49 protein-coding genes, 2 tRNA genes and 1 pseudogene (1 of these 52 cut by a window edge) are annotated in these 55,654 nt (G+C 69.1%); 18 read left to right on the top strand and 34 right to left on the bottom strand.

Going from position 1 to position 55,654, the window contains the following annotated elements; genetic code table 11:
• The 5 genes from AC2YHT_RS17150 to AC2YHT_RS17130 all read left to right on the top strand — a co-directional run.
• Positions 1-542 carry the 3' portion of a disulfide bond formation protein B gene (locus AC2YHT_RS17150; protein ID WP_487290980.1) on the top strand. The gene continues 13 nt to the left of window position 1, outside the view, so 542 of the gene's 555 nt are visible here — the last part of the coding sequence; its start codon lies off the left edge, out of view; the stop codon is at positions 540-542.
• A gap of 2 nt (positions 543-544) precedes the next feature.
• Positions 545-1,117 carry a demethoxyubiquinone hydroxylase family protein gene (locus tag AC2YHT_RS17145; protein ID WP_487290979.1) on the top strand — a complete coding sequence of 191 codons (573 nt, stop codon included), beginning with the start codon at positions 545-547 and terminating at the stop codon, positions 1,115-1,117.
• 41 nt (positions 1,118-1,158) lie between these two features.
• Complete coding sequence (locus AC2YHT_RS17140) at positions 1,159-1,710, top strand: YcxB family protein (RefSeq protein ID WP_487290978.1); 552 nt, start codon at positions 1,159-1,161, stop codon at positions 1,708-1,710.
• A 66-nt stretch (positions 1,711-1,776) separates the two neighbouring features.
• The gene (locus AC2YHT_RS17135; protein ID WP_487290977.1) at positions 1,777-3,549 is read left to right on the top strand and encodes a M1 family metallopeptidase; all 1,773 of its coding nucleotides are present in this window, start codon (positions 1,777-1,779) and stop codon (positions 3,547-3,549) included.
• 81 nt (positions 3,550-3,630) lie between these two features.
• Positions 3,631-4,152: a VanZ family protein gene (locus AC2YHT_RS17130; RefSeq protein WP_487290976.1), complete on the top strand. Its 522-nt coding sequence runs from the start codon at positions 3,631-3,633 to the stop codon at positions 4,150-4,152.
• A 132-nt stretch (positions 4,153-4,284) separates the two neighbouring features.
• Here the strand turns inward: AC2YHT_RS17130 and AC2YHT_RS17125 are convergent, their stop codons facing one another.
• Complete coding sequence (locus AC2YHT_RS17125) at positions 4,285-4,569, bottom strand: hypothetical protein (RefSeq protein ID WP_110119337.1); 285 nt, start codon at positions 4,567-4,569, stop codon at positions 4,285-4,287.
• A 151-nt stretch (positions 4,570-4,720) separates the two neighbouring features.
• Between AC2YHT_RS17125 and AC2YHT_RS17120 the strand changes: the two genes are divergently transcribed.
• Positions 4,721-5,560, top strand: a complete 840-nt coding sequence (locus AC2YHT_RS17120; RefSeq protein WP_487290975.1) for a carboxylesterase family protein — start codon at positions 4,721-4,723, stop codon at positions 5,558-5,560.
• A 190-nt stretch (positions 5,561-5,750) separates the two neighbouring features.
• On the opposite strand, the gene AC2YHT_RS17115 is transcribed toward AC2YHT_RS17120, so the two are convergent.
• The 3 genes from AC2YHT_RS17115 to AC2YHT_RS17105 all read right to left on the bottom strand — a co-directional run bounded on the left by AC2YHT_RS17115 (position 5,751) and on the right by AC2YHT_RS17105 (position 9,376).
• Entirely contained in the window at positions 5,751-6,017 is a 267-nt protein-coding gene (locus AC2YHT_RS17115) for a helix-turn-helix domain-containing protein (RefSeq protein ID WP_487290974.1), read from the bottom strand.
• Positions 6,018-6,134: 117 nt separating this feature from the next.
• Entirely contained in the window at positions 6,135-6,602 is a 468-nt protein-coding gene (locus tag AC2YHT_RS17110; protein WP_110119340.1) for a hypothetical protein, read from the bottom strand.
• Between the two features lie 41 nt (positions 6,603-6,643).
• Entirely contained in the window at positions 6,644-9,376 is a 2,733-nt protein-coding gene (locus tag AC2YHT_RS17105) for an ATP-dependent DNA helicase (RefSeq protein WP_487291043.1), read from the bottom strand.
• Between the two features lie 222 nt (positions 9,377-9,598).
• Here AC2YHT_RS17105 and AC2YHT_RS17100 point away from each other — a divergent pair, with 222 nt between their 5' ends.
• Positions 9,599-9,940 carry a hypothetical protein gene (locus tag AC2YHT_RS17100; protein WP_487290973.1) on the top strand — a complete coding sequence of 114 codons (342 nt, stop codon included), beginning with the start codon at positions 9,599-9,601 and terminating at the stop codon, positions 9,938-9,940.
• Here the strand turns inward: AC2YHT_RS17100 and AC2YHT_RS17095 are convergent.
• Together AC2YHT_RS17095 and AC2YHT_RS17090 are read right to left on the bottom strand one after the other, a co-directional pair.
• Complete coding sequence (locus AC2YHT_RS17095; protein WP_487290972.1) at positions 9,937-10,401, bottom strand: DUF3429 domain-containing protein; 465 nt, start codon at positions 10,399-10,401, stop codon at positions 9,937-9,939. The two genes, AC2YHT_RS17100 and AC2YHT_RS17095, sit on opposite strands and share 4 nt — an antisense overlap.
• A 275-nt stretch (positions 10,402-10,676) precedes the next feature.
• Entirely contained in the window at positions 10,677-13,664 is a 2,988-nt protein-coding gene (locus tag AC2YHT_RS17090; protein ID WP_487290971.1) for an SEL1-like repeat protein, read from the bottom strand.
• Between the two features lie 201 nt (positions 13,665-13,865).
• Between AC2YHT_RS17090 and AC2YHT_RS17085 the strand changes: the two genes are divergently transcribed.
• A complete protein-coding gene (locus AC2YHT_RS17085; protein ID WP_110119342.1) occupies positions 13,866-14,078 on the top strand; it encodes a hypothetical protein in 213 nt (70 codons plus the stop codon).
• On the opposite strand, the gene AC2YHT_RS17080 is transcribed toward AC2YHT_RS17085, so the two are convergent.
• The gene (locus tag AC2YHT_RS17080) at positions 14,053-15,711 is read right to left on the bottom strand and encodes a phosphatidylglycerol lysyltransferase domain-containing protein (protein ID WP_487290970.1); all 1,659 of its coding nucleotides are present in this window, start codon (positions 15,709-15,711) and stop codon (positions 14,053-14,055) included. The two genes, AC2YHT_RS17085 and AC2YHT_RS17080, sit on opposite strands and share 26 nt — an antisense overlap.
• Before the next feature lie 189 nt (positions 15,712-15,900).
• Between AC2YHT_RS17080 and AC2YHT_RS17075 the strand changes: the two genes are divergently transcribed.
• The 5 genes from AC2YHT_RS17075 to AC2YHT_RS17055 all read left to right on the top strand — a co-directional run bounded on the left by AC2YHT_RS17075 (position 15,901) and on the right by AC2YHT_RS17055 (position 20,494).
• A complete protein-coding gene (locus tag AC2YHT_RS17075) occupies positions 15,901-17,109 on the top strand; it encodes an acyl-CoA dehydrogenase family protein (protein ID WP_487290969.1) in 1,209 nt (402 codons plus the stop codon).
• A gap of 30 nt (positions 17,110-17,139) precedes the next feature.
• A complete protein-coding gene (locus tag AC2YHT_RS17070; RefSeq protein WP_487290968.1) occupies positions 17,140-17,751 on the top strand; it encodes a DsbA family protein in 612 nt (203 codons plus the stop codon).
• 1 nt (position 17,752) lies between these two features.
• Positions 17,753-18,886, top strand: coding sequence for an acyl-CoA dehydrogenase family protein (locus tag AC2YHT_RS17065; protein ID WP_487290967.1), 1,134 nt, complete (start codon positions 17,753-17,755; stop codon positions 18,884-18,886).
• Positions 18,887-18,970: 84 nt separating this feature from the next.
• On the top strand, positions 18,971-19,474 hold the full coding sequence (locus AC2YHT_RS17060) for a pyridoxamine 5'-phosphate oxidase family protein (protein ID WP_487290966.1): 504 nt from the start codon (positions 18,971-18,973) through the stop codon (positions 19,472-19,474).
• Between the two features lie 345 nt (positions 19,475-19,819).
• Entirely contained in the window at positions 19,820-20,494 is a 675-nt protein-coding gene (locus tag AC2YHT_RS17055) for a Crp/Fnr family transcriptional regulator (RefSeq protein WP_487290965.1), read from the top strand.
• 211 nt (positions 20,495-20,705) lie between these two features.
• On the opposite strand, the gene pyk is transcribed toward AC2YHT_RS17055, so the two are convergent.
• From pyk to zwf, 10 genes are all read right to left on the bottom strand, one after another.
• Positions 20,706-22,136: a pyruvate kinase gene (gene pyk, locus AC2YHT_RS17050; RefSeq protein WP_487290964.1), complete on the bottom strand. Its 1,431-nt coding sequence runs from the start codon at positions 22,134-22,136 to the stop codon at positions 20,706-20,708.
• Positions 22,137-22,164: 28 nt separating this feature from the next.
• A complete protein-coding gene (locus AC2YHT_RS17045; protein WP_487290963.1) occupies positions 22,165-24,642 on the bottom strand; it encodes a glycoside hydrolase family 3 protein in 2,478 nt (825 codons plus the stop codon).
• 394 nt (positions 24,643-25,036) lie between these two features.
• The gene (locus AC2YHT_RS17040; RefSeq protein ID WP_487290962.1) at positions 25,037-26,545 is read right to left on the bottom strand and encodes a tryptophan halogenase family protein; all 1,509 of its coding nucleotides are present in this window, start codon (positions 26,543-26,545) and stop codon (positions 25,037-25,039) included.
• An 80-nt stretch (positions 26,546-26,625) separates the two neighbouring features.
• Positions 26,626-29,592: a TonB-dependent receptor gene (locus AC2YHT_RS17035; protein WP_487290961.1), complete on the bottom strand. Its 2,967-nt coding sequence runs from the start codon at positions 29,590-29,592 to the stop codon at positions 26,626-26,628.
• A gap of 360 nt (positions 29,593-29,952) precedes the next feature.
• The gene (locus AC2YHT_RS17030) at positions 29,953-32,880 is read right to left on the bottom strand and encodes a TonB-dependent receptor plug domain-containing protein (RefSeq protein WP_487290960.1); all 2,928 of its coding nucleotides are present in this window, start codon (positions 32,878-32,880) and stop codon (positions 29,953-29,955) included.
• A 348-nt stretch (positions 32,881-33,228) separates the two neighbouring features.
• Positions 33,229-34,251 carry a LacI family DNA-binding transcriptional regulator gene (locus AC2YHT_RS17025; RefSeq protein ID WP_487290959.1) on the bottom strand — a complete coding sequence of 341 codons (1,023 nt, stop codon included), beginning with the start codon at positions 34,249-34,251 and terminating at the stop codon, positions 33,229-33,231.
• A gap of 257 nt (positions 34,252-34,508) precedes the next feature.
• Positions 34,509-35,498, bottom strand: coding sequence for a glucokinase (gene glk, locus AC2YHT_RS17020; protein WP_487290958.1), 990 nt, complete (start codon positions 35,496-35,498; stop codon positions 34,509-34,511).
• 16 nt (positions 35,499-35,514) lie between these two features.
• Complete coding sequence (gene edd / locus AC2YHT_RS17015; protein ID WP_487290957.1) at positions 35,515-37,326, bottom strand: phosphogluconate dehydratase; 1,812 nt, start codon at positions 37,324-37,326, stop codon at positions 35,515-35,517.
• A 4-nt stretch (positions 37,327-37,330) separates the two neighbouring features.
• Entirely contained in the window at positions 37,331-38,032 is a 702-nt protein-coding gene (gene pgl, locus AC2YHT_RS17010; protein ID WP_487290956.1) for a 6-phosphogluconolactonase, read from the bottom strand.
• The gene (zwf, locus tag AC2YHT_RS17005) at positions 38,032-39,498 is read right to left on the bottom strand and encodes a glucose-6-phosphate dehydrogenase (protein WP_487290955.1); all 1,467 of its coding nucleotides are present in this window, start codon (positions 39,496-39,498) and stop codon (positions 38,032-38,034) included. The genes pgl and zwf overlap by 1 nt, the downstream gene beginning before the upstream one ends.
• Positions 39,499-39,697: 199 nt before the next feature.
• Here zwf and AC2YHT_RS17000 point away from each other — a divergent pair, with 199 nt between their 5' ends.
• A complete protein-coding gene (locus tag AC2YHT_RS17000) occupies positions 39,698-40,210 on the top strand; it encodes an N-acetyltransferase family protein (protein WP_487290954.1) in 513 nt (170 codons plus the stop codon).
• A gap of 25 nt (positions 40,211-40,235) precedes the next feature.
• Positions 40,236-40,388: pseudogene (locus AC2YHT_RS16995) on the top strand (hypothetical protein); the annotation flags it as partial.
• A gap of 15 nt (positions 40,389-40,403) precedes the next feature.
• Here the strand turns inward: AC2YHT_RS16995 and AC2YHT_RS16990 are convergent.
• From AC2YHT_RS16990 to AC2YHT_RS16960, 7 genes are all read right to left on the bottom strand, one after another.
• Positions 40,404-40,556 carry a hypothetical protein gene (locus AC2YHT_RS16990; protein ID WP_158286210.1) on the bottom strand — a complete coding sequence of 51 codons (153 nt, stop codon included), beginning with the start codon at positions 40,554-40,556 and terminating at the stop codon, positions 40,404-40,406.
• A 66-nt stretch (positions 40,557-40,622) separates the two neighbouring features.
• A complete protein-coding gene (locus tag AC2YHT_RS16985; protein ID WP_487290953.1) occupies positions 40,623-41,501 on the bottom strand; it encodes a transglutaminase family protein in 879 nt (292 codons plus the stop codon).
• Positions 41,502-41,716: 215 nt separating this feature from the next.
• Positions 41,717-42,385 carry a TetR/AcrR family transcriptional regulator gene (locus tag AC2YHT_RS16980; RefSeq protein ID WP_487290952.1) on the bottom strand — a complete coding sequence of 223 codons (669 nt, stop codon included), beginning with the start codon at positions 42,383-42,385 and terminating at the stop codon, positions 41,717-41,719.
• A gap of 150 nt (positions 42,386-42,535) precedes the next feature.
• A tRNA-His gene (locus AC2YHT_RS16975) sits at positions 42,536-42,612 on the bottom strand.
• Positions 42,613-42,790: 178 nt separating this feature from the next.
• On the bottom strand, positions 42,791-43,531 hold the full coding sequence (locus tag AC2YHT_RS16970; protein ID WP_487290951.1) for an energy transducer TonB: 741 nt from the start codon (positions 43,529-43,531) through the stop codon (positions 42,791-42,793).
• 10 nt (positions 43,532-43,541) lie between these two features.
• Positions 43,542-43,976 carry a biopolymer transporter ExbD gene (locus tag AC2YHT_RS16965; protein ID WP_110133137.1) on the bottom strand — a complete coding sequence of 145 codons (435 nt, stop codon included), beginning with the start codon at positions 43,974-43,976 and terminating at the stop codon, positions 43,542-43,544.
• A 5-nt stretch (positions 43,977-43,981) separates the two neighbouring features.
• A complete protein-coding gene (locus tag AC2YHT_RS16960) occupies positions 43,982-44,890 on the bottom strand; it encodes a MotA/TolQ/ExbB proton channel family protein (protein ID WP_487290950.1) in 909 nt (302 codons plus the stop codon).
• 696 nt (positions 44,891-45,586) lie between these two features.
• Here AC2YHT_RS16960 and AC2YHT_RS16955 point away from each other — a divergent pair.
• Both AC2YHT_RS16955 and AC2YHT_RS16950 read left to right on the top strand, forming a co-directional pair.
• Complete coding sequence (locus tag AC2YHT_RS16955; protein WP_487290949.1) at positions 45,587-45,874, top strand: type II toxin-antitoxin system RelE/ParE family toxin; 288 nt, start codon at positions 45,587-45,589, stop codon at positions 45,872-45,874.
• A gap of 49 nt (positions 45,875-45,923) precedes the next feature.
• Entirely contained in the window at positions 45,924-46,241 is a 318-nt protein-coding gene (locus AC2YHT_RS16950) for a HigA family addiction module antitoxin (RefSeq protein ID WP_487290948.1), read from the top strand.
• Between the two features lie 110 nt (positions 46,242-46,351).
• On the opposite strand, the gene AC2YHT_RS16945 is transcribed toward AC2YHT_RS16950, so the two are convergent.
• The 10 genes from AC2YHT_RS16945 to AC2YHT_RS16900 form a co-directional block, all read right to left on the bottom strand.
• A tRNA-Phe gene (locus tag AC2YHT_RS16945) sits at positions 46,352-46,427 on the bottom strand.
• Between the two features lie 101 nt (positions 46,428-46,528).
• Entirely contained in the window at positions 46,529-46,699 is a 171-nt protein-coding gene (gene yacG / locus AC2YHT_RS16940; RefSeq protein WP_110133139.1) for a DNA gyrase inhibitor YacG, read from the bottom strand.
• Positions 46,696-47,736, bottom strand: coding sequence for a ribonuclease E/G (locus AC2YHT_RS16935; RefSeq protein ID WP_487290947.1), 1,041 nt, complete (start codon positions 47,734-47,736; stop codon positions 46,696-46,698). The genes yacG and AC2YHT_RS16935 overlap by 4 nt, the downstream gene beginning before the upstream one ends.
• Positions 47,733-48,332 (bottom strand): Maf family nucleotide pyrophosphatase, encoded by a 600-nt coding sequence (locus tag AC2YHT_RS16930; protein ID WP_487290946.1) that lies wholly within the window; start codon positions 48,330-48,332, stop codon positions 47,733-47,735. The genes AC2YHT_RS16935 and AC2YHT_RS16930 overlap by 4 nt, the downstream gene beginning before the upstream one ends.
• A gap of 13 nt (positions 48,333-48,345) precedes the next feature.
• Positions 48,346-48,564: a translation initiation factor IF-1 gene (gene infA, locus AC2YHT_RS16925; protein ID WP_004617696.1), complete on the bottom strand. Its 219-nt coding sequence runs from the start codon at positions 48,562-48,564 to the stop codon at positions 48,346-48,348.
• Between the two features lie 99 nt (positions 48,565-48,663).
• Positions 48,664-49,122, bottom strand: coding sequence for an arsenate-mycothiol transferase ArsC (locus tag AC2YHT_RS16920; protein WP_487290945.1), 459 nt, complete (start codon positions 49,120-49,122; stop codon positions 48,664-48,666).
• 4 nt (positions 49,123-49,126) lie between these two features.
• Entirely contained in the window at positions 49,127-49,603 is a 477-nt protein-coding gene (locus AC2YHT_RS16915; RefSeq protein WP_487290944.1) for a UPF0262 family protein, read from the bottom strand.
• A gap of 21 nt (positions 49,604-49,624) precedes the next feature.
• Positions 49,625-50,923, bottom strand: coding sequence for a histidinol dehydrogenase (gene hisD, locus AC2YHT_RS16910; RefSeq protein ID WP_487290943.1), 1,299 nt, complete (start codon positions 50,921-50,923; stop codon positions 49,625-49,627).
• A 222-nt stretch (positions 50,924-51,145) separates the two neighbouring features.
• Positions 51,146-51,982: an enoyl-CoA hydratase-related protein gene (locus AC2YHT_RS16905; RefSeq protein ID WP_487290942.1), complete on the bottom strand. Its 837-nt coding sequence runs from the start codon at positions 51,980-51,982 to the stop codon at positions 51,146-51,148.
• Positions 51,983-52,043: 61 nt separating this feature from the next.
• The gene (locus tag AC2YHT_RS16900) at positions 52,044-53,636 is read right to left on the bottom strand and encodes a carboxyl transferase domain-containing protein (protein ID WP_487290941.1); all 1,593 of its coding nucleotides are present in this window, start codon (positions 53,634-53,636) and stop codon (positions 52,044-52,046) included.
• A 113-nt stretch (positions 53,637-53,749) separates the two neighbouring features.
• On the opposite strand from AC2YHT_RS16900, the gene AC2YHT_RS16895 reads away from it, so the two are divergent.
• The gene (locus AC2YHT_RS16895) at positions 53,750-55,483 is read left to right on the top strand and encodes a patatin-like phospholipase family protein (RefSeq protein ID WP_487291042.1); all 1,734 of its coding nucleotides are present in this window, start codon (positions 53,750-53,752) and stop codon (positions 55,481-55,483) included.
• Positions 55,484-55,654: the final 171 nt, after the last annotated feature.

Genomic DNA, 55,654 nt, shown 5'->3' with positions numbered 1-55,654 from the left:
CCCCGACGATCTCTACCGGCCCTCTCGTTCCCAAGCGCCCGCCGCTGGACTGGGTCGCCCGGCACTGGCCGGTCCTGGCCCTGGCCGCCAGCGCCATCATGCTGGGCGCGGCCCACGCCTTCGAGACCTTCGGGGGCCTGGCGCCCTGCCATCTGTGTCTCAAGCAGCGCGAGGTCTACTGGGTCGCCGGAACCGTCGGCCTCATCGCCGCGATCCTGCAGCGCACCGCCCTGTGGCCGCGCCTGCGCCGCCCGGCCCTGTGGCTGCTGGGCGCGATCTTCCTCTACGGCGCGGGCCTGGCGGCCTTCCACGCCGGGGTCGAATGGAAGTGGTGGCCCGGCCCCACCACCTGCACCGGCGGGGGTCTGGCCACCTCCGACGACCTGGTGGCCATGCTGAAGGGCGCCAAGATCGCCGCCCCGATGTGCGACAAGGCCGCCTGGGTGTTCCTGGGCCTGTCGATGGCCGGCTGGAACGCCCTCGTCTCGCTGGGCCTGGCCGTCGTCTCGGCCTTCGCCGCCCTTCGCAAGCAGGAGGCCTGAACATGAGCGCCGCCCAGCAGAAAGCCGTCCCGCCCCGTCCCGGCCGTGGCGCCCAGGCCGCGCGCCTGGCCGAGATCCTGCGCGTCGACCAGGCCGGCGAACTGGCCGCCGTGCACATCTATCGCGGCCAGCAGGCCGTCATGAAGCACGCCCGCGGCCGGGAGCGCATCGCCGAGCAGCTGAAGGAAATGGAGGGCCACGAGCAGGTCCACCTGTCGCGCTTCGACGAACTGCTGGCCGAGCGCAAGGTGCGCCCCACCCTGATGTCGCCCCTGTGGCGGCTGGCGGCCTTCACGCTTGGCGCCGGCACCGCCCTGATCGGCGACAAGGCCGCCCACGCCTGCACCGAGGCCGTCGAGTCGGTGATCGAGAAGCACTACGCCGGCCAGATCGAGGAGCTGAAGGACCGCGACCCGGCCCTGGCCGCCGAGCTTTCCAAGTTCCGTGACGATGAGTTGATGCACCGCGACCTCGCCATCGAGGAAGGCGCCCACGAGGCCACCGCCTATCCCCTGCTCAGCGCCGTGATCCAGACCGGCTGCAAGGTGGCGATCAAGCTCAGCGAGAAGCTGTAGGGCCGGCCCGGGCGCATCGCCGGGGTCGTCGGGGGGAAGTCATGATCGAAGCGACGGGCCGCATCGTGGTCGGCGAAAGCGCCGCCGCCATGGCCTACGTCAAGGCGCGCCGGGGCCTGTCGCCGCGCCAGGCGAAAGCGATCCTGCTGGTCAGCATGCTGGCCGTCGGCGTTCCCCTCGCCGCATGGTGGTCGGGATCGTGGCTCACGGCCATCCTGTCGGTCGAGGTCGCCATGCTCGGCCTGGGCGTCGGCATCTTCATCATACAGCGGGCGACCGGACCCACGCTGCGCAAGGCCCTCGCCGAGCGCGGCCAGGCCTACGAGCAGGCGCTGACCGTCCGCCTGACGCCCGAGGCCCTGGTCTACGACCTCGACGACATGACGATGACCGCCCGCTGGTCCTGCGTCACCGACCTCTACCGGACCCGCAAGTACTGGGTCTTCCTGGTCCAGAGCAGCGCCATGGTCCTGCCCCGGCGCTTCTTCCCGAGCGAGGAGGCAGAACGCGCCTTCATCGTGCAGGCCCTGTCGCGGATGACGGACGCCGCGCGCGCCAGAAGCCCGGACGCGACCCGGTTCGTCGGCGCCTAGCGCGACCTCTTGGCCTGAGCCTCCGCCTCCCCTACCGATGGACCCTGTCCATCGCGGGGAGTCGCCTTGCCCATCACGACCGTCCGGGCCGCCGCCCTCGTCGCCGCCCTGCCGCTGCTGATCGCCGCCGCGCCCGCCGCCAAGCCATCCAAGGCCGTGAAGCCGCTGCGGGCGCCGCCCACCGCCCAGACCCTGGCCACCGGCGGGGCGCTGAAGCCCGACCAGGCCGGCGTTCACATCGAGCACGTCGACCTCTCCATCGAGGTCTTCCCCGAGCGCAAGGCCATCGCCGGCGAGGCCGTGCTGGCCCTGCGCGCCGACCGCGACCTGCCCGCCATCGTGCTCGACCTCGACCGCGAGCTGCCGGTCTCGGCGGTGTCGCTGGACGGCCGCGCCCTGCCGGCCTCGGCCTGGCGCAATCCCGACGGCCGCCTGACCATCACCCCGCCCGCGCCGATCGCCGCCGGCCATCCGGTCGCCGTGCGCATCCGCTATGGCGGCGTTCCGGTGGAGGCCAAGCGCGCGCCGTGGGACGGCGGCTTCGTCTGGGCCAAGACGCCCGACGGCCGCCCGTGGATCGCCACCGCCGTGCAAGGCGAGGGCTGCGATCTCTTCTGGCCCTGCATCGACCATCCGACCGGCGAGCCCGACCTCGTCGACCTGCGCGTCACCGTGCCGGCCCCGCTGTCGGCGCCGTCTGGCGGGGTGCTGGTCGATATCAGGGAAGAGGCCGGCAAGCGCACCTTCCACTGGCGCATCAAGACCCCCAACACCTACGCCGTCGCCCTCAACATCGGTCCCTATGTCCAGCTGAAGGACACCTACAAGAGCCGCTTCGGCGACAGCTTCCCGATCGAGTTCTGGACGGTCGAGGGCAACGAGGCCAAGGCCCGCGGACTGTTTTCCCAGTTCGCCCCGATGCTCGACTTCTACGAAGGGATGATCGGCCCCTACCCGTTCCGTAGCGAGAAGATGGGTGCGGTCGAGACCCCGCATCTCGGCATGGAGCACCAAACCCTGAACGCCTATGGCGCCGGCTACGCCCAGGAGATCTACGGCTTCGACTGGCTCTTGCACCACGAGCTGTCGCACGAGTGGTTCGGCAACCAGATGACCAATGTCGACTGGGACGACATGTGGCTGCACGAGGCCTTCGGCACCTACATGCAGCCGCTCTATTCGCAGTGGCTGCACGGCGACATGGAATACATGGTCCGCCTGAACGAGATGCGGGTGAAGACCTTCAACAAGTTCCCGATCGTCTCGGGCAAACCGATGGAGGAAGAGGCCGTCTACGACGCCAAGGTCGGGCCAGGAACGGACATCTACTACAAGGGCGCCAACATGCTGCACACGCTGCGCGGCCTGATCGGCGACAAGGCCTTCTTCCAGGCCACCCGGGTGCTGGTCTATGGCCGCCCCGATCCTAAGCCCGGCAACTTCGCGCCGCGCTACGCGGTGACCGGCGATTTCATCAAGGCGGTGAACGACGCGACCGGCGCCGACTACGGCTGGTTCTTCGACGCCTATCTGCGCCACGCGCAACTGCCGGACCTGGTCGAGACCCGCGAGGGCGACGATCTGGTGATGGCCTGGAAGACGCCGGCCGGGCGCTTCCCGATGCCGGTCGAGGTCAAGGTCGGCGACAAGACGGTCACCCTACCGATGACCGACGGGAGCGGCCGGGTGAGGGTGGCGGGCGCGGTTCCGGTAATCGTCGATCCGGGCTCGAAGGTCCTGCGCCGCCAGCCCTATCTGGAGGCCTATCACGCCTGGAAGACGGCCAAGGACGCGTCAGACGCCGCCAAGGCGAAGGCCAAGCCAGCGGGGCAGAAATAGTCATCTTCCGTTGACCGTGTTCCTTCACGGTTTGCGAGGCATGCGGCCTTAGGACTCAGGTCTCCACCGCGAGCCGAGTCCATGCTGACGCCCAACCATGTCGTGACCGCCGCCAAGGCCGTTCTGTTCGTCGGCGCGGGGACCGCCGTCACCCTGATGCTGGGCCCGTACCAGGGCCTGGAGCAGGTGTTCGGCCTCAGCGACAAGGCCGCCCACGCCCTGGCCTTCGGCGGGCTGACGGCGGTGTCGTTCCTGGCCTTCCCGCGCATGCGCCGCAACGACCTGGCGGTCGCCGCGGTCCTGCTGGGCGCCAGCATCGAGGTCGCCCAGTTCTTCGCCCACCGCAGCGCCAGCGTCACCGACCTGGCGGCCGACGCGGTCGGCGTGGCGGTGGTCTATCTGGCCAGCCACATCGAGGCCGTACGCCGCGACGCCCGCGAGCGCGGGGCCATGGATTTCGCCGACATCTCGGCCCAGAAGAACCGCCGCCGCCGTCGTCGCGGCAGCGTGGTCATGCCCGGCGCCAGCGAAGGCATCGAGGCCGAAACGGCTCGCAGCGGCTTCGCCGCTCGCGCCGCCGCGCGGTTCCCGCGCGGGGCGTAAAGGGGGGAGAAAACCCCGCCCTTCGACAAGCTCAGGGTGAGGTTTTCAATCGATCTTCAGCGCCTGCATTCGTCCTCATCCTGAGCTTGTCGAAGGACGAGGGCGTCGCACCGGCCCAGACCCATTTATGGATCAGGTGATCCGCTTGACGCTGACCGGGTCGCTGCCCGGGAAGCTCTCTTCCAGGCCCTCGTCGAGCAGGGCTTCCTGGCGGCTTTCCGAGCACTCGACCTTCTCGGCCAGCTGGTCGTGCTTCTCGCCCTCGGCCAGCGGCTTTTCGGCCAGCTTGGCGTGCGGCGCCTCGATATGACGGTCCTCGGGCTTCAGCTTGGCCTCCGAAGCCGCGTCGGCGGTGCTGGACGCCGTGCCGTGCGTGAAGTGGCGGCCGTCTTCCTGATGATGCTTGTGACCGATCATGATCGGCTTCTCCCGTTCTTCGCCTCAAGGGGCGTCGGGAAGTAAACCCGCCGACCAAGGTGAGGGTTGCTCCGCCCCTCCAGAAACAGGCCGGGCCACAGGCGAGCGTCGACCACCAGACAATCGCCGCGAAGCGCGCTATGCAAACCAGATGCAAAAGTCGCTTCCGCTGCTCGCCTGTCTCCTGCTCGGCGCCTGCGCCGCCACGCCGACACGCGCGCCGGGTCCCACGCCGAGCCTGGCCGTCGAGACCCGCAGCTACGCGACCACGCCCCTGCCCGCGCCGGTCGACCTGCCGCCGGTGGAGGCCTTCGCCGCCGCCGACTTCACCGCTCCGGACGGCGTGCGCCTGCCCTATCGCCTGCTGTCGCCCAACACCAAGGAGCGCCTGCCGCTGGTCGTGGTGCTGCACGGCTCGGGCGCGGTGGGCGACGACAACAAGGCCCAGATGGGCGCCTTCGCCCGCAGCTGGGCCCGCCCCGAGACGGCCAAGGCCTTCCCGGCCTTCGTGCTTGTCCCCCAGGCTCCGACCCGCACGGCCGACTACGCCAAGGGCGTCGACCATCTGCTGGCCTCGCGCCCGGGCGCCAGCCTGCCGGCCATACTGGCCCTGATCGACGATCTGGCGACCCGTCTGCCGATCGACACCGACCGCATCTACCTCGTCGGCTTCTCGATGGGCGGTTCGGCGGCGATGAACGCCGCGGCCGCGCAGCCGGGCAAGTTCGCGGCCGTGGTTGCCTTCTCCGGCGTGCCGCCCGAGCGCGCCCGCGCAGCCAAGGTCGCCCCGACCCCGGTGCTGATCGTCCACGGCGACAAGGACCGCGAGAACCCCTACGCCCCTGACCTGGCCTGGGCCGGCGCCCTGGCCGACGCCGGCGGCGCGGTGCGCTTCGTCTCCTACCGAGGCATGGCCCACGTCGTGCCACCCGACATGATGCACGACAGCGCCTGGCGCGAATGGCTGTTCGCGCAGAAGCGGGGGAAGTAGAGCTTCCCCACTCCCCTTACCCGTCATTCCCGCCCTTGTGGCGGGAAACCCTCTATCAGCCGCAGGTGCGGATGGGGCGACGTGCCGAGCACGTCGCTTGCACCTCACGTGCGAGCGGAACCAGGGGTTCCCGCCACAAGGGCGGGAATGACGGGATGGATTGGTGAGGGCGGCGAGTAGGCCTCGCCCCCTAAAGCCCCGCCCGCGTCAGGGCCTCGCGCACCACCTCGGGCGCGTGGTCGATGACCCGCAGATAGGCCAGCATGGCCGCGTCGGGGCGGGCCTCGCCGTGCTCCAGCTCGCTCAGGGTCGGCAGGGGGATGGCGAAGGCGCGGGAGAATTCGGCCTGCGAGAGACCGCTGCGCCAGCGCACCGCCTGAACCAGGGCGCGGGAAGACCGGACCTCGCTGGGCGCGGCCTTGTCGTCGATGGCGAGATCGGTGGTGGTCACGGCCATAGGATCGCTCCCTTCGCTGCTCTTCTCCCCACAGCCTCTCTATACCCGCTCGATTGCACAAATTCGACGGTCGGGAGTCGTCAATACGACGGTTCGGAGGCTAGAGCGGCCGCAGGTTCACCCCTGGGGCTTGGCCAGCAGCGCCCGCGCCTTGACCTCGACCGCCTCGACGCCCTTCAGCGGGTCGCCGGCGTCGTCGAGGATGTTGGAGAAGCGCTTGAGGTCCTGGGTGCTGATCCGCTTGATCTTGCGGTCGCGCGCCCATTCCATGCCGATCATCTGGCCCAGCTTGCAGGCCTTGGGCAGCAAGGCCGGCTTCTCGGACGCGCCGCCCTTGTTGATCAGCTTGGTGACGATATCGTTCCAGTTGGGCGAGCCGGGGAAGCACAGCGACAGGTCCTGGCAGTTGCCCGTCCAGAAGCGCTTGTACCAGCGGGCGTGCTCGTCGTTCTCGAACCGCAGGCTGCGGGTGGGCTGGACCACGTTCAGGCAATCGCCGCGCACGAACTCCTGCGCGGACGCGGAGCCGGCCATCACGCCGGCGAGCAGCAGGGCCGTCGCCCCGATCGGAAACCGCAACTTCATCCTCCTGATATCCTCCCCCCAGGAGGATCATCACGCCGCCTTTAATCCCGCGCTTCGGACAGAAATGCGGCCGTCGCTTCAATGACTTCGACGAGCGTGAGTCTCTCTATCGTCACCCCTTCGGGCAGGCTTGAAAAGAGCCTGGTGGGGGCGGCCGCATCCAGCATCACGAAGACGCCGCGATCGTCGGCCCGGCGGATCAGGCGGCCGAAGGCCTGGCTGATGCGGGCCCGGGCGATGGAGTCGTCATAGCCCTTGCCGCCGAACTTGGTCCGGCGCGCCTTGTGCAGGATGTCCGGACGCGGCCAGGGCACGCGGTCGAAGACCAGCAGGCGCAAGCTGCGGCCCGGCACGTCCACGCCATCCCTGATCGCGTCCGTGCCCAGCAGGCACGCGTCCTCCTCGGCCCGGAAGATGTCGACCAGGGCGCCGGCCTCCAGCGGATCGACGTGCTGGGCGTAGAGCGGCAGGCCCTTGTCGGCCAGGGGGGCGGCGATGCGCTCGTGCACGGCCTTCAGCCGGCGGATGGCGGTGAACAGGCCCAGCGCCCCGCCGTTGGCCGCCAGGAAGAGCTCGCGCATGGCGGCCGAGACCTGGCGCGCGTCCTCCTTGTTGACGTCGGTGACGACGAAGGCGCGGGCGTTCTTCTCGTAGTCGAAGGGCGAGACCAGGCGCAGCACCTTGGGCGGCTGCGGCAAGCGGGCCGCGCCGGTGCGCATCTCGGCCAGGGCGAAGGGATCCTCCAGCGCCGGATCGACCAGGGTGGCGCTGGTCACCAGCACCCCGTGGGCGGGGCTCAGCACCGCCGCACGCAGCGGCTCGGTCGGATCCACCCAGTGGCGACGGCAGGCGGCGTCGACGACGCGGCCATAGAGGAAGGTCGCCTCGAACCAGTCGACGAAATCGGGATCGTCCTCGGCGTCCTCGTCAATGGCTTTGAGGATCGAGCGCCAGGCCGGCAGGGTCATGCGCGCCCGGCGGTCCAGGCCCCGCAGCGCGCCTTCGATGCGGGCGCGTTCGGACGGGCCCAGGTGCTCGGCGTCCTCGTCGAGCACGTCTTCCAATTGGCGGGCCAGGGCCAGCAGCGGGGCCTCGATCCCGGCCAGGGCGCGGGCGGCCTCGCCGGCCCGCTCGCGCACCAGCTCGACGGCCGGACGGGCGGCGCACTGCATGCCCTGCTCGGGCGTGCCGCGTTCGCTGGAGCGGGCGCGCAGCTGCTCGATGACGGCGACCAGATAGTTCTCGATCGGCCCGATCGGATTGACCTGACCGTCCGGCGGCGCGATCCGCCCTGACCAGCCTTCGCCCGGCAGGGCGGTGGCGGCCTGGATCACCGCGCTCAGGGCTTGGCGGGCGCTTTCCTTGTCGCCCAGGATGTCGAGCAGCCGGGCCTCCAGCCCCCTGCCCCGCCGCCCGCGCCCTTCCGGACCACGGATCCAGCGGCGCAGCTCGGCGGCCTCCGCGCCCGACAGGGCGGCGGAGAAGGCGCTGTCGGCGGCGTCGAACAGGTGGTGGCCCTCGTCGAACACCACCCGCTTGACCGCCGTGGTCTCGTTGTCGCCCTTCAGCCCCCGCGCCGCCCGGGCGCCGTCGAAGGCCGCCTGGGTCATGACCAGGGCGTGGTTGGCGATCACCAGGTCGGCGCGCTTGGAGGCCCGCACGGCCTTTTCGATGAAGCAGACGCGATAGTGCTGGCAGCCGGCGTGGATGCACTCGCCCCGGCGATCGACCAGGTTGGCGGCGCTAGCCTGGGCCGAAGGCGGCACGGAGAACAGGGTCGGCAGCCAGGCCGGATAGTCGCCGCCGGTCATGTCGCCGTCGCGGCTGATCCGCGCCCAGCGCGCGGCCAGGGCCAGGCCCACGAGGTCGCCGTTGCCCAGCTGGGCGCTGTTGACCTGCTCCTGCAGGTTCAGCAGGCAGAGGTAGTTCTCACGCCCTTTGCGCACCACGGCCTTGCGGGCGCGCACCAGGGCGTCGGGATAGATGGCGGCGCTCTCGCGCTCGATCTGGCGCTGCAAAGCGCGGGTGTAGGTGCTGATCCACACCGACGGTCCGTTGGCCTCGGCCCAGACGCTGGCGGGGGCGAGGTAACCAAGCGTCTTGCCGACGCCGGTGCCGGCCTCGGCCAGCATCATCCGCGGCTCGCCTTCGCGTTCCCTCGGCTGGAAGGCGTACGACGTCTCGCGGGCGTAGGTGTCCTGGGCCTCGCGAACCTCGTCCAGCCCCGCGCGGGCCAGCAGCGACTTCAGGCGCTCGGACGCGGCCTCGGGATCGATCGGACGCGACAGCGGCTCGCCGATCGGCGCCTGGTCCTCCCACTCCACCAGCCGCGACCAGACGTCGAGGCCGGAGCTGCGGAACTGGTTGCCGACCGGCACCGAGCGCAGCGCGCCGACCACCGCGGGGCCCCAGGCCCAGCCGGCCCGGGCCAGGGTCTCGGCCACGGCGAGAGCCTCCTCCCGCGAGGGGCGGGGCGTCAGGGCCAGTTCGCGCAGCAGGGCGTCGGCGGCCTCACGCAGGGTCTGGGCCTGGGCGGCCGCGCCGCGCGGCTCGGGCAGGCCCAGGGCCATGGCCAGGCCCACGGCCGACGGCGCGCAGAAGGTGGCCGGACGGGTGAAGGCGTAGAGTTCCAGCACGTCGAAGATCGCCGGGCTGCGGAACGGCGCGTGCAGGTTCAGGCGCTTGGCGGTCATGGCCGCGTGGGCCACCAGCACCGGCCCGTGCTCGAACAGGTCGCGGGCGTCCGGCGGCCGGACGGCGCGGCCCTCGCCCATCCCGTCGGCCACGCCGGCGCGCGGGCCCGGCAGCAGCACCAGGGCCGGGGCAAGGTCGAGACTCGAAGGAAGGGCGCTCACGGCCCGCTGATTAACACTTCACGGCGGGGAAACGAACGGGCAACTGCGCTTCTCTTCGTCGGCCGGCGCTAGCTAAGCCTTTGGATCGTCCGCGCCTCATGCGGCGTTAGCGCGGAGAATTCATTTGGGAGACCCCGCCCGATGCGCCCGCTGATCCCGAGTCTGGCCCTGCTTCTGGCGCTGTCGGCCTGCGCCAGCAATCCGGCCCCGCGCGACACCGTCGCCAGGCTAGACCCGAGCCAGCCGCGCTACGCCAGCCCCAAGTGCCGCAAGGCCCGGGCCGAGGCCGAGCAGTACAACGACCATCGCATCGTCCGCGCCGTCGTCGGCGTCGGCGGCAATGTCGTGGTCCCCTTCGCCGGCGCAGCGGCGGGCACGGCGCTGAGCCACCGCCTGGAGAAGAAGAAGGCCAAGCTGAACCACGCCTTGGCCAAGGCCTGCCTGGACGATCCCCTGGCCCAGAAGGCGGTGGCGGCGCGCTAGAGCGCCAGGGCCTGTTCCAGCGCGAAAGCCAGCGACAGGGCCGCGCCGGTGGTCAGCAGGGTGCGCAGGCGGGGGCGCCAGGCGGGCCCCTCGTGGCTGGTGACGTCCCACAGCCACTGCAGCAGGAACACGAACAGGAAACCGGAAAGCTGCCAGGCGGCGCCGAAGCGCTCAGCCCCCAGCATCAGCGCCACCCCGGCCAGCGGCGGCAGCAGCGACAGCGCCAGCGTCAGCCAGCGCGGACGGAGGTGGTCGATCTCGAGCCCGCAGCGCACGCCGCCGAGATAGGACAGCATGGCCGTCGAATAGGCCAGCAGCGCCACCAGGGCCGGGCCGCGCTGCGAGACGGGGCCGTAACAGAACAGGCCCGAGGCGGCGACGAAGGGAACCAGAGTCGCCAGGCCGAACACCCATACGGTGCGCGGAACCGGCACGCGCTCGCTCACGTGATCCGTCGTCAAGATCAGCACTCCTTCGGAAGGCTCGAGAGCCATCCCCCCACCCCGTCTGCGGCCGTCGGCGTCCCGCCGGTCGCGTAACTCACAGCAACGATAGACCAGACCGCGCGTCGAATTGTTTCACCCGTCGCGGGTTTGCGTCGAAACGATGACTATCACCTAGGTCGGCGCGCAGGTCCACTTGGGATCCACTGGGGGATGCAGCAAGTCCGTAAATACGAAGACGCCCCCGGGACTTGGGTCCCGAGGGCGTCGTCTGGATCGGATGCTCATCGGGCCTAGTAGGCCGAGAGGCGCTTGAGGGTCTCGCCGTCCAGGCCGCCAGAGGTCGGCAGGCTCTGGTCGCGCTGGAAGGCCTGGATAGCCATGCGCAGGGCCGGCGACGACGCGCCGTCCTGCGGACCTTGATAGTAGCCGAGACGCGACAGGGCGCGCTGGGCGGTGGCCATGCCGGCCGACGGCGCGGCGGCGGCGGTCGCCACCAGGGTCGTGCGCGGCGCGGCGGCCAGACGCGAGCGGAACGACTCGGCCGAGCGTTCGGCGATGCGCTGGCTTTCCGGGGTCAGCTGGCCGCGCAGGCGGGTCGCCTGGGTGCGGGCCTCGCCGTCACCGGCGCGGGCCGCGATCAGGTACCAGCGATAGGCCTCGGCCGGGTTCTGGGCGACGCCCGTGCCCTTCTCGTACAGCCGGCCCATGTTGAACTGGCTGTCGACCAGGCCGGCCTCGGCCGCCTTGCGGAACCAGTTGGCGGCCGTCGTCCAGTTCTGCGGGCCGCCCTGGCCGCGCGAGGCGAACAGGCCGACATTGTGCATGGCGCTGGCGTCGCCGCCCTGGGCCGCGCGCTCGTACCAGCGGCGGGCCTCGACCGGATCCTTCTTCAGGCCGCCCTCGCCCATCTCGTACATCTTGGCCAGCACGAACTGGGCTTTGGGCAGGCCGAGGTTGGCGGCCTTGCGCAGCGGGGCGATGCCGGCGCGGTCCTTGGCTTCCAGCAGGCTGACGGCGTCGGCGAACAGGGCCTCTCCGGTGTCCACGTCCGGCTTGGTGGCGGGAGCCGGCGCCGGTGCCGGGACGGCCGCGGCCGCGGCCGCGGCCGAGGTCTGGGCGACCGGGGCCACCACCGCCATGGCCACGCGCGGCTGGGCCGGGGTGGTGTCGGCTTCCGCCGACTTGATCTCGACGTCCGAGGCGCGGCCGGCGATGGCCTTGGCCACGCGGTCGTTGACGCCGACGCCGTCGCGATCGGTCTTCAGGGTGGCGGCGGCCATGCCGACACCCAGCACGGCGGCGCCGCCCGAGACCAGCAGGGCCGCGACCAGGGTCGACGAGGCGCCGCGCTTGGACTTCTTGGGCAGAGCCTTGCCGAAGCCGGCGAACAGCGACTTCGCCGGAGCCTTCTCGGCCTTGGCGGGCTTGATCTTGGCCTTGCTCTCGGCGCCGGCGGCCGCGGCGCGGGCGGCGGCGCGGGCCTGCTCGATGACCTCGCGGGTCGACATCGGGCGGCTCGAGACCGGGGCGGCCTGCGGCTCGGGATCGAAGGCGTCGGCCTCGAAGGCCGGCTCGCGGACCGGCGGGGTCACGGCGAAGCCGTCGGCGGCCTCGAAGTCCTCGTCGGCGAAGCCGGGCGCTTCGGGCTCCTCGATCGGGAAGTCGGGCTCGAACGCGGCGGGCGCGCTGAAGGCCGGAGCCGGGACCGGGGCGGCGGCCGGCGGGAAGCTCGGTTGCGGGAAGGTCGGCTGCTCGAACACGTCCTCGCTGACGGCCTCGCCGCCGAACGAGAAACGGTCCTCGCCGAAGGGCGAGTGCGCCGCGGGCGCCTGACGGGTCGGGGCCGGCGCGGGGGCCGGGGTCTCGGCCAGGCGGCGCTGGGCGTCGGCCAGGCGGGTGTCGATCTTCTCGCGGGCCTCGTCGAGCAGGCGCGCGGTGCGCTCCTCCGACTGGCGGATGCGGTCGATCAGTTCCTGCGAGCTGCGCTCGGCGCGCTGGTTCAGGCGGTCGGTAACCCTAACCACCTGGTCGCCGACATCGTCGATGGCCAGGGCGTTGCGGCGCTCCGAGGCGCTGATGCGCTCGGCCAGCTTCTCGGTGATGCGGGCGATCTCGACGCCCAGCTTCTCCAGGGCCTGGGCCTGGACGCTGTCGTTGCGATTGAGCTTGTGCTCGACGCTGGCGGCGATGCGCGCCACCTCGCCGCCGACCTGCTCGATGGCGTTGGCCTGGCGGGCTTCCGAGGTCTGGATGCGGCGGTTGAAGGCGTCGGCCAGGCCGACGACCTCGCGGCCCATGCGCTCGATGGCCTGGGCCGAGCGCTGCTCGGCGGCCTGAATGTGGGCGGTCATCTCGCCCAGCTTACGCTCCATGCGGTCGAAGCGGCCGTCGGCCGTCTCGCGCAGCTTGGCGGCCATCTCGACCCGGGCGGCCTCCATCTTGGCCGACAGGCTGCCGGCCAGTTCCTCGAGGCGCTTCTGGGCGCTGCCGCCGTCGCCCTCGACGGCCGACAGGCGGTTGTCCAGGGCCGAGAACGAACCGCCCAGCGCCTGCAGCGCCTCGGCGGTGCGGGCCTCGGCGGCTTCCAGGCGCTCCTGAAGACGGGCGACGACTTCTTCCACCACGGCCGAAGCCGGAGCGGCCTCTTTAGCCGCCACCTTGGCTTCCAGCGAGGCGAGGGTCTCGCGGGTGCGGCTTTCGCCTTCGTAGAGGTGGTTGGCCACGCGGCCGACGGCGCTTTCCAGCGCGCGCAGGGCCTCGGCCGAGCGCGGGCCGGCGGCCTCGTTCTCGACGCGGCGCAGGCGCTCGGCGTTGCGGGTCTGCTCGCTCTTGATCTCGTCGGCCAGGCCCTCGAAGCGGGCGGCCACGGCGATCTGCTCGCGCTCGGAGCTGGACAGGCGTTGCAGAGCCCCGCGCACCGACTGGTCGATGCCGGTGATGGCCTGGGCCGAGCGGGCCTCGGCGGCCTCGATGCGCTGGGTCAGGCGGTCGAGCGCCGTGGCCATCCGGCCCACCTCGTCGGCGGGATGCTCGGGGGCCTCGATGCGCGGCGGCGCCTCGACGCGGTCGGCCTCAAGGTAAATGGCGCGGCCGTTCGAACGGCCAGTATCGTTAACGGGATCGGCGGGCGGAGCATCGAAACCGGCGGAATCGCCTTCGATGATCATCCGGTTCAGCCACTCACCGAGGGTCATGCCCGAGCGACGGGCGAGGTCCTTGGCGACCTCCCGTGCTTTCGGGTCAATACCCTTTACGCTCCATGGAGCCGCGGCAGTCATGCGAATCGTTCTCCCCGCACCTGGGGACCCACGCTAGTCACCGATTCCTAGCGTGTAAACGCGACCGAAACGCTAGATGTAGCGTTCCTGTGGACAGGTTAACAGACACAGTTACCAAGGTATGTACAGAGGATTCGGTTCCCGTGTGTTAACGCGCATTAACCTATTGCCAGGCCGATTGTCGCAGGCCATTTGCGGCCGATGGACATGATCCCCACCCTGATCGCGGGCGCGACGACGATCGCCCTGACCGTGCTTTTCGGCTGGCTGGGCGCGCGTCCTTCCAACCCCGCAAGGGGTCCGCGCATGGCGCCGTGGCGTCCGCTGATGATGGTGACGGCGGTGGCGACCCTGCTTCTGGCCGCTCACGCGCTCAATCTGCTGGGCTTTAAGACGGGCGACCCGCGCTATTAGGTCGCGGCCGCTTGGTCAGTCCGGAGACGCCGCCGGACGACATCAGGCCGATGTCGGCGAGCAGAAACGGGATCGCCCAGCGACGAGGTGCCGCAATGTAGCGCGGCTGCCAGACCGGATCGTACTTGTCCTTGTAGCGTCGCACGCCCTGGAAATTGTAGATTCCCTCGCCGCGCTCGTAGAGCAGGCGACCCACGCGCGACATGATCGGGGCCAGCGGGCGGTCGTCCAGACCCGCCAGCGGGGCCATGCCGAACTCGAACGCCGTATAGCCCTCCGCCTTGCCCCACTGCAGGAGCTCGACGAACAGGTAGTCCATGATGTTCTTGGGCGCCTCGTCGGAGTAGCGCATCAGGTCCATCGAGAACGAGGCCTTGTGGGCCGTGGTCCACAGGGTGGCGAAGGCGACGATGCGGCCTTCCGAGCGCACCAGGGCGACCGGGAACTCGGCGACGTAGCGCGGATCGAAGCCGCCCATCGAGAACTGCTTCTCGCCGCCGGCGTGGTGGGCCAGCCAGGAGTCGGAGATCACCCGCAGTTCGGCCATCACCGTCATGGCGGCGCCGGCCGGGATCATTTCGAACGCCGCCCCGCCCTCGCCCGCCTTGCGCCAGTTGCGGCGCAGGACTTCGCGGCGGCGGCCGGCCAGGGAGAAGCTCTCCAGCGGCACCACCGCGCTCTCGCCGGTCTTCTGGATGGCCAGACCCAGATCCACGGTGTCGGGCAGGTCCTCGGGACCCAGGGCGTAGAAGCCGGCCCGCGCCGCATGGGCGTCGGCCAGCTCGCGGAAACGCCAGAACAGTTCCATGCGCTCGTCGTCGCGACCCACGGGCGGGCCCATGGCGATCCACGAGCGGCGGCGCACGCCGAACATCAGGAAGCTCTCGCCCGAGGCCGAGAACAGGAAGCGCTTGTCGCCCAGCAGGGCCAGGTTCGAGGCCGGCTCGGCGGCTTCCGCCTTGGCCAGGATCGCCCGCACGCGGTCGAAGTCGGGATCGGTGTCGTCCACGACCGGCGGCGTCGCCGGGGTGGCGATCAGCCGCCACAGGCCGATGCCCATCAGCACCACCGCCGCGGCGATCGACGAGCGGATGGCCCGCGCGGCCTCCTTGTCGCCCATAATCCGCATCCACGAGCGGTCGGCGTATTCGGTGTGGTGGAACATCCACCAGCCCAGGAAGGCCGCCCCGCCGATGGCCGCGGCCGCCGACAGCAGCCAGCCGGGCGTGATCTCCATGCGCGACAGGGCCGCCTTGCGCGGGAAGGCCTCGTGGAACGGCACGATGGCCAGGAAGAAGACGCTCAGCATCGCCGTCTCTTCCCAGTTCAGCCCCTTGAAGATCGCCAGCACCGCGCCGGCCGCCAGCATCACCAGGGTCGCCCACCAGGCCGCGTCCAGCCGCGCGCGCAGGCCGAAGGCCAGCAGCACCAGAACCAGGCCCAGGATCGACGAGACGAAGTGGCTGATCTCGATCAGCGCCGACGGGGCGAAGGCCAGCAGGATGGCGAAGCGCGTGGGTTCCGACGGCGTCGCGCCCGAGGCCAGCAGCAGCACGCCGGCCGAAGCGGCCAGGATCGCCGCCAGCGTCGGCGCGATCGCCAAGGCGGCGGGTCTCAGTTCTGGCGCGGACATCAAGACCCCTGATCGGCGAATCCCGGACCGGGAAACGTCATCGGCGCTTCTATAACGCCTTCGGGACGTTCCCGTCGCGCGTCGCGATGCGAACGATTGTTTGAATCGACTTGCTCCCAGCGTTCCGTGGCGTAGTCTGCCCTCCGAAGCGGGCCGCAAGCGCCCGAGACGAACCAGGGAGCCCCCGCCATGGCCGACTTCGGCGCCACCGAACTCGACACCTTCCGCGCCGAAACGCGCGCCTGGCTGGAGGCCAACTGCCCGCCCTCCATGCGCACCCCGATCGCCGACGAGAAGGAAGCCCCCTGGGGCGGCGCCAGGGCGCAGTGGAAGAACCCCGACGCCAAGCTCTGGCTCGATCGCATGGCCGACAGGGGCTGGACCGCGCCGATGTGGCCCAAGCAGTACGGCGGCGGCGGCCTCTCGAAGGCCGAGAACAAGGTGCTTGAGCAGGAACTGCGCCGCATCAAGGCCCGCCCCGCCCTGATGAGCTTCGGCGTCTGGATGCTCGGCCCCGTCCTGCTGGAATACGCCACCGAGGAGCAGAAGCAGCGCTTCCTGCCCGGCATCGTCCGCGGCGAGACCCGCTGGTGCCAGGGCTACAGCGAGCCCGGCGCCGGCTCCGACCTCGCCGCCCTCCAGACCAAGTGCGAAGACAAGGACGACCACTGGCTGATCAACGGCCAGAAGGTGTGGACCAGCTATGCCGACCAGGCCGACTGGATCTTCTGCCTGGTGCGCACCGACACCTCCAAGAAGCACGAGGGCATCTCGTTCGTGCTGTTCGACATGACCTCGCCCGGCGTCGAGGCCCGCCCGATCAAGCTGATCAGCGGCTCCTCGCCGTTCTGCGAGACCTTCTTCGACAATGTGAAGGTCCCCAAGGAGCAGTTGGTCGGCAAGGTCAATGGCGGCTGGGAGATCGCCAAGCGCCTGCTCCAGTACGAGCGCCAGAACATCAGCGCCTCGGGCTTCGGCGGCAACGCCGGGCTCGACGTGGCCGAAGCCGCCAAGACCCATGTCGGCGTCGACAGCGAAGGCCGGATCGCCGACGGCGACCTGCGCACCCGCATCGCCGCCCACAAGATGGACGCCCACGCCTTCCTGCTCACCGTTCGCCGGGCCGAAGCCGAGTCCAAGACCGGCTCTGGCCCCAGCGCCGCCGTCTCGATCATCAAGTACGCCGCCGCCAAGATGAACCAGGAGCGCACCGAGCTGCTGGTCGAGGCCCTGGGCCTGCAGGGCCTGGGCTGGGAGGGCGAAGGCTTCACCCCCGACGAGATCGCCGCCCTGCGCGCCATGCTGCGCGCCAAGGGCAACTCCATCGAGGGCGGCACCAGCGAGGTGAACCTCAACGTCGTCGCCAAGCGCGTGCTTGGCCTGCTCGATCACCAGTGAGACGCTCCCGCTGACGCTGGGAGAAAGCTCATGATCGAGTTCTGGTACGAGTTCGCCTCCACCTACTCCTACCCCGCCGCCATGCGGGTGGAGGCCCTGGCCGAGCAGGCCGGGGTGGCGGTGGCGTGGCGGCCGTTCCTGGTCGGGCCGCTGTTCCACGAGCAGCAGGGCCTGACCGACAGCCCGTTCAACGCCTTCCCGGTCAAGGGCGACTACATGTGGCGCGACCTGGCGCGGGTCTGCGACCGCGAGGGCCTGCCGCTGCATCATCCCAGTCAGTTCCCGCGCAACGGGCTCCTCGCGGCTCGCGTAGCGATCTGCGGGCTGGAGGACGGCTGGACGCCGGCCTTCAGCCGCGCCGTCTACCAGGCCAACTTCGTCGACGACCTCGACATCTCCAGCCCCGAGGTCCTGGCGCCGCTGATCGCCAGCGTCGGGGCCGGACCCGAGCACGTCCTGGCCGCCGCCCAGTCCGCCCCGGTCAAGGACCGGCTGAAAGACCACGTCCGCCAGGCCCGCGAGCGCGGCCTGTTCGGCGCCCCTTCCTTCGTCACCACCGACGGCGAGCTCTTCTGGGGCAACGACCGTCTCGAACAGGCCCTGGAATGGGCCGTCCGTCATCAAGACCCGGAGCAAGCCTGACATGGCCGTCCTGACCGAAGAACAGACGATGCTGCGCGACGCGGCCCGCAGCTGGGCCCAGGAGAGCGCCCCGGTCTCGGCCCTGCGCAAGCTGCGCAACGAGGGCTCCAAGCAGAGCTTCGACCCGGCCGCCTGGGGCGAGATGGGCCAGATGGGCTGGGCCGGCGTGGTCGTGCCCGAAGCCCACGAGGGCTCGGGCTTCGGCTATCTGGGCCTCGGTTTGATCCTGGAGGAGACCGGCAAGACCCTGGCCGCCTCCCCGCTCCTCTCCACCGCCCTGATCGCCGCCAGCGCCCTGGAGCTTGGCGGCTCCGACGCCCAGAAGGCCGCCTGGCTGCCGAAGATCGCCACCGGCGAGATCGTCGCTTCCCTGGCCGTCGACGAGCACGCCCACCACAACCCGACTCGGATCGCCTTGTTCGCCAGCGAAAAGGGCAATGGGTACAAGCTGAACGGAACCAAGACCTTCGTCCTCGACGGCGAAGCCGCCGACCTGCTGATCGTCGCCGCCCGCACCAGCGGCAAGAGCGGCGACACGGACGGGATCACTCTGTTCCTCGTCCCCGGTGACGCCCCGGGCGTCACCCGCACTCACCTGTCGCTGGTCGACAGCCGAGGCGCGGCCAAGATCACCTTCGACAACGTCGAGGTCGGCGCCGACGCCGTCCTTGGCCAGGAAGGCCACGGCTGGGCGATCCTCGAGCCCGTGCTCGACCGCGCCTATGCGGGGCTGGCCGCCGAGATGCTGGGCACGGCCACGGCAGCCTTCGAGATCACTCTCGACTACCTGAAGACCCGCACCCAGTTTGGCCAGGTGATCGGAACCTTCCAGGCCCTGCAGCACCGCGCCGCCAAGTGGTTCACCGACCTGGAGACCACCCGCTCCTGCGTCGAGGCCGCCCTGGAGGCCTTCGACGCCGGCGCCGACAGCCGGGCGCTCGCCTCCCTCGCCAAGGCCAAGGCCAGCGAAGTGCTGCACCTGGCCTCCAACGAGATGGTCCAGATGCACGGCGGCATCGGCATGACCGACGAGCACGACGCGGGCCTCTACATGAAGCGCGCCCGCGTGGCCGAGGCCCTGTTCGGCGGGGCGGCGTTCCACCGCGACCGCTACGCCCGGCTGATGGGTTTCTAGAACGAGGCGGGCGGGACCTTCACCCTAGGAACCGCCCTCCCCGCAACCGGTTCTCTTGCCCTACCCACAACGGCAGGAGCCCCCATGAGCACCGACCCCAACGACAAGGCCGCCGTCGAAAAGCGCCTCTGGAAGGAGATCGACGACGCCCGCTTCGGCATGCTGGGCCTCGTCCACAGCCACCAGCACTTCCAGCCGATGACCGCCTTCGCCGAGCCCGAGGACGGCGCGATCTGGTTCTTCACCCGCGACGACACCGACCTGGCGCAGGCCGTCCTGGCCGACGGCGGCGACGCCATGTTCGTGGTCCAGGCCAAGGACGGCGACTTCCAGGCCTGCGTCGGCGGCCGTCTCAGCCGCGACCACGACACCGCCCGCATCCAGCGCTGGTGGTCGCCCGTGGTCGCCGCCTGGTATCCCGACGGCAAGGACGACCCGCACCTGACCCTGCTACGCCTCGACGCCCGCGACGCCGAGCTGTGGATCTCCAAGGGCGGCGCCGTGCGCTTCGCCTGGGAGATCGCCAAGGCCAACCTCACCGACCGCACGCCGGACCTGGGCGATCGGGCCCATATCGGCATCGCCTGACGTCAGACGGCGGACGATCCGCGATCACGGGCCGCGCCGGCTTACGGCGCGGCCTTTTCGTTGCGTCACCCTTGGCGCGCCCCTTTGATTTCTTTGTAGTTTCGGCCTGGACCAACACACTCCGTCGGGAACCCGACATAAGCCATATAGTCGGAGCTATTGAAGGTCATACGGACACAATATAGCCCCAACTCGATTTAGTTCCGACGACGCCTGCATTGCGTCGGCTACCTGACAGCGCCGCACCCCAGTCCTGCCTATAGCTTGCAACCCTTGCCGCAAGCCGGCGTTCGATTCGCCATGACAGGGCCTCTACACCCCTTGAAGAACCGTCTGCTCGCTTCCTTGTCCCCCGAGGATTTCGGCTACATCGCCGCCCAGTTGTCCCATCAGGACCTGGAGAAGGGGAAGCTGCTGTACGATCCCGGCGATCAGATCGACACGGTCTACTTCCCGCACGACTGCGTCATCTCGCTGATGACGCTGATGGAGAACGGCGCGGCCATCGAATCCGCCACCGTCGGCCGCGAGGGCGGCCTCGGGCTGATGGCCGCCATCTCGCCGCGCCAGTCGCTGTCGCGCGCCATCGTCCAGGCGCCAGGCGGCGTCTCGCGCATCAGCGCCACGGCCCTGCGCGACGGCGTCGAACGCAGTCCGCTGTTGCGCGACCTGATCGAGCGCCACAACGAGGCGCTGTTCGGCCACGCCATCCAGTCGGTGGCCTGCAACGCCCTGCACGCGGTGGAGGCGCGGTTCTGCCGCTGGCTGCTGGGCTTCCGCGACCGGATAGACGTCGACACCATAAGCCTGACCCAGGAGTTCCTGGCCGACATGCTGGGCGTCCAGCGCACCACGGTCACCGCCGTGGCCGGCGCCCTGCAGGCCAAGGGCCTGATCCGCTACCGCCGCGGCGTCGTCGACATCCTCGACCGCCCGGGCCTCGAGGCCATCGCCTGCGAATGCTACGGCGCGGTGCGGAAGGGGTATGAGCGCCTGCTGCCGGAACCGTTCGGCAGTTAGGCGCTGGCGCGACCATGAACCACCTCTCCCATAGGGAGAGGGAGGGGCCCATGCGCAGCATGGGAGGGTGAGGGGTTACACCGTGGGCGGTCCCACCCCCTAGAACTCCAGTCAAAAGAAAAGGGGCAAGCCGGCCTGCGGCTTACCCCCTCACCCTCCCACGCCTTCGGCGCGGGCCCCTCCCTCTCCCCATGGGAGAGGTTGGAAATTGCTACCGTTTGCGCACCGGGAACGGCGCGTGGGTCAGGCGCAGCAGGTTGGCCGCCCCCGGCGCGCCGAACGGCGTGCCAGCGACGATCAGGATGCGCTCGCCGGGCTTGGCGAGTTCCAGCTCCAGGGCCCGGGCGGCGGCGTCGGTGGTGACGACCTCCAGGCTGTCGGGCTGGGCGCTGACGCGCGGCTCGACACCCCAGACCAGGGCCATGCGGCGCACGGCCTCGATCTTCGGCGACAGGGCCAGCACCGGCTGCAAGGGCCGCTCGCGCGCCAAACGACGCGCGGTGGCGCCCGTGGTGGTGAAGGCCACCAGGCACTTGGTCGAGCCCGACTTGGCCGCGCCGGCGGCCGCGACCACCAGCACGTCGGCGTCCTCGTCGACATGCGGCTGCTCGGCCTGCATCAGCTCGGGCCAGCGCGGGTCGCGTTCGACGCGCTCGATGATGCGGTTCATCATCGCCACCGACTCTTCGGGATAGTCGCCGGCCGCGCTTTCGGCCGACAGCATCACCGCGTCCGCGCCCTCGTAGACGGCGTTGGCCACGTCCGAGGCCTCGGCTCGGGTCGGGGTCGGCGAGCTGGTCATCGACTCCAGCATCTGGGTGGCGACGATCACCGGGATGCCGCGCTCACGCGCCGCCCGCAGGATCTCCTTCTGCGCCACCGGCACCTCTTCCGGCGCCATTTCGACGCCGAGGTCGCCACGGGCCACCATCACGCCGTCGCACAGATCGAGGATCGGACCCAGGGTCTGAAGCGCCTGGGGCTTTTCGATCTTGGCCAGCACCGCGGCGCGGCCTTCGACGATGCGGCGCAGCTCGGCCATGTCTTCCGGCGCCTGCACGAACGACAGGGCGATCCAGTCGACGCCGAGGCGCAGAGCGAAAGCCAAGTCCTCGCGGTCCTTCGGCGTCAGGGGCGACATCGGGATGATGACGTCCGGCACCGCCACGCCCTTGCGTTCCGACAGCTTGCCGCCGTTGACGACCGTGGTGTTGGCGTAGCCGGGGCCAGCCTCGTTCACGGTCATCCGCAGCTTGCCGTCGTCGAGCAGCAGGGTCGCGCCCGGCTTCATCGCCGTCAGGATCTCGGGGTGGGGAAGATGAACCCGCGTCTCGTCGCCCGGGGTCGGGTCGGAATCGAACCGGAAGGCCTGGCCGGGCTTCAGCTGAACCGGACCGTCGGCGAACTTGCCGACGCGCAGCTTGGGCCCTTGCAGGTCGGCCAGGATGCCCAGCGGACGACCGACCTCCGCCTCCGCCGCGCGGATGGCGGCGTAGACGGCGGCATGGGTCTCGTGGGCGCCGTGGCTGAAGTTCAGCCGGAACACGTCGGCGCCGGCCTTGGCCAGCTTGACGATCATTTCCGGTGAGGCCGAGGCCGGACCGATGGTGGCGACGATGCGGGAACGACGCGCGCGGATCATGCGGCCGCTCCTTTGTTATTTTTGGGGGTTATTTGGGACAGAAAGCGTCGCCCTCGTTGGACGCCAACTGGATTTCGGTGAGCGAAATCGTCAGCGGCCCCGAGGTGCTCAGGCCGAACGGAGAGGAAACGTGCGCCATTTGGGCGCCCGCCGCCTGGAAACAGGAAAGTTTGATCTTGGCTGTACGCCATTCGCTGTTTTTCAAACCTGACAACGTTGACGTTACGTCTAGCCGTCCACCGCAGGATTCGCCACAACCGACAGTCAGATAAACCGGCGCCGTCGGCGCCTTGTCGACCCGCCAGCGCACCATCACCGCCATGTCGCCGGTGGTCTGGCGCGAGAGGTCCACGGGCGGCCCCTGCACGGCCAGCAGGCCTTCGCCCTCCCCGGTCCAGGTCGCCTGGCGGCCGTTCTCCTGGGCGTCGGCGTCGATCGTCTTGACCGCCCCCGCGCCCGAGAAGCTCAGCATCCATGGCGCCGGAACACGGCCGGCCACGAAATAGCGGTCGACGCTGGCGGCGGTTCCCAGGTCGCCGGCGTTCTCCAACAGCTCTCCGACCTTGGCCGGCTTGGCGTAGCTCAGGCCATAGCCGTAGGCGAACTGCGGGTCGTAGCCCGGCTGGCCGCGGTTCAGCGGGCCCTGGTCGGCGCGCTTGGGCCAGCTGAACGACAGCTTGCCGGTGAAGTCGCGCCTGGACTTGCCGTCCTTGCCCGCCACCAGCACGTCGGCGACGCCGCCGCCTTCCGAGCCCGGCAGCCAGGCGGCCACGAAGGCGTCCGAAGCGTTGATCTCCGGGTTGGTCCACAGCGGACGGCCCGACAGGAACACCGCCACCACCGGAATCCCTTGCGCCTTCAGCTTCTTCAGCAGCTCCAGATCGGTCTTGCCGTTGGGCTGATAGGCCAGGTTGGCCACGTCGCCCTGGAACTCGGCATAGGGATCCTCGCCGAACACCACGATGGCCACGTCGGGCTTCTGGCCAGAGAACTTGCCGTCCTTGGCCAGGGTCGCCTTGCCGCCGGCCGCCTCGACCGCTTCCTTCAGCCCGCCCCAGATCGACTGGCCATGCGGGAAGTCCGCATTGGTGTTGCCCGTGCCCTGCCAGGTCAGCGTCCAGCCGCCCGAGGCCTTGCCGATGTCGTCGGCCGCGCCGGCCACCAGCACGTTCGCTCCTGATTTGATCGGCAGCACGCCGTCGTTCTTCAGCAGCACCAGCGACTTGGCCACCGCCTCACGCGCCACAGCGCGGTGATCGGCCGAGCCCAGACGGTCGAACTTACCCTGCACCTGCGGCGCGACGCGGTCGAACAGGCCGGCCTTGACCTTGACCCGCAGGATGCGGCGCACGGCGTCGTCCAGCCGCGCCATCGGGATCTCGCCCGACTTCACCTGCTTCAGCGTGTTCTCGTAGAGGCCCTTCCAGCTGTCGGGGGCCATGTACATGTCGAGGCCTGCGTTCATCGCCTGCGGGCACGAGACGTTCGAGCAGCCCTCGAGCTGGCCGTGGGCGTTCCAGTCGCTGACCACGAAGCCCTCGAAGCCCAGCCGGCCCTTCAGCACGTCGGTGATCAGGGTCTTGTTGCCGGTGATCTTCTGGCCGTTCCAGCTGGAGAACGAGGCCATCACCGTCAAGATGCCGGCGTCGATGCTGGGCGGATAGCCCTGGGCGTGGACGGCCACCAGCTCCTGCTCGGAGATCAGGGCGTCGCCCTGGTCGCGGCCGTCATGGGTGCCGCCGTCGGCCAGGAAATGCTTGGCGCTGCCGGCGATGCGGCCCGGCGCGATCGGCTTGCCGGCGACGAGCTTGCCTTGCAGGCCCAGGGTCATCGGCCCCGAATAGCTGGCGACGATCTCCGGATCCTCGCCATAGCCCTCGTAGCTGCGGCCCCAGCGGTCGTCGCGCGGCACGGCCACCGTCGGGCCGAAGGTCCAGTCGCCGCCGGCCACGGCCACCTCTTCGGCGGTCGCCTGGCCGATGCGCTCGATCAGGGCCGGGTCGCGCATCGCGCCCAGGCCCACATTGTGCGGAAAGATCGTCGCCCCGACGATGTTGTTGTGACCGTGCACGGCGTCGATGCCGAACAGCAGCGGGATCGGCGTGCGGCCCGGACGCTTGGCCAGGGCCTCCTTGCGGTAGGAGTCGATCAGATCGGTCCAGGCCTTGGGCGTGGCGCGGTCGTTGCCATCCGGCGCCGAGTTGCCGCCGGCCAGGATCGAGCCCAGAGGATAGGTCGCCAGGTCCGCCGGGGTCATCGAGGCGATGTCGCCCTGGATCGTCTGGCCGACCTTCTCCTCGACGCTCATCTTCTTCATCAGGTCGGTGATGAAGGCTTCGGTCTTGGCGTCGGTGATGCTGGCCGGGCTCTTGGCCGCCGGCCAGGCCTCGGGGTGGGCGGTCGTCTGCGGAGTGGTCGCGATCAGGGGCTGGGCCAGCACGGGCAAGGCCAGACCGGCGGCGAGCGCCGGCAGCGAGGCGCGAAGAAGCAGGCGACGAAGGTTCATGGCGGGGCCCCTGGATCGAGAGACTGGAAAGCGGAAAAGAACGGCGCGGCGGATCCGCCGCGCCGCAGTGGGAGCAACCCCTTGCAGGAGGGGTCTCCAGAGGTCCGCCCGACGACCGGGGGGGACCGGCGGCCGTCGGGCGTCATCCCCACCGACGCAGGGCGTCGGCGCTGGAGCGGGATGAAGACGATGCACTCAGGAGGGCCGGGCGCGGTTTCGCGCCGCACGGCCCCAACGGTTTCCTTCCCTTGTTTCTTTTCGATCCGCCGCGCCGAGGGCCTGTCGAGGCGCTCGGCGATAGCGGTCACATTTGTCAGACACCATGAATTGACAGCGCTGTCCATCCTCTTTTGGCGTCCGTGGAAGCCTCGCTCCAGGATCGCCTTTTCGCTGCTCAAGCCGCCGGCCGGGCCCGCGCGGCGATGGCGTCGAGCACCGCGTCATGGCTCGCCGCCTCGGCAACGCCCTGCGCCACCCTGCCCCGCCAACCGGCCAGCCCGGCCCGTGTCTCGGCGAGGTTGGAGAAGTTCACCAGCGGGTCATAAGCCGCCGGCCGAACGCCCATCCCCTCCAGCACGTAGAACCACGACAGGTCGGTGAAGAGCTCGCCTGGCCGGAACGGAATGCGGCCCGTGCCGCGATAGAGCTCCAGCCTTTCGGCCAGGGTGTCAGGGATCGCCGCCGCCCGCTCGCGCCAGAACGGCTCTTCACGGCGGGTCGGCTGGTAGTGCAGCACGATGAAGTCGCGCGCGGCCTCGTATTCGGCGATCAGCCCATTGTTGTAGGCGGCGATGTTGGCCGGGTCGAAATCCTTGTCGGGGAAGTGGTCGAGCAGCTTCATCAGGCCGCTGGTCACGAAGTGGATGCTGGTCGACTCCAGCGGCTCCAGGAAGCCCGACGCCAGGCCCAGGGCCACGACGTTGCGGCTCCAGAACGCCTTGCGCCGCCCGCCCGTGAACCGCAGGAGGCGCGGCTCCGACAGCAGGGGTCCGGCCTCGCGGGTGAGATCGGCCAGGGCCTCGTCGTCGCCGACGTGGGCGCTGGAATAGACATAGCCGTTGCCGGTGCGGTGGCGCAGCGGGATCTGCCAGCGCCAGCCGGCCGGCCGCGCGGCGGCCTGGGTGAAGGGCGGCGGGTTCGGATCCCGCGCCGTCAGGCCGGCCACCGCCCGGTCGCAGGGCAGCCAGCGGCTCCAGTCCTCGTAGCCGGTCTTCAGCGCCTCCTCAATCAGCACGCCGCGAAAGCCACTGCAGTCGATGAAGAGGTCGGCCGCCAGATGGCCGCCGCCCTTCAGGGCCACGGCCTCGACGAAGCCGTCGCCCCGCAGCACCGCGCCCTCGACCTTGCGCTCCAGCCGCGTGACGCCGCGTCGCTCCGACCAGGTTCGCAGGAAGCGCGCCACAAGGCCGGCGTCGAAATGCAGGGCGTGGCGCAGGCCGCCGCTCGGCCCCACGCCCCCGGCCCGGGGATCGGCGAAGGCCATCCTGCCGGCGTCGCCCAGGGCGGCCGACAGGTTGTAGGCCTCGACGCGGGGATCATCGCCCGCCGCCCGCAAGCGGTGCCACATGTTGTGGAAGGGCCGCCGGTCGATCGTGGGGCCGAAGGTCCCGAACGGATGCCAGTAGCGCTCGCCGGGCGTGGTCCAGTCGTCGAAGCGGATGCCCAGCTTGAAGGTGCCCTCGGTGGCGACCATGAACTCGGCCTGGTCGATCTCCAGCAGCCGCAGGAAATCGACGATCGGCGGGATGGTGGCTTCGCCCACGCCGACGGTCGGGATGTCGGCGCTCTCGACCAGGGTGATCGAGGTTCCCGTGCCGCGCAGCACCTGGGCCAGCACCGCCGCGGCCATCCAGCCCGCCGTGCCGCCGCCCAGAATGACGATGGAGCCGATCGCGCGATCCATGCCGCCCTCCTCCGCTCGTTTTCAGGAAGACAGAAAAGAACGCCGGCGGCGGCTTGCAGCCCGCCGCCGGCGCAGGGTGGTTAGAGACCCAGCTTGAACCGCGCGCCCAGCACGATCCGGCGGTCGCCGGTGGCGTAGCGGAACGGCAGGTTCTCCCACTGCAGATAGCGGCCGGTGGGCTCCTCGGTCAGGTTGATGCCCTCCAGCACGATCTTGATCGCCGGGGTCACCGCATAGCCGACCTGGGCGTCGAGCTGGCCATAGGCCCGCTCCCAGGTGCCCAGGCTGTGGCGGTCGGTTCCCGAACCGAACGAGAAGTCGCCCTGGTAGCTCTTGTCGCGCCAGGCGTAGGACACCCGGGCCTCGAAGCCGTGGCCTTCGTAGTAGCCCTGCAGGTTGAAGGCGTGCTTGGCGACGCCCGGGATCGGCAGGTTGCTGTCGTAGTCGTTCGACTTCGAGGTCTCGGAGTCGGAGTAGGTGTAGTTGGCGTTGAAGCCGAACCCGTTGTCGAAGGCGTACTGGGCGGCCAGTTCGACGCCCTTGATGCTGCCGCCGTCGCCGTTCACCGGAGCGGTGTAGACGCCCAGGGTCGCCCCTTCGACCGAACCGTCGGCCACGGTGCGCGGCACGGTGTCGGTCTGGATGAACGAGTCGACGCTCTTGTAGAAGAACGCCCCCGAGATGATGCCGCTGGCGCCGATGTAGCGCTCATAGGCGATGTCGAACTGCGAGGCGCGGTACGGGTCGAGGTCCGGGTTGCCGCCGCTGCCGTTGGTGTAGAGGAAGCGGTTGAGGTTCGGACCCGGCGTCGAGCTGCGGGTGAAGTTGAAGGCCGAGCCCTGGCCCAGCTGGAACAGGTCCTGGCGGGACACGACGCGGGCCGCCGAGACGCGCACCTTGTCGCTGTCGTTGATGTCGAACACCGCGCTCGCGCTGGGCAGGACGTCGGTATATTCGCGCGTCGTCTTGATGGCGTCCGGATTGGCGATGACGCCGTTCCAGCTGTCGGTGCCCCAGTACCAGGGCGAGGTCGGGGTGCCGCTGGAGTCGATGGTCAGCTCGGTGCGGACCACGCGGACGCCGGCGTTGACGTGATAGCTGTCTTCACGCCCGCCCAGGTCGACCATGCCGTAGCCGGTCGTCGTGCGCTCCTTGATCCGGAACGACTGGATCGGGTCGGCGAACTTCTTGAACGGCGTCGAGGGATAGAGGGCCGACAGCCAGGCCGTCGGGTTGCTCATCTGGCTGCGGTTCTGGAACAGCGCGGTGATGCCGCCCACGGTCAGGGTCTCGAACCGGCCGGGCGTGGTGGCCGCGGTCTGGTAGGGCGTGATCAGGGCCGGCGAAGCGCCGAAGCGGCCGTCGTCGGTGGCCGTCTGACCGCAGTTCGGACGACCCGCCGTGCCGGCCGGCAGGCCGCACGACTTGAAGCCGATGGCCCCGTCCTGGAAGTAGCCGTACGGGGTCCAGTCGCCCAGGCCCAGGGCATGGGCGTTCAGCTCGCCCTTGCCCGAATAGTCGGCCAGCAGCTGCCAGAACTCGGAGTCGATCTTGCGTTCGGCGTAGCGCACGCCGGCGCTCAGCACGAGGCTGCCGGTCTCGCCGAATTCGGGGCGGTACTTCAGGTCGCCGCGGATCGAGGTGTTGTCGATCTGGGTGTCTTCGCCGAACACCCAGTGCGACTTGGCGAACACGCTCGACGGCGTGGTGAACTGCGCCGCATTGGCCGGGGTGAACTTCGGATTGTCGCCGTTGGCGTAGCTGTAAGTGAAGGTCGCCGGCGCGGTGGCGTTGGGCACCAGGCCCGCCGCCGTGCCGTTGCGCACGGTGTACTGGGTGTAGCGCACGTCGGCGTTGGCGCTGGAGCTCTGGTAGTCGGCGGTCGAATAGGCCCCGCGCACGCTGCCGGTCAGCCGCCCGCCGTTGTCCCAGTTCAGGGCGACCTGGAAGTTGTCGGTCTTGGCCTCGGCGTTCTGGAAGTACGAGGTGCCTTCGGCCGAGTTGGCGGTCACCGTGCCCGACTGCAGCACGCCGTTGCCGTCGACGCTAGCGCCGGCCGCATAGGTGGCGTTCTCGTTGGCGAACGGGAACTTGATCGAGGATTCGCTGGTCTTGATCTTCAGGTCCGAGTGGAACCAGTCGCCGGTCAGCTGCAGGGCGTCGGTCACCGCGAAGTCGAGGTTCAGCGAGGCGCCCAGGCGCTTGCGGTCCAGGTCGCGATAGGTGGCGTAGCGGTATTCCGGCGACCACACGTCGAGGGTCGCGCCGCCGGCCACGGGGCGGTCGTTATAGGCCCAGCCGCCGCGGTTCTCGCCGCCCAGCACGTCGGTGTGGGTCTCGGTCTTGTCGTACGAGATCGTGCCCAGCACGGCGAAGCGGTCGCTGAACTTGTAGCCCAGCACCAGCGAGCCGGTCGGGTTCCAGTCGGTCTCGCCGGCCTTGTTGCCGCGCAGGTCGCCGGCGATGGTGATGTCGTCGCGCAGGCTGCGGGCGTTGCGGGTCTTCAGGTTGATGATGCCGCCAAGGCCGCCTTCCAGCAGCGAAGCGTCGGGCGACTTGTAGACGTCGACCCCGCCGATCAGCTCGGACGGGATGCCTTCCAGCGAGTTGGTCTGGTTGATCTTGCCTTCACCGAGGCGGAACAGCTCCAGGCCCGAGACGAAGATGTCGTTGTTGAGCACCGTGACGTTCTGGTCGAGGCCGCGGATGCGGACCTTGGTGCCCTGGCCGTTCTCGCGGTCGATCTGCACGCCGGGCAGGCGCTGCAGCGACTCGGCGATGTTCTGGTCAGGGAACTTGCCCATGTCCTCGGCGGTGACCGACTCGATGATCAGGGTCGAGTTCTTCTTGGCGGCCAGCGCGCTCTGCAGCGAGGCGCGGAAGCCGGTGACGATCACAGCCTCAACTTCTGATGGTTCTTGCGCCGCGGCCGGAGCCGCCGCGTCGGTGGCCGCGGTTTGGGCCAAGGCCTGGCCCGCACTCAGCAGAACGACCGTGGAGGCCGCCGCCATCAGCGCGGCCCTGGTCGCGTAAGTCTTCGAAATCATGAGCATTCCCCTAGATTGCGGCCGCAGAGAGCCGATCTCCGCCGACAGCGTCGACGCAGTGAGTTCGCCAAGTTTTCGGGATGCCTTGCGCATCCTCCCTTGCTTTCCGGCCCTTCTGGGGAGCCGGCGACTGCAACCTATGAGTAATGCGACAGCGCTGTCAATGGACAACGCTGTCAACCGCGTAACAAAATTCGCTTTCCGTAATTGTACGACTTATCCGCTAAATACGTCAGCCCTTGCACCACAAGGTGGCGCGACGCTCGCCCCGCCCTGAAAAAAGACACGCCCCGGCGCACGAGGCGCCGGGGCGTCCACCGTCACGGACAGGCAAGCGTCCGCGACGGGCTGGCGACCGGGCTAGAAATCGGCCGACAGGGCGATGAACACGTGGCGACCCAGCGAGTCGTACATGCCCGGATAGGTGTTGGCGTTGCCGTACGGTGCGCTCGAGACGCCGTAGCCGGAGCTGTCGAGGACGGGCGGGTCCTTGTCGAACAGGTTGTTGACCCCCACCCGCACGGTGTTGCCCTTCACCTTGAAGCTCGTGGTGAGGTCGAAGTAGTTGTAGGCCTCGATCTTGGCGTCGAGAGCGTCATAGAACCCGTCGCCGCCCGTCAGGAACGGATCCGACGTGTTCATGTCCAGCTTGGAGCCGCCGATGTAGCGCCAGGCCAGCGACAGCTCGACGTCCTTCCACGGGGTTTCCCAGGTGGTGCGGAAGTTGTGGCGCCAGGCCGGTTGCGGCAGGCCGCAGGTCGGGCCGTACAGCCCCTTGCAGTCATAGCTGCCCAGGCCCGGCAGCGGCTCGGTGCGGTACTTGTCGCGATAGCCGCCGGTCAGCTCGAACTTCAGCCCGCCCCACTCGCGGCCGCCCATCGCCGGCAGTTCGACCGAGTAGTTGGCGTTGATGTCGACGCCGCTGGTCCACAGATAGCCGGTGTTGAGGTTGGTGCTGACGATGTAGCCGTCGGTGCCGATCAGCGAGCCGCTGCTGGAGCGGTGGATCAGCTTGCAGAAGTAGTCCGCGCCGGTGGTCAGGCACTGGCTGAGGATCACGGTCGGCGAGATGCCGCCGATCACGTCGGTGACCTTGATGTCGTACCAGTCGAGCGACAGACTGAAGCGCGGCAGGAAGGCCGGGGTCAGCACCACGCCGATCGACTTGGTGTCGGCCTTCTCGGGTTTCAGCTCCTCGTTGCCGCCATAGAGCTCGTTGCACTGGCTGGACGGGCATTCGCTGATCACGCCGGTGCCGTACTGGGCGGCGGTGACGCCGGTCGCCTGGCACTGGGCAAGGGTCGCCGTCGGGCTGGTTCCCGCGCAAGGATCCGAACCGCCGAACAGGCCGATGCCCTGCGGGGTGTAGAGCTCGAGGATGTTCGGCGCGCGGACGGCGCGGTTGTAGCTGGCCCGCACCCGCACCTGGTCGTCGGGACTCCAGGTCAGGCCGAACTTGTAGCTCTGGGTCTCGCCGGCGGTGCTGTAGTTGGACCAGCGGTAGCCGGTCTCGAAGTCCAGCGCCTTGACGAAGGGCTTGTCCGACAGCAGCGGCGCGCGCAGTTCGCCGAACACTTCGCCGACGTTGAAGGCGCCCTTGACCGGCACGGTGCCGGCTTCCTGGGCCACCTCGTCGGCGGTGTAGTTCAGGGTCTGGCGGCGATACTCGGCGCCGAAGGCCACGCCCACGCCCTGGCTCGCCCAGGGGCTCTTGACGCCGTACTCCGTCAGGTCGCCGCTCAGCGAGCCGCTGGCGATCGACTCGGTGGTCGAGCCGCCGGTGGTGCTGACCGCGCCGATATAGGCCAGGGCCGCGTCGCTGACGTTGCCGACCGTGAAGATGTCGAGCGGCACGCACGACGGATCGGTGCCGTCGACGACCGACTTGCAGGTCGCCACGCCGTTGACGTTGACCACCTGCAGGGCGTTGTTGATCCGCGCCGTCGAGTATTCGCCGACCGTGCGCTGGGCGAACTCGGCCCGGCTGTACTGGATGTAGTTGTCGTACGACCAGGCGTCGTTGAGATCGCCGCGAACGCCCAGCGTGCCGCGATAGCTGCGGTGCTTCAGGGTGTACTGGCGCGGCCCGCCCGCGGTCAGGCGGTAGCCCAGGTCGCTCATGGTGACGCTGTCGGTCGAGGTCGTCGATCCGCAGAGGATGCCCTTCTGCTGGGCGGACATCAGCGGGTTGTCGCAGTTGATCGTGTATTCGGTGCCGCGCCACAGGCCGGCCGGCGCGATCTGGGCGGTCGTCTTGTCCTCGACGAAGGTGGTGTCGAGATAGACGTCGGCCTTGGGATTGACCTCGTAATGCGCGAACTCGCCCAGGGTGTAGCGCTTGTCCGAGCGCTGCAGGTAGTTGTACGGGCCGAAGTTGAAGGCGTCGGCCGAGGTGTAGGCCCGGAACGTGCCGCTGCTGGTGGTCGTGTAGCGCGTGCCGCCGATGTTGAAGAAGCCGGTGGCGGCGTTGGACGAGCCGACGCAGGCCGGGGTCGTGCCGGCGTTGGAGATCGAGCAGGCCGAATAGTCGCGACTGTCCTGCGTCACCGCCGACGACTGCCGGTAGCCGCCGAACACCGTCAGGTTGCCCTTGTCGTCGGGCGTGTTGAAGCCGGCGGCGATGTTGTAGTCATAGACGAAGCCGTCGTTCACCCACTCGTCGGGCTTGGTGTAGCCGCTGGAATCGAGCAGCGCGCGCTCGGCGGAATCGTTGTTGTGGTGGTTATTGAAGCTGACCGAGGCGTTCAGCTTCACGCCCTCCAGGTCGTGCTTCATGATGAAGTTGACGACCCCGGCCACGGCGTCCGAGCCGTAGACCGCCGAAGCCCCGCCGGTCACCACGTCGACGCGCTCGACCAGCGCCGCAGGAACCGTGTTGAGGTCGGCGACCGGGAAGGTCGGGTCGCCGGGCACCAGGCGCCGGCCGTCCATCAGCACCAGGGTGCGGGCCGCCCCCAGGCCGCGCAGGTCGACCGAGGCCGTGCCCGTCGCGCCGTTCGACGTCGCCGAGGTGTAGCCCGAGGTCACCTGCGGCAGGCTGTTGAGCATCGTCTCGACATTGGTGACGCCCTGCTTGGCGATCTCGTCCTTGCCGATGCTGGTCAGGGGGCTGATCGAGGTCAGGTTCGGCTGGCGGATCCGCGAGCCGGTGACGACGATCTGCTCCACCTCGGCCGGTTCGTCGGGACTGCCTGAGGTGGTGGTTTGAGCGGCGGCCGTCAGCGCTATGGCGCTGGCGCTGGCCAGGATTCCGAGGCCCAGAACGCCTCGTCGATAGCGCAGCTTCATTTAGTTCCCCATTGCTGTAACGCCCGCTCCCGGGGCGCCTGGGGAAATGGTGGAACGGCGGAATATCGGATTGAATAAACGGTATACGATGAACATCGATTTCAGCGAACATTGTCCGCGCGGCCACACCTTTGGCGCCCGAAATCTAGTCAGCTAGAGAGATGGAAACGCGTGATCCTGGAAAGATCAGACACGGTAATCGGAAAAGTAGCGCCCTGATATTTTTGCGCAATGTTGCGCCGACCACCACCGTGCTCTCGACTGGTCTTAGAAGGTCGAATCCGACTCGGGCGCGATTCGAGCGTGATACGAGAAAGCTCTGTAGAGCGCGCGCCTGGCGGTTGAGCCTCAGCCCGCCGCCGGACCGGTCGACTCCCGGACCACCAGCTCGAAGTCGAGCAGGCGCGAGGGCGGCGGAGCGCCCTCCTCGCCCTTCAGGTCGCCGCTGAGCAGCAGGTCGGCGGCGGCCGCCGCCATGGCCTGGATCGGCTGGCGCACGGTGGTCAGCTGCGGCCAGACGACCTTGGCGCCGGGGGTGTCGTCGAAGCCGGCCACCGACAGGGTCTCGGGCACGTTCAGACGCAGGCGGTTGGCCACGGCCATCACGCCCAGGGCCATGTCGTCGTTGGAGGCGAAGATCGCCGTCGGCCGGTCCTCGCCCGCCAGCAGGGTCTCGGCCGCCTCGAAGCCCGAGCGGAACGAGAAGTAGCCCTGGGCCACGCGGTCCTCGCGCACCGTCAGGCCGTGGTCGGCCATGGCCTTGGCGTAGCCGTCATAGCGCAGGTGGGCCGCGCCGTGGTCGGGGTGGCCCTTGATAAAGGCGATGTCCTTGTGGCCCAGCTTGATCAGGTGGGCCGTCATGTCATAGGCGGCGGCCACGTCGTCCATGCGCACATAGGCCGAGCGATCGAGATCCTTGTCGGGCGACAGGCGCACATATGGCACGCCCTCGGCGTCCAGAACGGCCAGCACCCGGGCGTTGTCGCAGACCGGCGGCGTCAGAATCACCCCGTCCATGCGCAGGGTCGCCAGCATCGGCTCCACCTGCTCCTCGATGTCGCCCGTGGAATCGAGCGGCTCGACGATCAGGTGATAGCCTTCCGTCCGGCACCGCCCGATCGCCCCCAGCTGCACGTCGGTGACGTAGGCGGGGCTGGGGTTGTCGAAGAACACGCCGATCAGATAGGCCTTCGAGCCCGCCAGGCTCCGGGCCGAGATGTTGGGCCGATAGTTCAGCGACGCCACGGCCTCCTGCACCCGGTCCCGGGTGTCGGCCTTGACGTTGGGCTCGCGGTTGAGCACCCGCGACACGGTCTTGATCGATACGCCCGACAGGCGGGCGACGTCGTGGATCGTAACCTTGGCGTTCAAGTAAGGGCCTCGCGCGGCGTGATTCAGCCTTCAAGCGAGACAACAGGCCATGACAACCTTGTCAAGGCGACCCCTTTTTGGACGGGGCTGCTGAAAACGGCGGTTCGGGGCTCTCGCCAAGAGACCGCCCCTACCCCGAAAGTTCCCCGCGAAGGCGGGGATCCAAGCCGAGTCCGCGGGTCGATCCGCGGCCTCGCCTAACCTTGAAAGTCAGCTTGGACCCCCGCCTGCGCGGGGGTGCTCGGAGAGAAGAAACCCTACGAAATCGAGGCCTGACCGTCCGGCGTCATCGCCACCGCAGCCCCGATCAGGGCGGTGTGGGGATGCAGGATCACGTGGGTCGGGATGGCCTTCACGTAGTCCGAGAGACGGCCCTTGGCCTCGAAGCGTTCGCGGAAGGCGCTGGCTTCCAGCAGGTCGACGATCCGGGGGGCGATGCCGCCGGCGATGAACACCCCGCCCCGTGCGCCGAGCGCCAGGGCGAGATCCCCGGCCGTCGAGCCCAGGATGGCGCAGAACCGCTCGACCGTGGTCTTGCAGCACTCGCGGCCGGCCACGGCGCCTTCGGTGATCGCCTTGGCGGCCAGGTCCTCGACCGGGCGGCCCTCGATCTGGGCCAGCAGGACGTGCAGGTCCTCCATGCCCTGGCCGGCCAGGATCCGCTCGACCGACACGCGGCCGTACTTGGCCTGCAGGCCGCGCAGGATCTCGATCTCGATGTCGTCCACCGGCGCGAACGAGATATGGCCGCCCTCGGTGGTCAGCGGGGTGTCGCAGCCGTGGCGGCGCACCATGCCCGCGGCGCCGAAGCCGGTGCCCGGGCCGATGATGGCGAGATCGCCTTCGCCCGAAGTCGGCAACGGGCCGATCTGGCGCAGATCCTTCGGCGACAGGCGCGGCGCGGCCAGGGCCTGGGCCGTGAAGTCGTTGATCAGGCGGGCGTTACGGAAACCGCCCGTGCGGCGCAGGCTGTCTTCCGACAGGCGCCAGTCGATGTTGGTGAAGTGAACGGCGCCATGCTCGATCGGACCCGCCACCGCGACCACGGCCTGGTCGGGGTGCTTGACCCCCACCTTGGCCAGATAGTCCTCGATGGCGTCCTCGGCCGTTTCGTAGTCCTCGCCCTTGTAGGCGGTGGGCTCGATCAGGCGGGGATCGGGGCCGTCGAAGTCGACCAGGGCGAAGCGGGCGTTGGTGCCGCCGATATCCCCGACCAGGCCGAGCCCGTGTGCGTTGGCGCCGTTCATGGGTTTCCCGTTCCCTTTAAGCAAACAGCACGGACGCGCCGGCGTCGGCGGCGCCGACCCCGTGTCGCATCCAGCTGAAAAGTTCGCGCCCGAAGCCCGGCTTGGACGCCGGGACTGGTGCAGGCGTGCGGGCGAGGAGTTCGGCCTCGTCCACATGGATGAAGAGCTCGCCGGTGTCGGCGTTCATAGTGATGACGTCGCCGTCCTGGACGTAGGCCAGCGGCCCGCCCTTGGCGGCTTCCGGCGTCACGTGGATGGCGGCCGGCGTCTTGCCCGAGGCCCCCGACATGCGGCCGTCGGTGACCAGGGCCACCTTGAAGCCGCGATCCAGCAGCACCGAGATCGACGGCGACAGGTTGTGCAGTTCGGGCATGCCGTTCGCGGAAGGACCTTGGAAGCGCACCACCACAACAACGTCGCGCTCCAACTCGCCGCGCTTGAAGGCGGCGATGAAGTCTTCCTGCTCCTGGAACACGGCGGCGGGCGCGGTGATCACGTGGTGCTCGGGCTTCACGGCCGAGATCTTGATCACGCCGCGGCCGAGGTTCCCGGCCAGCAGCTTGAGGCCGCCTTCCTTGCTGAAGGGGTTGTCGACCGGGCGCAGGATGGCCTCGTCCAGCGAGGTCTCCGGGCCTTCGCGCCACTTCAGCTCGTCGCCGTCCAGGTAGGGCTCCTGGTGGTAGTTCGACAGCCCGGGACCGGCGATGGTCAGCACGTCCTCGTGGGCCATGCCGGCCTTCAGCAGTTCGCGCACCACGAAGGCCATGCCGCCGGCGGCCTGGAAGTGGTTCACGTCGGCCGAGCCGTTCGGATAGACCTTGGCCAGCAGCGGCACGGCCTTGGAGATGTCGTCCAGGTCTTCCAGGGTCAGGATGATCCCGGCCGCCCGGGCCATGGCCACGATGTGCAAAGCCAGGTTCGTCGAGCCGCCGGTGGCCATCAGGCCGACGACGCCGTTGACCACGGCCTTCTCGTCGATCACCCGGCCGACCGGGATCCAGTCGTTACCCTTGTGGGTGACGGCGGCGACGCGGCGGGCCGATTCCTTGACCAGGGCGCTGCGCAGCGGGGTGTTGGGATGCACGAAGGCCGAGCCCGGCAGGTGCAGGCCCATCAGCTCCATGAGCATCTGGTTGGTGTTGGCCGTGCCGTAGAAGGTGCAGGTGCCCGGGCCGTGATAGCTGGCGCTTTCGGCGGCCAGCAGCTCGTCGCGGCCGACCTTGCCCTCGGCGTAGAGGGCGCGGATGCGGGCCTTCTCCGAGTTCGGCAGGCCCGAAGTCATCGGACCGGCCGGCACGAACACCGCCGGCAGGTGGCTGAAGGCCAGGGCGCCGATCACCAGGCCCGGCACGATCTTGTCGCAGACGCCCAGGTACATGGCCGCGTCGAAGGCGTCGTGGGTCAGGGCGACGGCCGTGGCCATGGCGATGACGTCGCGCGAGAACAGCGACAGCTCCATGCCCGGACGCCCTTGGGTGACGCCGTCGCACATGGCCGGCACGCCGCCGGCGAACTGGGCCGTGGCGCCGACTTCGCGGGCGGCCTCCTTGATCAGCGCCGGATACTCTTCCAGCGGCTGGTGGGCCGACAGCATGTCGTTATAGGCCGAGACGATGCCCAGGTTCGGCGCGTTCGGATCCAGCGCCCGCACCTTGTCGGCGGCCGGCGAGGCGGCGAAGGCGTGGGCCCAGTTGGCGCAGGACAGCTTGGCGCGGCCCGGCTGGGCCAGGGCGGCGGCCTCCATCTGGGCGATGTAGGCCTCGCGGGTCGGGCGGCTGCGCTCGACGATCCGCTGGGTGATCTGCGCGATGACGGGATTGAGGGCCATCTGACTACTCCGCCCAGAGGATGCGGACCGGCACGCGGTCCTGATCGAGAATCTTGGCTACCGGCAGGCTCGGATCGACCGAGCCTTCCAGCAGTTCGCGCTTGGCCTGGCCGGTGACCAGCAGGACGATCAGCGACGTCTGAATCAACGCCTTGAAGGTCAAGCTGATCCGCGGAAGGTCGGGAGCCGGCTCACCTTTCGGCACGGCCAGCACCAGGCGCTCGTTATCCAGGTCCAGGCCTTCTTCCAGCACCGGGTTGCCCGGGAACAGCGAGGCGAAGTGGCCATCGCCGCCCACGCCCAGCAGGGTCACGCCGAACGGCAGGGCTTCGGCGACGCCGGCTTCCGCCGCGTCGGCCGCGGCCTGCGGCGAGGCCGGGTCGGCGTAGAGCGGCGCGAAGCTCGCCTTGGCGGCCTCGCCCTGCAACAGCGAGCGGCGCACGAGGCCCTCGTTGCTGCTCGGGTCCGACGGCGGCACGAAGCGCTCGTCGGTCAGGGTCACGGTCACCCTGTCCCAGGGCAGGGTCAGGGTGGACAGGCGCTGATAGACCGGCTCGGGCGTGCTGCCGCCGGTAGCGGCGAAGCCGGCCTTGCCGTGGCTGGCCACCGTGGTGGTCAGGGCGTTGGCCAGGGTCGAGGCCGCGGCGTCGTACAGGGCCTCGCGGGTCGGGAAGACTTCGATCTTGGGCATGTTGCGCGTACCCATCACGACTTCCAGGCGCGGCCCTGCGGCGCGATCAGCGACGCGGCGCTGGCCGGACCCCAGGTGCCGGCGGCGTAGGGCGCCGGCTCGATATTGGCTTCGGCCCAGGCCTTGGCCACGCCGTCGACGAACCGCCACGCGGCCTCGACCTCGTCGCGGCGCACGAACAGGGTGCGGTCGCCGCGGAAGGCGTCCAGCAGCAGCTTCTCATAGGCGATCCGGCGGCGGCTGCCCGGGGCGGCCATGTTCAGCGACAGCGGCAGCGATTGCAGGCGCATGCCCTCTTCCGACAGGCCCGGACGCTTGGTCATCACGCTCAGCGAGATGTCTTCTTCCGGCTGCAGGTCGATGACCAGGCGGTTGGCCTGCATCTCGCCCTGGGTCACGGCGCCGAAGATGTTGTGCGGCACGGGCTTGAACTGCACCACGATCTGGGTGCGGCGGTCGGGCAGGTTCTTGCCGGTGCGCAGGAAGAACGGAACGCCCGCCCAGCGCCAGTTGTCGATGCCGACCTTCATGGCCACGAAGGTCTCGGTCTTGGAGCCCTTGCCCACCTCTTCGAGGTAGCCGGCCCGGGCCGTGCCCTCGACCACCCCGGCCACGTACTGGCCGCGCACGGTGTCGTGCGCCACGTTGTCCTTGGTGAAGGGCCGCAGGGACCGCAGCACCTTGACCTTCTCGTCGCGGACGGCGTCGGGGTCGAAGCCCGACGGGGCCTCCATGGCCACCAGGCACAGCAGCTGCAGAAGGTGGTTCTGCAGCATGTCGCGCAGGGCGCCGTACTCGTCGTAATAGGGCCAGCGGTCGCCGACCTTCTCGGTCTCGGCGATCGTGATCTGGACGTGGTCGATCGACTTGTTGTCCCACAGCGGCTCGAACAGCACGTTGGCGAACCGCAGGGCCGTCAGGTTCTGGACCGTCTCCTTGCCCAGATAGTGGTCGATGCGGAAGATCTGGCTCTCGTCGACCACGGCGCCGACCGCGGCGTTGGTGATCTTGGAGCTTTCGAGGTCGCGACCGATCGGCTTTTCCAGGATCAGGCGCGTCGTGGGGCCGGTCAGGCCCGCGCTCTGCAGCGCCTGGCAGGCCGACGGATAGAGGCTGGGCGAAACGGCGAAGAAGATCACCAGCGAGTCGTGCGGGCCGATCTTGTCGGCCAGGGCCTTGGCCCCCTCCTCCTTGGTGATGTCGACCGGAAGATAGTCGAGGCGGGCGGCCAGGCGCTCCCAGGCGGCCTCTTCCACGTTGGCGCGCTTGCCCAGGTGCTCGCGCACCAGCTCGCGGTAGCCAGCGCCGGTGAGGTCGCCGCGCGCCACGCCGAAGATGCGCAGGTCATGCGGCAGCAGCCGGTCGACTTCCAGGAAATACAGCGATGGCAGGAGCATGCGCAGGGCCAGGTCGCCGGCGCCGCCCAGCAGCACCAAAACCTCGCGGCCCGTTTCGCCGTCTTCGGTCTTTTTCTTGGTCACTTTTCGTCCACCCTATGACAACGTTGTCATGACACGCCCGTGCGCGCTTGGCAAGCACGCGGTCGTCCCGGCCCCTTGGGCGACCCTGGCGCGCGCCCTACCTAGGCGGTTTGTCGGGCTGTCGCCATAAGACCAATCGCTTTTCGAAAACGCGCGAGGGCGCTTGTCCGCCCAGCCTTTTTCGAGGCATCACCTGCCCATGAGCACGACCCTGCGCCGCGCCGTCGCGGAAGACGCGCAAACCCTGTCCGCCCTGGGGGCGCGCACCTTCACCGAGACCTTCGCGCACCTCTATCCGCCGCAGGACCTGGCGGCCTTCCTGGCCTACGCCTACGGCCTCGAGCGCACGCAGCGCGACCTCGCCGATCCCGACAAGGCCAGCTGGATCCTGGAGAAGGACGGGACGGCGATCGGCTACGCCCTGGCCGGTCCCTGCGACCTGCCCCACCCGGACGTCCAGGCCGACCACGGCGAGTTGAAGCGAATCTACGTGCTGAAAGACCACCAGGGCGGCGGCAACGGCTCGCGCCTGCTGAACACGGTCCTGGAGTGGCTGGAGAAGGACGGCCCGCGCCCCTTGTGGATCGGCGTCTGGTCCGAGAACTTCGGCGCCCAGCGCCTCTACGGCCGCATGGGCTTCGCCAAGGTGGGCGAGTACTTCTTCCCGGTCGGCCAGGTGAAGGATCTGGAGTTCATCCTGCGGCGGGGGTGAAGGCCCTTCCCTATCCGCTCCCTAAGCTCGTCATCCCGGCCGTAGCGAAGCGGAGAGCCGGGACCCAGGGGACTGGGCGCAGCAGTCAGATCGAGCGCCTCACGCAGAGGCCGCCACCTTGCGCCGGCCCCTGGGTCCCGGGTCTGCGGCCCGCTTCGCGGTCCTCCGCCCGGGATGACGATTTTTCGGTGACCTAGTGCCCCGGACGCGGCTCGAACGAGCGCTTCTCGTCCTTCAGGTCCACGCATTCCTTGGCCGGCTTCTGGCCGTGCTGGGCCTTGGGCTCGGACTTGGGGATGCAGTAGTTGGTCATCGGGTTCTGGTGTTGGAACGGCTTCGTCATCATGGCCTCGCCTCCTCCCGCCTCAAATCTCATCCTGCGCGCCTTGCCGGCGCTTGTCGTTGATCTTCGTCATGCCGCTTCGCACAGCGCGTCCTGCTGCTGCACGTCGACGACCACGCTGAGTTCCGAAAGCCCCGGGTCGCCGATCACCGTGCCCGACACCGGCAGGGCCTCGGCCGGAGTGCGGGTGGCCGCCACGCGGATCAGGTCCTCGGATTCGGCCAAGCCGTTGGTGGGGTCGAACTCGGTCCAGCCCAGGTCCGGCAGGAACACCTCGCACCAGGCGTGGGTGGCCCCCGCCCCTCTCATGCCGCCGTGCGAGGGGCTGTAGAGATAGCCGGTGGCGAACACCGCGGCGTAGCCCAGCCGCCGCAGCGCCTCGACCATCAGCCAGGCGAAGTCGCGGCAGGTGCCCGCCCCGCGCGCCACGGTCAGGGCCGGGCTCTGGGTGCCTTCGGCGGCACGGGCCTGGTACTCGAACTGGTCGTGGATGGTGGCGTTGAGCCGCAGCAGGAACTCCAGCGCCGGCTCGTCGGGCCGCTCCATCTGCTCGCGCAGCCAGCGCAGCATCACCCGGTCGGCGTCCTCCGTGGCGGGGCGGATGAAGGGGTCCAGCACGGCCCGGTCCTCGCGGCCGTAGACGATGGGTGAAACGGTGTGCGGGTCGGCCACGGCCTGGTCGGTCAGGGGCGCGGGAAAGCGATCGATGACCAGCCGGCTGGTGATGGTCAGGAAGTCGGCCTTGCCCTCCGGCTGGAAGGTGCAGACGCAGTTGCCGTTGGCGTCGTAGCTCCACCGCGTCTGGCCGGGCAGCGAGGTCGCCAGCGAGGCCTCGACGATGCGGATGGCGTGGCTGTCGCGCGGCCGGATCAGCAGCCGGTGCGGCCCGAACGCCACCGGGCGCTCGTAAGCGTATCGGGTCTCATGGGTGATGCCGAGCCGAGCCATGGGGCCACCTTAACCCTCGGCCCCGGCGAACGTTCCTCACATACCGGTGATTCGTGCAGGTGATCGGAAGTGGCGGCGGTGCGCGCTTCGCAAACCAGATCCTCCCCCGCTGGGGGAGGTGGCCCAGAGGGCCGGAGGGGGTAGCGCCGGCCTATGCCGGGCAATCCCCCTCAGTCGCTCCGCGACAGCTCCCCCAGAGGGGGAGCATCTGGCTCTCAGGCCGCGAACCCAGCCTCGGCGAAGCCCAGCATCCGGTCCAGCAGCGACACCACGTCGGCCTCGCTGGTCTGGCCTTCCGACAGCACGTTCAGGCGGTCGAACTCGGCGAAGCGGTTGTTGTGCAGCATCCCCAGGGTGAAGTGCAGCCGCCAGTAGACCTCCTCGGCCGACAGCTCCGGCCGCGCCTTCAGCAGGGCGTCGGAGAAGCGGCGCAGGTGCGAGACGTCGGTCTTCAGCACGGTGCGGATCTCGTCGGTGCCCTCGCTGCGGGCCCGGATCAGGAACTGCAGCGAGATGCGGCGCTCGTGGTCGGGGGCCAGCCAGCGCAGCGGCGGGGTCAGCAAGGCCGCCAGGATCTCGCGCACCGGCGGGGTCCCGGCGTTTCGGTCGTTGGCCTCGTGCAGCATCTTGGCCCGCTCGCGATTGAGCTCGGCCGTGCGCCGCTTGAAGATTTCGAACAGCAGGGCGTCCTTGGAGCCGAAGTGATAGTTCACCGACGCCAGGTTCACGCCCGCGGCGGCGGTGATGTCGCGCACCGACACGTTCTGGAAGCCATGCAGCGCGAACAGCCGCTCGGCGGCCGTGAACACCAGGTTCTTGGTGACGGCTTCGGTTTCCTGGGCCTCGCCCTCTTGGCCGGCGGCGATCTCGGTGGTCGAACTCAAGACTTCAATCCCCTTACCCATAGGGAACCCTTACAAGCGTTTGATTTCGGCGCAAGCGACAAGATGCGCCGGACGCTGAGGAATTCTCCAACCGGAGCCAGGAAACGAAAAAGGCCCGGCGTCGCCGCCGGGCCTTTTCAACGTCTCGCGTGGTACCACCTCTCGGGCTCGAACCGAGGACCTCTAGATCCACAATCTAGCGCTCTAACCAACTGAGCTAAGGCGGCTCCGCGAGAGGCGTGTTCTTAGTCGGACCCGCCGTCGGGATCAAGCGGCGAAAAGCCCCGAAACGGAGAAAATCGCGCCCCGAAAACGCCCCGCTCCGACCGCAGGAGAGAGGGCAAAGAAAAACGCCCCGGAGCGGATGCTCCAGGGCGTCTTCTTGGGATCGTTCCAAGGTCGTCGCTATTGCGGGACCTGGAAGGTGATCGGCACCGTGATCTCGCCGCCGTCCACCGGAGCCCCATCGAGGGTCTTCGGCTTCATGCGGAAGAGGCGCGACAGCTTCAGGGCCGCGTCACCGAAACCGTAGTCGGCCGGAGATTCCGACACGACCGAGCAGTTCTCGAGCGAACCCTTGGCGTTCACCGTGCAACGGATCGTCGCACGACCACCGGTTTCCGTCCGCTGTGCACGGTCCGGATAGTACCGGGCCATGTCGTCGGCGTTCGGCTTACGCGCCCAGTCAGGACGCGTCACGACCGAAGCCCGGGCGGGCGGAGCCGTCACCGGCGCCGGCGGAGCCGACGAGATGATCGGCGGCGCCGTCTGCTCGACCCGCTCCTTGACGGGCGGGATCGGGAGCGGCGGCGGCGGCGTCACGTCCGGCGGCGGCGCGATCGGCGGCCTCGGCTGCACCACCGCGGGAGGCGGCGGCGGAGCGTTGGTCGGCGGCGGCGGCGGGGGCGGAGGAGGCGGCGGCGGAGGCGGCGGAGGCGGAGGCAGCTCCACGTCCACAGCTTCGTCGCTGTACTCCTTCAGCACCGCTTCGAACTTCTGCTTCGCGAGGTACGCGAAGAGGAGCCCGTGCAGCCCGAGGACGATGATCAGGGCCACGCCGAAGGTGCCGAGGCCCTTCTTACGGCGCGGACCTTCCGAGGTCAGCGGATCGTAGTGGCGATGCTCGGGCGTTTGTTGTTCAGCCATGCATCACCCCTCAGCTGTTCTCATCCCGGCCGATAAGTGCCACGCTGTAGAACCCGTTGTCCTGGAGGGCGTTCATGACCTCCATAAACGAGCCGTAGCGAGTCTTTTCGTCCGCGCGGATGAAGATGCGTTCCTTGGAGGGATCGCGTCTGCCGATGTTCTTCGTCAGGTCTTCACCCATCGTGTCGATCGAGGTCCGGTCGTCGCCGATGTACAGCTGACCGTTCGCCTTGATGGAGATGTAGACCGGTTTCGGCGGGTTGGGGGTCGCTTTCGCCACCGCCGGCGGCAGGTTCACTTCGATCGACACGGAGGCCAGCGGAGCCGCCACCATGAAGATGATCAGAAGGACCAGCATGACGTCCACGAAGGGCGTGACGTTGATCTCGCTGTTCTGTTCGACGTTGAACCTGTCGCCGCCGCCACCCGAAAGTTTGGCGGCCATCGGTCTTACGCCCCCTTGTCGAGCTGACGCGAGATAGCGTTCATCAGTTCAGCAACGAAACCTTCCGAACGCGTGCCGTAGGCCGAGATGCGGGTCTGGAAGTAGTTGTAGAAGATAACCGCCGGGATAGCGGCGAACAGACCGATACCGGTGGCGAGCAGGGCTTCAGCGATACCCGGCGCGACGACGGCGAGGTTGGTCGTGTTGGTGTTCGCGATGCTGATGAACGAGGTCATGATCCCGTACACGGTGCCGAACAGACCGATGAACGGACCACCCGAACCGACCGAGGCCAGGAACACCATGCCGCCCGACAGGCGCTTGGCCAGCGAGGCCTGCACCGCGTTGATGGCGTAGGTGGCGCGAGCGATCGTCGAGTCGCGGTGTTCGCCGCCGACTTGCAGACCGGCCTGACGCGACAGTTCGACTTCTTGGGCGGCCGCGGCGGCCATGTCGGCCAGCGGGTTGCCTTCGAATTCTTCCGACGAGCCGATGCGGGCGATGTCGGCGATCGAGCGAGCGCCGCGGAAGGCTTCCAGGAACTGGTCGGTTTGCTTGTTCAGGCTGCCGAACTCGAGCAGCTTGGTGATCAGCAGAACCCACGAGAAGACCGAGGCCAGCAGCAGGCCGATCATCACGACCTTAACGACGATGCCGGCCGCGAGGAACATGCCGACCGGGGTCAGCGAGTGCGACTTCATCTTTTCGGTCGCGGCTTCACCGGCGTTTTCCTCGGCCGGAGCGGCGTCGGCGGCGGGAGCCGGGGTTGCGGCCGGGGTCGCGGCCGGAGCGGCGGCTTCGGCGGCGGCCGGCGCAGGCGCGGCGGCGTCCTGAGCGAAGGCCGGGGCGCTCGCCATCAGCGCCATGGCGCCGACGAGAGCGATGAGGGGGGTCTTCCGTTTAATGTCGAGCATCTGTCGCCAGTTCCTGATTGGTCTAGCACGTTTGGACCGAGGGTCGTCGCGCGAGAGCGTCTCCACCCTAACTTGAAAAGCCCGCTTTCCCACCCGATCTCTCGGATGTTGGGCAGACCCGCTTCGCTGCGCTCGACCCGTTACGCCCCGCTTGGAAGGCTCATGCCCGCCCAGAAGGATCGTTTCGAAGCGCGAGTGACCGCGGCCCCTTTCGAGGCTCTGGTCTTACCGCAATGTTAGAATTGCGGCATGGGTCCTTTGGCAACCCCTTTTCGCACCGTCAAGGGGGCGGCCAGGGCATAAATTTACGACAGTCAGCGCTCGAAAGCGGTTATTGCTGCACTGCACAAAAGGCAAATCAGGAATTCAAGGCGGTTTTTCCCTAACAAAGGGAATATTGGCGCCGCATCGCAGCATGCCGACAAAACAGCGATCTCCCGGCGACTGCCCGGAAGCTGGTCAGACAACCTCCCCAGGAGGCGCCGCAGAATCCCTGAGACCGCTCCCAGATGTCCTGACCGGACAAGAATCCGTCGGCGGGGCGACTTAAGGGAAAGCGATGCTTCTGGCCAGAACTGATCATCCGCACTCATAAGCGCGAAATCCTCGACGCTAGCCGACAACGTATCGCATCGCGACACGCGATCTTGCGCAACGTGTCGTATCGCGATACAAACGTTGCCAGGGGCGACGCGCATGGCCATCCAAAGCTTCCGAGACGAGCGAGCAGCGACGATCTTCGCCGGGAACTCCCCAGGAAAGGGGTTCCCCGCCGATCTGCTCCGCCCCGCCAAACGGAAGCTGGAGATGCTGCACGCGGCCGTCCTGCTCGAAGACCTTCGCGCGCCGCCGGGCAATCGCCTGGAAGCGCTCGTCGGCGATCGGGCGGGCCAGCATTCGATCCGGGTCAACGACCAGTTCCGGCTGGTCTTCGTCTGGACACCGGCCGGCCCGACCGATGTCGAGTTCGTGGACTATCATTGACGCACGGTCGAGGCCGCTCTCGGCCCGTATCTCATCAGAGGATCTTGCGATGAGCCCGATCGCAACCTCAGCAGCCCCCCTCTCCCCGGTGCATCCCGGCGAGATCCTGCTGGAAGAATTCATCAGGCCGCTTGGCTGGTCGCCCGGCAAGACGGCCGCCAAGCTCCACATCGCGCGTCCGCGCATCGAGAAGCTGGTGCGGGGCCAGACCCCGGTCACGGTCGACACCGCCCTGCGGCTCGAAAAGCTGTTCGGCGCCACGGCCCAGTTCTGGCTGAACCTGCAGAACCGCTACGACCTGGAGATCGCGCGCGCCAGGCTGCCTGAGGACATCGCCAGCATCGAACCGATCGACCACGCCGCCTGATCGAGCGCACCCTGATCAAGCTAAGCGAGGGCGCGGAATCGCTTCGCGCGACGCACGCCGCCACAGCTCCCGAAGGAGCGCCGCGAACCACAATTTTAGGAAAAAGAAGGTGGTGCCTGGGGCCGGAATCGAACCAGCGACACGCGGATTTTCAATCCGCTGCTCTACCAACTGAGCTACCCAGGCCCTTGGACCTTCGAAGCGGTTTAGGCCGCCCCGGCCTCGCCCTGCGGCGAGGAGCCGGGTCTATAGGAGAGCCCGCCCGGCTTGTCCAGCGCCCTTTTCGACTAATTGTCGAAGTCTGTGGACAGCGGGTTTTCCTCGTCGTCCTGGGCGCCAGGAACCACGTAGCGGTCCGACAGCCAGCGCTGAAGATCGACGTCCGCGCAGCGCTTCGAGCAGAAGGGCCGGGCCTCCGGCGTCGCCGGCTTGCGGCAGATCGGACAGGGGCTGCTCATGACGCGGAGACCTCGATGCGGTCGTTCGGCCAGCCGGGCTCGGCCGTAACCGTGAAGCGCCGGCCCAGGCGGTCGGCGACGCCGGCGTCGAGGGCGGCGAAGGAATCGGCCACCGACGGCGCGCAACGGGCCACGAGGCGCGCGCCGGGATCGGCCCGCCCTTCCCGCTCCAGGGCCCGCGCCAGGCGGCGGGCGGCGTATTGCGACGTCCAGGCCCCGTTGCGCCCGACCAGGCGCTCCATGACCGGCGTGGCGCGGCGCGGCACGGCCATCTCCAGCGCCCCGAATTTGCTGAGCCCCCCGATGGCGACGCCCGGATTGTCCGGCGCGAAGGCCACGCGGGCGGCCGAGGTCAGGGCCTGGCCGTCATGGCCGCGCCCCACCAGGTCGAACACCACCAGCCCGCCCAGCCCCTTCAGGCGCAGCACGCGGGCGGCGACGGCCAGGGCCGCCAGGTTGGCCTGACGGGCGGCCCGCTTGGCGTCCCCCTCGCGGCCGCCCAGGTCGACGTCGATCGACACCAGGGCGCGCGTGGCCTCGACGGCCACGTCGCCGCCGCCAGGCAGCGAGAAGACGGTTTCCAGTATATCGGCCTCGGCCGCCTCGACGGCCTCCAGGGCGCGTTCGCCCTGGGTCGGCGAGCCGGACTTCACGAAGTGGCGCAGCTGCTCCTCGAGCGTCGGGGCGGGCGCCAGCACGCGCGGCTCCCCCTCCCCCTCGGCGATGAACCGCGCCACGGCCGACTTGTCGGCGCGCGAGGCGGTGCGGATCTCGATCTCGACCAGGCCGCCCTGCACCAGCTTGGGCATGTCGGGCTTGATCGGCAGCAGCACGTCGGCGCCGCCCGGCAGGGCCACGAAGGCGGCCCCGAAGGCCTTCTCGATGGATTTCACCCGGGCCACCCCGCGAACGCCCTCGGCGTCCAGCGGATCATCGCCCGGCCATTGCACGATCAGCCGCTCGGGCCGGCCGTCCAGGGTGACGACGCCGACGGTCTCGCCGACGCCCTTGTAGAGGTATGCGCGACGCTCGCTCATGCGGCGGCCGCGCGGCGGGTCCAGCCCCGTCCTTCAAGCATGCACAGGGTCTCGTACAGCGGCAGGCCGACCACGCTGGGATAGGAACCCTGCAGGTCGACGATGAAGCCGCCCGCAACGCCCTGCACGCCGTAGCCGCCGGCCTTGCCGCGCCACTGCCCGCTCGCGACGTAGGATTCGAACTCGGCGTCCGACAGCCGCTTGAACACCACCCGGGTCTCGATCACCCGCGAGCTGATCCCGCCGTCCGGACCGATCAGGGCCACGCCCGTCAGCACCTTGTGGGCGCGGCCGGTCAGCAGGCCCAGGCAATAGCGGACGTCCGCCTCGCTCTCGGCCTTGGGCAGGATGCGGCGGCCAACGGCCACCACCGTATCGGCGGCCAGCACGAAGTCGCCCGGCGAGCGGGCGGCGACGGCGCGCGCCTTCTCCTGCGCCAGGCGCAGGGCGTGGCGACGCGGGGTCTCGTCGCGCAGCGGCGACTCGTCGATGTCGGCGGGATCGACCCGGTCGGGCGTTACGCCGACCTGGGCCAGAAGGTCCAAGCGCCTGGGGCTCGCACTGGCCAGGACCAGCGAAGGCTGGGCGACCGTCATGTGCGCGCCCGGCTTACTTGAAGCGGTAGGTGATACGGCCCTTGGTCAGGTCGTAGGGCGTCATTTCCACGAGCACCTTGTCACCGGCCAGCACGCGGATGCGGTTCTTGCGCATCTTGCCGGCGGTGTGGGCGATGATCTCGTGATCGTTCTCGAGCTTCACGCGGAACGTGGCGTTGGGCAGCAGTTCGCTGACCGTGCCGGGAAACTCGAGCAGTTCTTCCTTAGCCATCAGGCCTCTCATAAAGGGGTTCAATAGCAACGCGGCCCGCGCGACCCGAAAACGAGTCGTGACGCGAGCCGCGGCTGCGAGGCGGGGCTTATAGCGCATTCACCCCCCAAACGTCGATGGTGTCCCGAAACGCCGACGAATCGCGGCCGAAAGCATGTCGCGAACCTCGCGATAGGCCGTCAGCATCGCCTCGCGCGAGCCCTCGCTCACCAGGGTCGGATCATGGGTCGGCCAGTACTCGATCTCGACCGAGCGATCGCGCGACAGCTCCACGGCCCGGTGCTGGGCTTCCGGCGTCAGCGACACGACGACGTCGAAGCTGTCGTCCTCCAGCTCGGCGAAGGTCTTGGGCTTGTGCGTGGCCACGTCGACGCCCAGCTCGTCCATCACCGCCACCACGAAGGGGTCGATCCCCTCCCCGGCCGGATCCGGCTTCAGGCCGCAGGAGTCCACATACGCCCGCGTGCCGTAGAAGCGCTTGAACAGCGCCTCGGCCATCGGCGAACGCACGCGGTTGTAGTTGCAGGTGAACAGCACCGCATCGGGCAGATCCGACACGCGCTCAGCCTCGCCAGTGCAGCGCGCAGATCAGGGTGAAGAGACGCCGGGCCGTGTCGAGGTCGGTCTTGACCTTGCCCTCCAGCCGCTCGCGCAGCAGGCCCGAGCCTTCGTTGTGCAAGCCCCGCCGGCCCATGTCCAAGGCCTCGATCTGCTGCGGCGTCGAGTTGCGGATCGCCTGGTAGTAGCTGTCGCAGATCATGAAGTAGTCGCGGATCACCCCGCGGAACGGCGACAGCGACAGCAGGTGCCGTTTCTCGTAGCCGCCGCCGACGATGTCGAGCGCCAGCCGGTTCTCGATCAGCGACAGCTTCAGGTCATAGGGCCCGACCTCGGCCTCGGCCGGCTGGAAGTAGTTGCCGTCCAGCAGGTCGAAGATCGCCACCTGGCGCTCCTGCTCCTGGTCGCGCGAGGCGGCCGCCAACGAATCCTCGTCGATGGCGATGCTCTTCAGGAAGTGCTTGCTGCGATCTTCGGACATCTTGGCGGCGAGGTTGGCGCGTCAGTCTTTGGAAGGCAACCGGCCCGGAAGCCGAATGGACGCCGACAGGGCGTGGGCCGGCAGCCCCTCGGCCTCCGCCAGCGCCGCCGTGTGCGGACCAAGGATCCCGAACGAGGCCGCGTCGCACTTCACGATCGAGGTGCGCTTGATGAAGTCGTAGATCGACAGGCCCGACTGGAAGCGCGCCGCGCGGCTGGTCGGCAGCACGTGGTTCGAGCCGGCCACATAGTCGCCGATGGCTTCCGGCGTCAGGCGGCCCAGGAAGATCGCCCCGGCGTGGCGGACGCGGTCCGACAGAGCTTCCGGGTTCTCCAGGGCGAACTCGACGTGCTCGGGGGCGATGGCGTCCACCAGGGCCGGGCTCTCGTCCAGCGGCGCGATGATCACCGCGCCGTGGTCGCGCCACGAGGCGGCGGCGTCCTCGCCCGTCGACAGGGCCTTCAGGCGCTCGGTCACGGCGGCCTCGACGGCGGCGGCGAAGGCCTCGTCGTCGGTGATCAGGATCGACTGGGCGGCCGGGTCGTGCTCGGCCTGGCTCAGCAGGTCGGCGGCGATCCAGTCGGGATTGTTGTCACGGTCGGCGACCACCACGATCTCGGACGGGCCGGCCAGGGCGTCGATGCCGACCACGCCATAGAGGCGGCGCTTGGCGGCGGTGACATAGGCGTTGCCGGGGCCGACGATCTTGTCGACCGGCTGGATCGGCCCCGCGCCATAGGCCAGGGCGGCCACGGCCTGGGCCCCGCCGATGCGCCAGATCTCGGTCACGCCGGCTTCTTTCGCGGCGGCCAGCACGGCCGGCTGCAGCTTGCCGGGCGGGGTGACCATGGCGATGCGGTCTACGCCAGCCACCTGGGCCGGCACGGCGTTCATCAGCACGGTCGAGGGATAGGCCGCCCGGCCGCCGGGCACGTAGACGCCCACGGCCTCCAGCGGCGTCCAGCGCCAGCCCAGCTCGACCCCGGCCTCGTCGGTCCAGGCCTGGTCGGCCGGACGCTGGCGGGCGTGATAGACGCGGATGCGTTCGGCGGCGAAGGCGATGGCCTCGCGCACCTCTTGCGAACACTCGGCGGCCCCGGCCTCGATCTCGGCGGCGGTGACGCGGACGGTCTCTTCCGTCAGGTCCACCTTGTCGAAGCGGCGGGTGTAGTCGAGCACGGCGTCCAGGCCGCCATGCTTGACCGCCTCCAGCACGTCCGCGGTCGCGGCGTCGACATCAGCCGGCGAACCGCGGCGCTCGTCGAGGAAGGCCTTGAAGGCCTGGGCGAAGTCGGGGCTGGAGAAGTCGAACCTGCGCATGGCGCCTAGATGCGCGTTTTTACGGCGGGGGCAAGGGGATTTGACGCCCCCTTCTCCCCTTGCGGGAGAAGGTGTCGCCGAAAGGCGACGGATGAGGGGTCTCTCAAAACTATTCGCCGCACCCAGTCGGACCGCCGTCGCGGCGGCCCCGATTATCGACCCCTCACCCGACCTCGCTCCGCGAGGCCACCCTCTCCCGCAAGGGGAGAGGGATCGAAACCGTTACGCCCAGCCCGGCTTCCTCTTGGCCAGGAAGGCCCGCACGCCTTCCTGTCCTTCATCGGAGACCCGCCGGCGGGCGATGCGGCGGGCGCTGTCGTCGATCAGGCCGCGATCGATCTTCTCGAAGGCGAAGTCGTTGACCAGGGCCTTGGCGTCGCCGATCGCGCCGGGCGCGCAGGGGATGACTTCCTCGATCAGCGCATCCTGGGCCGCGACCAGCCCCTCAACGTCGTCGAACACCTCGTCGACCAGCCCGTAGCTCCAGGCCGCGTCGGCGTCGAACACCCGGCCGGTGGCGAACAGCAGCTTGGCCGTGCGCGGACCCAGCGCCGCGATCACATAGGGGCTGATGGTCGCCGGGGTGAGGCCCAGCTTCACCTCCGAAAAGGCGAACTTGGCGTCGGCCGTCGCCAGCGCATGGTCGCAGGCCGCCACCAGACCGGCGCCGCCGCCAAAGGCCGCGCCCTCGACCAGCGCTACGGTCAGCGCCGGAATGTCGTGCAGCGCCTTGAGCATATGCGCCAGCTCCAGGGCGTCGGAGCGGTTGTCGTCCTCGCTCCAGTCAGCCGCGGAAGCCATCCATTCCAGGTCGGCGCCGGCGCAGAAGGTGCCGCCCACGCCGCGCAAGAACACCACCCGCACGCCCTCGGCCCCGTGCAGGGTCTCGAAGGCCTGGGCGAGCGCGGCGATGGTCGCCGAATCGAAGGCGTTCTTCTTCTCCGGCCGGTTGATCCACACCGTCACCGCGCCTTCGGGCGTCGAGTCGATATGGACCAGCGGGCTCATGGCGTCGGTGTCCGGCACCTCGACGATCGGGTCGGCGATGGGGTTGGTCATGAGCACGCTCCTTTTGGGGAAGTCTAATGATACGCCTAAGGCCGAGGTTCCGCTTGAACCATCACATCCTGAAGACGCCGAAGGTCGTCTCGGGAATCGGCGCGTTCAGGCTGGCCGATATGGCCAGACCCAGCACGTCGCGGGTTTGAGCCGGATCAATGATCCCGTCGTCCCACAGCCGCGAGGTGGCGTGGTACGGGTTGCCCTCGTCCTCGTAGCGCTGGCGGATCGGGGCCTTGAAGGCCTCGGCCTGCTCGTCGGTCCAGGTCGCCGCGTCGCGGTGCACCGTGGCCAGCACGCTGGCGGCCTGCTCGCCGCCCATCACCGAGATGCGCGAATTGGGCCAGGTGAACAGGAACCGGGGCGAATAGGCCCGGCCGCACATGCCGTAGTTGCCGGCCCCGAAGCTGCCGCCGATCAGCACCGTGAACTTCGGCACCTCCGCGCTCGCCACCGCCGTCACCAGCTTGGCGCCGTCCTTGGCGATGCCGCCGGCCTCGTACTTGCCGCCGACCATGAAGCCCGAGATGTTCTGCAGGAACACCAGCGGGATCTTCCGCTTGCAGGCCAGCTCGATGAAGTGCGCGCCCTTCAGCGCGCTTTCGGAGAACAACACGCCGTTGTTGGCCAGGATCGCCACCGGCTGGCCCCAGATCCGCGCGAAGCCGCAGACCAGGGTCGTGCCGTACAGCGCCTTGAACTCGTCGAACACCGAGCCGTCGACGATGCGGGCGATAATCTCGCGCACCTCGTAGGGCGCGCGCACGTCGGTCGGCACGACGCCGTAGATCTCCTGCGGATCGTAGAGCGGCGGCTCGGCGTCAGTGACCACAGCCTCGTGAAGCTTCTCGGCGTTGAGGTTCGCGACGATCGAACGAACGATCTCCAGCGCGTGCTCGTCGTCGTCGGCCACGTGGTCGACCACGCCCGAACGCCGGCCGTGGGTGTCGGCCCCGCCCAGTTCCTCGGCGCTGATCACCTCGCCGGTGGCGGCCTTCACCAGCGGCGGGCCGGCCAGGAAGATGGTGCCCTGCTCGCGCACGATGACGGTCTCGTCGCTCATCGCCGGCACATAGGCCCCGCCGGCCGTGCACGAGCCCATGACGCAGGCGATCTGGGCGATGCCCCGGGCGCTCATCCGGGCCTGGTTGAAGAAGATGCGGCCGAAGTGGTCGCGGTCGGGAAACACCTCGGCCTGGTGGGGCAGGTTCGCGCCGCCGCTGTCGACCAGATAGACGCACGGCAGGCGGTTCTGCTCGGCGATCTCCTGGGCGCGCAGGTGCTTCTTCACCGTCATCGGGAAATAGGCGCCGCCCTTCACCGTGGCGTCGTTGGCGACGATCATGACTTCACGACCCGAGACCCGGCCGATTCCGGCGATGATCCCCGCGCCCGGCGCCTCGCCCTTGTAGAGGTCGAAGGCGGTCAGCTGGCCGATCTCCAGGAACGGCGAGCCGGGGTCGAGCAGACGCTCCACGCGCTCTCGGGGCAGCAGCTTGCCGCGCGCCGTATGCTTCAGGCGCGCGCTCTCGGGGCCGCCCAGGGCCGCCGTCGCGACCCTTTCGCGCAGTTCCTCCGCTAGGGCCGTGTTGTGCGCAGCGTTTTTCGCGAACGAAGCGCTGTTCTTGTCAATAAGCGTGTTCAGCTTCGGCATAAGCGAGGCATAGCCTTTTCCATTTCGTCCCGAAAGCGGCGATATTCGACCTCGGATAGTCAAGGTCCCCGCATCGGTTTAGCGTCCTGTTCGTGGTCACCCTTCCAGACTTCATGGCCGACACGGCCCTGGCCCGGTTGTTCTCGCGCGAGCGGCGCGAGGGCGACGCCGCCTGGTTCTCGTTGCCGGGCGGCTCCCTACTCTATGCGCCCGGCGAGGCCTCCGACCACCTCTACTTCCTGCGCACCGGGCGCCTGGGCGCCTTCCGCCGCGACGAAGGTCAGGAGCCGCAGTTCCTCGGCGTGATCCGCCCGGGCGAGCCGGCCGGCGAGATGGCGATGATCGCCGGCGCCCCGCACTCGGCCCACATGGTCGCCCTGCGCGATTCCGAGATCCTGGCCCTGCCCCGCGCCGCCTTCTTCGAGGCGGTCGAGCAGGACCCTGACGTGATGATCGAGCTGTCGCGGCTGATGATCCGCCGCGCCCGCCAGGCCGGGGCCCACGCCTCCATTGGTGACCCGTCCGTCTACGGGTTCATCGCCGCCGGCGACTGCCACGCCATCCGCCCGATCGTCGAGCGCATCGGCCGCTGCATCGCCGCCCTGGGCTACGCCGTCACCGTCGAGGGCGGCGAGAGCCTGCTGGCCCCCACCGAGTGGTTCAGCCGCGTCGAGCGCAGCCACGACTTCGTGCTCTACGTCGCCGAGGCCCACGAGACCGCCTGGAAGCACGTGGTCGGCCGCCAGGTCGACCGCCTGTTCCGCGTCGGCCGCGGCGACCAGGCCCCGCCGCCCGAGCCGCCGGCCTACGCCTCGCGGCCGCTGCAGGCCCAGCGGTTGATCGACCTGATCCTGATCCAGCCCCCGAACGCCGAGCGGCCGCAGGGCTCGCAGGCCTGGCTGGAGGCCACCGACGCGGCCCGCCTCTTCCACCTGCGCGAAAACCGCCTGGCCGACGTCGAGCGCCTGGCCCGGGTGCTCACCGGCCAGTCGGTGGGCCTGGTGCTCTCCGGCGGCGGCGCGCGGGCCTACGCCCACATCGGCGCCATCCAGGCCCTGCGTGAGCGCGGCGTGCCGATCGACTTCGTCGGCGGGGCCTCGATGGGCGGCATCGTCGCGGCGGGCCTGGCCATGGGCTGGGACGACGGCGAGATGGAGGCCCGCATCCGCAAGGCCTTCGTCGACACCAGCCCGCTCGACGACATCGCCTTCCCGCTGGTCGCCATGACCCGCGGCGAGAAGGTCAAGGCCCGCCTGCACGAGCATTTCGGCGACATCGACATCGCCGACCTGTGGCTGCCGTTCTTCTGCGTCTCGTCGAACCTGACCTCGGGCGCCTATCACCTGCACCGCTCGGGGCCGCTGCACAGCGCCCTGCGCGCCTCGATCTCGCTGCCGGGCGTGCTGCCGCCGGTCGCCGACGGCGACGCGGTGCTGGTCGACGGGGCGGTGATGAAGAACTTCCCCGCCGACGTCATGCGCGCCTTCCAGCTGGGCCCCATCATCGGCGTCGACGTCACCCGCGGCCGCAGCATCACCGCCGCCGACATCGCCCGGCCGCCATCGCTGTGGAAATGGCTGTTCTCGGGCGAATGGCGCAAGGGCCCGCCGATCGTCGCCCTGCTGATGCGCGCGGCCACCGTCTCCACCGGCCGCGACCTCGCCGCCAGCCGCGAAGCCAGCGACGTCCTGATCACCCCCAAGCTCGACAAGATCGACATCCGCGACTGGAAAGCCTTCGAACCGGCCGTGGCGGCGGGCTTCGAAGCGGCGGCGGTGGCGCTCGACAGCCTGGAGGTCCCGGTGGCGGAGCTTCGTCGGCGAAAGAGCCTGGCGGAGATGGAGTAGACCCGAAAACCCTCTCTCTTTGAGAGAGGGAGGGACCCGCCGCGAAGCGGTGGGAGGGTGAGAGGTTTCACCGTCAGCCGGCAAACCTCGATCCCTTCAACTACGAGCACAATCTCGCGACAACTGCCGAATACCCGACTAGCCGCGCTCAGTTCGGAAAGAGTGTAACCT

It is taken from the genome of Caulobacter sp. SRI_008 (assembly GCF_057586355.1).
Note: the sequence above shows the minus strand (reverse complement) of the source record. Positions and strands in the feature narration are given on the sequence as shown.

What these genes read in the sequence shown, in the direction of transcription:
- AC2YHT_RS17145 (WP_487290979.1), top strand. Translation starts at nt 545, where the DNA reads ATGAGCGCCGCCCAGCAGAAAGCCGTCCCGCCCCGTCCCGGCCGTGGC.
- AC2YHT_RS17140 (WP_487290978.1), top strand. Translation starts at nt 1,159, where the DNA reads ATGATCGAAGCGACGGGCCGCATCGTGGTCGGCGAAAGCGCCGCCGCC.
- AC2YHT_RS17130 (WP_487290976.1), top strand. Translation starts at nt 3,631, where the DNA reads ATGCTGACGCCCAACCATGTCGTGACCGCCGCCAAGGCCGTTCTGTTC.
- AC2YHT_RS17125 (WP_110119337.1), bottom strand. Translation starts at nt 4,569, where the DNA reads ATGATCGGTCACAAGCATCATCAGGAAGACGGCCGCCACTTCACGCAC.
- AC2YHT_RS17120 (WP_487290975.1), top strand. Translation starts at nt 4,721, where the DNA reads ATGCAAAAGTCGCTTCCGCTGCTCGCCTGTCTCCTGCTCGGCGCCTGC.
- AC2YHT_RS17115 (WP_487290974.1), bottom strand. Translation starts at nt 6,017, where the DNA reads ATGGCCGTGACCACCACCGATCTCGCCATCGACGACAAGGCCGCGCCC.
- AC2YHT_RS17110 (WP_110119340.1), bottom strand. Translation starts at nt 6,602, where the DNA reads ATGAAGTTGCGGTTTCCGATCGGGGCGACGGCCCTGCTGCTCGCCGGC.
- AC2YHT_RS17105 (WP_487291043.1), bottom strand. Translation starts at nt 9,376, where the DNA reads ATGGGCGAGGGCCGCGCCGTCCGGCCGCCGGACGCCCGCGACCTGTTC.
- AC2YHT_RS17100 (WP_487290973.1), top strand. Translation starts at nt 9,599, where the DNA reads ATGCGCCCGCTGATCCCGAGTCTGGCCCTGCTTCTGGCGCTGTCGGCC.
- AC2YHT_RS17090 (WP_487290971.1), bottom strand. Translation starts at nt 13,664, where the DNA reads ATGACTGCCGCGGCTCCATGGAGCGTAAAGGGTATTGACCCGAAAGCA.
- AC2YHT_RS17085 (WP_110119342.1), top strand. Translation starts at nt 13,866, where the DNA reads ATGGACATGATCCCCACCCTGATCGCGGGCGCGACGACGATCGCCCTG.
- AC2YHT_RS17080 (WP_487290970.1), bottom strand. Translation starts at nt 15,711, where the DNA reads ATGTCCGCGCCAGAACTGAGACCCGCCGCCTTGGCGATCGCGCCGACG.
- AC2YHT_RS17075 (WP_487290969.1), top strand. Translation starts at nt 15,901, where the DNA reads ATGGCCGACTTCGGCGCCACCGAACTCGACACCTTCCGCGCCGAAACG.
- AC2YHT_RS17070 (WP_487290968.1), top strand. Translation starts at nt 17,140, where the DNA reads ATGATCGAGTTCTGGTACGAGTTCGCCTCCACCTACTCCTACCCCGCC.
- AC2YHT_RS17065 (WP_487290967.1), top strand. Translation starts at nt 17,753, where the DNA reads ATGGCCGTCCTGACCGAAGAACAGACGATGCTGCGCGACGCGGCCCGC.
- AC2YHT_RS17060 (WP_487290966.1), top strand. Translation starts at nt 18,971, where the DNA reads ATGAGCACCGACCCCAACGACAAGGCCGCCGTCGAAAAGCGCCTCTGG.
- pyk (WP_487290964.1), bottom strand. Translation starts at nt 22,136, where the DNA reads ATGATCCGCGCGCGTCGTTCCCGCATCGTCGCCACCATCGGTCCGGCC.
- AC2YHT_RS17045 (WP_487290963.1), bottom strand. Translation starts at nt 24,642, where the DNA reads ATGAACCTTCGTCGCCTGCTTCTTCGCGCCTCGCTGCCGGCGCTCGCC.
- AC2YHT_RS17040 (WP_487290962.1), bottom strand. Translation starts at nt 26,545, where the DNA reads ATGGATCGCGCGATCGGCTCCATCGTCATTCTGGGCGGCGGCACGGCG.
- AC2YHT_RS17035 (WP_487290961.1), bottom strand. Translation starts at nt 29,592, where the DNA reads ATGATTTCGAAGACTTACGCGACCAGGGCCGCGCTGATGGCGGCGGCC.
- AC2YHT_RS17030 (WP_487290960.1), bottom strand. Translation starts at nt 32,880, where the DNA reads ATGAAGCTGCGCTATCGACGAGGCGTTCTGGGCCTCGGAATCCTGGCC.
- glk (WP_487290958.1), bottom strand. Translation starts at nt 35,498, where the DNA reads ATGAACGGCGCCAACGCACACGGGCTCGGCCTGGTCGGGGATATCGGC.
- edd (WP_487290957.1), bottom strand. Translation starts at nt 37,326, where the DNA reads ATGGCCCTCAATCCCGTCATCGCGCAGATCACCCAGCGGATCGTCGAG.
- pgl (WP_487290956.1), bottom strand. Translation starts at nt 38,032, where the DNA reads ATGGGTACGCGCAACATGCCCAAGATCGAAGTCTTCCCGACCCGCGAG.
- AC2YHT_RS17000 (WP_487290954.1), top strand. Translation starts at nt 39,698, where the DNA reads ATGAGCACGACCCTGCGCCGCGCCGTCGCGGAAGACGCGCAAACCCTG.
- AC2YHT_RS16990 (WP_158286210.1), bottom strand. Translation starts at nt 40,556, where the DNA reads ATGATGACGAAGCCGTTCCAACACCAGAACCCGATGACCAACTACTGC.
- AC2YHT_RS16985 (WP_487290953.1), bottom strand. Translation starts at nt 41,501, where the DNA reads ATGGCTCGGCTCGGCATCACCCATGAGACCCGATACGCTTACGAGCGC.
- AC2YHT_RS16970 (WP_487290951.1), bottom strand. Translation starts at nt 43,531, where the DNA reads ATGGCTGAACAACAAACGCCCGAGCATCGCCACTACGATCCGCTGACC.
- AC2YHT_RS16965 (WP_110133137.1), bottom strand. Translation starts at nt 43,976, where the DNA reads ATGGCCGCCAAACTTTCGGGTGGCGGCGGCGACAGGTTCAACGTCGAA.
- AC2YHT_RS16960 (WP_487290950.1), bottom strand. Translation starts at nt 44,890, where the DNA reads ATGCTCGACATTAAACGGAAGACCCCCCTCATCGCTCTCGTCGGCGCC.
- AC2YHT_RS16955 (WP_487290949.1), top strand. Translation starts at nt 45,587, where the DNA reads ATGGCCATCCAAAGCTTCCGAGACGAGCGAGCAGCGACGATCTTCGCC.
- AC2YHT_RS16950 (WP_487290948.1), top strand. Translation starts at nt 45,924, where the DNA reads ATGAGCCCGATCGCAACCTCAGCAGCCCCCCTCTCCCCGGTGCATCCC.
- yacG (WP_110133139.1), bottom strand. Translation starts at nt 46,699, where the DNA reads ATGAGCAGCCCCTGTCCGATCTGCCGCAAGCCGGCGACGCCGGAGGCC.
- AC2YHT_RS16935 (WP_487290947.1), bottom strand. Translation starts at nt 47,736, where the DNA reads ATGAGCGAGCGTCGCGCATACCTCTACAAGGGCGTCGGCGAGACCGTC.
- AC2YHT_RS16930 (WP_487290946.1), bottom strand. Translation starts at nt 48,332, where the DNA reads ATGACGGTCGCCCAGCCTTCGCTGGTCCTGGCCAGTGCGAGCCCCAGG.
- infA (WP_004617696.1), bottom strand. Translation starts at nt 48,564, where the DNA reads ATGGCTAAGGAAGAACTGCTCGAGTTTCCCGGCACGGTCAGCGAACTG.
- AC2YHT_RS16915 (WP_487290944.1), bottom strand. Translation starts at nt 49,603, where the DNA reads ATGTCCGAAGATCGCAGCAAGCACTTCCTGAAGAGCATCGCCATCGAC.
- hisD (WP_487290943.1), bottom strand. Translation starts at nt 50,923, where the DNA reads ATGCGCAGGTTCGACTTCTCCAGCCCCGACTTCGCCCAGGCCTTCAAG.
- AC2YHT_RS16905 (WP_487290942.1), bottom strand. Translation starts at nt 51,982, where the DNA reads ATGACCAACCCCATCGCCGACCCGATCGTCGAGGTGCCGGACACCGAC.
- AC2YHT_RS16900 (WP_487290941.1), bottom strand. Translation starts at nt 53,636, where the DNA reads ATGCCGAAGCTGAACACGCTTATTGACAAGAACAGCGCTTCGTTCGCG.
- AC2YHT_RS16895 (WP_487291042.1), top strand. Translation starts at nt 53,750, where the DNA reads ATGGCCGACACGGCCCTGGCCCGGTTGTTCTCGCGCGAGCGGCGCGAG.